At 54.1% G+C, this 57671-nt stretch carries 55 protein-coding genes, 1 tRNA gene and 1 pseudogene (2 of these 57 only partly in view); 41 read left to right on the forward strand and 16 right to left on the reverse strand.

Features of this window, described 5'->3' with window-relative positions; genetic code table 11:
* A protein-coding gene (locus PUR_RS07070; RefSeq protein WP_179034626.1) for a GNAT family N-acetyltransferase crosses the window boundary here: on the reverse strand, nucleotides 1–393 show its 5' portion. 66 nt of this gene lie to the left of the window's left edge; 393 of the gene's 459 nt are visible here — the first part of the coding sequence; its start codon is at nucleotides 391–393; its stop codon lies off the left edge, out of view.
* Nucleotides 394–980: 587 nt separating this feature from the next.
* Between PUR_RS07070 and ilvB the strand changes: the two genes are divergently transcribed.
* The 5 genes from ilvB to PUR_RS07095 all read left to right on the forward strand — a co-directional run bounded on the left by ilvB (nucleotide 981) and on the right by PUR_RS07095 (nucleotide 6406).
* Nucleotides 981–2723: a biosynthetic-type acetolactate synthase large subunit gene (gene ilvB, locus PUR_RS07075; RefSeq protein ID WP_179034627.1), complete on the forward strand. Its 1743-nt coding sequence runs from the start codon at nucleotides 981–983 to the stop codon at nucleotides 2721–2723.
* Between the two features lie 2 nt (nucleotides 2724–2725).
* Nucleotides 2726–3211 carry an acetolactate synthase small subunit gene (gene ilvN / locus PUR_RS07080; protein ID WP_232101748.1) on the forward strand — a complete coding sequence of 162 codons (486 nt, stop codon included), beginning with the start codon at nucleotides 2726–2728 and terminating at the stop codon, nucleotides 3209–3211.
* Nucleotides 3212–3380: 169 nt separating this feature from the next.
* Nucleotides 3381–4373, forward strand: a complete 993-nt coding sequence (ilvC, locus tag PUR_RS07085) for a ketol-acid reductoisomerase (protein ID WP_179034628.1) — start codon at nucleotides 3381–3383, stop codon at nucleotides 4371–4373.
* A gap of 139 nt (nucleotides 4374–4512) precedes the next feature.
* Entirely contained in the window at nucleotides 4513–6054 is a 1542-nt protein-coding gene (locus PUR_RS07090) for a 2-isopropylmalate synthase (protein WP_179034629.1), read from the forward strand.
* Between the two features lie 181 nt (nucleotides 6055–6235).
* Entirely contained in the window at nucleotides 6236–6406 is a 171-nt protein-coding gene (locus PUR_RS07095) for a hypothetical protein (protein ID WP_179034630.1), read from the forward strand.
* Between the two features lie 65 nt (nucleotides 6407–6471).
* Here the strand turns inward: PUR_RS07095 and PUR_RS07100 are convergent.
* Nucleotides 6472–7346, reverse strand: a pseudogene (locus tag PUR_RS07100) (DMT family transporter).
* 382 nt (nucleotides 7347–7728) lie between these two features.
* Here PUR_RS07100 and PUR_RS07105 point away from each other — a divergent pair.
* From PUR_RS07105 to PUR_RS07120, 4 genes are all read left to right on the forward strand, one after another.
* A complete protein-coding gene (locus tag PUR_RS07105; RefSeq protein WP_269474722.1) occupies nucleotides 7729–8253 on the forward strand; it encodes an RNA polymerase sigma factor in 525 nt (174 codons plus the stop codon).
* On the forward strand, nucleotides 8250–8702 hold the full coding sequence (locus PUR_RS07110) for a zf-HC2 domain-containing protein (RefSeq protein WP_179034631.1): 453 nt from the start codon (nucleotides 8250–8252) through the stop codon (nucleotides 8700–8702). The genes PUR_RS07105 and PUR_RS07110 overlap by 4 nt, the downstream gene beginning before the upstream one ends.
* Before the next feature lie 71 nt (nucleotides 8703–8773).
* Nucleotides 8774–9274, forward strand: coding sequence for a hypothetical protein (locus PUR_RS07115; RefSeq protein WP_179034632.1), 501 nt, complete (start codon nucleotides 8774–8776; stop codon nucleotides 9272–9274).
* An 18-nt stretch (nucleotides 9275–9292) separates the two neighbouring features.
* Nucleotides 9293–10384, forward strand: coding sequence for a DUF4097 family beta strand repeat-containing protein (locus PUR_RS07120; protein WP_179034633.1), 1092 nt, complete (start codon nucleotides 9293–9295; stop codon nucleotides 10382–10384).
* A gap of 68 nt (nucleotides 10385–10452) precedes the next feature.
* On the opposite strand, the gene PUR_RS07125 is transcribed toward PUR_RS07120, so the two are convergent.
* The 3 genes from PUR_RS07125 to PUR_RS07135 all read right to left on the reverse strand — a co-directional run bounded on the left by PUR_RS07125 (nucleotide 10453) and on the right by PUR_RS07135 (nucleotide 12810).
* Nucleotides 10453–11433, reverse strand: coding sequence for an aldo/keto reductase (locus PUR_RS07125; protein WP_179034634.1), 981 nt, complete (start codon nucleotides 11431–11433; stop codon nucleotides 10453–10455).
* Between the two features lie 115 nt (nucleotides 11434–11548).
* Nucleotides 11549–12382, reverse strand: a complete 834-nt coding sequence (locus PUR_RS07130) for an SDR family oxidoreductase (protein WP_179034635.1) — start codon at nucleotides 12380–12382, stop codon at nucleotides 11549–11551.
* Nucleotides 12379–12810, reverse strand: coding sequence for a MarR family winged helix-turn-helix transcriptional regulator (locus PUR_RS07135; protein WP_179034636.1), 432 nt, complete (start codon nucleotides 12808–12810; stop codon nucleotides 12379–12381). The genes PUR_RS07130 and PUR_RS07135 overlap by 4 nt, the downstream gene beginning before the upstream one ends.
* A gap of 353 nt (nucleotides 12811–13163) precedes the next feature.
* Here PUR_RS07135 and leuB point away from each other — a divergent pair, with 353 nt between their 5' ends.
* From leuB to PUR_RS07160, 5 genes are all read left to right on the forward strand, one after another.
* Entirely contained in the window at nucleotides 13164–14243 is a 1080-nt protein-coding gene (leuB, locus tag PUR_RS07140) for a 3-isopropylmalate dehydrogenase (RefSeq protein ID WP_179034637.1), read from the forward strand.
* Nucleotides 14244–14454: 211 nt separating this feature from the next.
* Entirely contained in the window at nucleotides 14455–14994 is a 540-nt protein-coding gene (locus PUR_RS07145; protein WP_179034638.1) for a peroxiredoxin, read from the forward strand.
* A 229-nt stretch (nucleotides 14995–15223) separates the two neighbouring features.
* Entirely contained in the window at nucleotides 15224–15631 is a 408-nt protein-coding gene (locus tag PUR_RS07150) for a hypothetical protein (protein WP_179034639.1), read from the forward strand.
* A 194-nt stretch (nucleotides 15632–15825) separates the two neighbouring features.
* A complete protein-coding gene (tnpA, locus tag PUR_RS07155; protein ID WP_179034640.1) occupies nucleotides 15826–16314 on the forward strand; it encodes an IS200/IS605 family transposase in 489 nt (162 codons plus the stop codon).
* A gap of 411 nt (nucleotides 16315–16725) precedes the next feature.
* Entirely contained in the window at nucleotides 16726–17841 is a 1116-nt protein-coding gene (locus tag PUR_RS07160; protein ID WP_179034641.1) for an ATP-binding protein, read from the forward strand.
* Nucleotides 17842–18025: 184 nt separating this feature from the next.
* Here PUR_RS07160 and PUR_RS07165 read toward each other — a convergent pair whose 3' ends face one another.
* From PUR_RS07165 to PUR_RS07180, 4 genes are all read right to left on the reverse strand, one after another.
* Nucleotides 18026–18175, reverse strand: a complete 150-nt coding sequence (locus tag PUR_RS07165; RefSeq protein WP_179034642.1) for a hypothetical protein — start codon at nucleotides 18173–18175, stop codon at nucleotides 18026–18028.
* A 76-nt stretch (nucleotides 18176–18251) separates the two neighbouring features.
* A complete protein-coding gene (locus PUR_RS07170; RefSeq protein ID WP_232101750.1) occupies nucleotides 18252–18479 on the reverse strand; it encodes a FeoB-associated Cys-rich membrane protein in 228 nt (75 codons plus the stop codon).
* Nucleotides 18480–18523: 44 nt separating this feature from the next.
* A complete protein-coding gene (gene feoB / locus PUR_RS07175; RefSeq protein WP_179034643.1) occupies nucleotides 18524–20536 on the reverse strand; it encodes a ferrous iron transport protein B in 2013 nt (670 codons plus the stop codon).
* Complete coding sequence (locus PUR_RS07180; RefSeq protein ID WP_179034644.1) at nucleotides 20533–20778, reverse strand: FeoA family protein; 246 nt, start codon at nucleotides 20776–20778, stop codon at nucleotides 20533–20535. Before PUR_RS07180 ends, feoB begins: the two co-directional genes overlap by 4 nt.
* 367 nt (nucleotides 20779–21145) lie before the next feature.
* Here PUR_RS07180 and PUR_RS07185 point away from each other — a divergent pair, with 367 nt between their 5' ends.
* Together PUR_RS07185 and PUR_RS07190 are read left to right on the forward strand one after the other, a co-directional pair.
* Complete coding sequence (locus tag PUR_RS07185; RefSeq protein WP_179034645.1) at nucleotides 21146–23272, forward strand: putative bifunctional diguanylate cyclase/phosphodiesterase; 2127 nt, start codon at nucleotides 21146–21148, stop codon at nucleotides 23270–23272.
* A gap of 56 nt (nucleotides 23273–23328) precedes the next feature.
* A tRNA-Gly gene (locus tag PUR_RS07190) sits at nucleotides 23329–23402 on the forward strand.
* 111 nt (nucleotides 23403–23513) lie between these two features.
* Here PUR_RS07190 and PUR_RS07195 read toward each other — a convergent pair.
* The gene (locus PUR_RS07195) at nucleotides 23514–24893 is read right to left on the reverse strand and encodes a dipeptidase (RefSeq protein WP_179034646.1); all 1380 of its coding nucleotides are present in this window, start codon (nucleotides 24891–24893) and stop codon (nucleotides 23514–23516) included.
* A gap of 248 nt (nucleotides 24894–25141) precedes the next feature.
* On the opposite strand from PUR_RS07195, the gene PUR_RS07200 reads away from it, so the two are divergent.
* Together PUR_RS07200 and PUR_RS07205 are read left to right on the forward strand one after the other, a co-directional pair.
* Nucleotides 25142–25759, forward strand: coding sequence for an NUDIX hydrolase (locus tag PUR_RS07200; protein WP_179034647.1), 618 nt, complete (start codon nucleotides 25142–25144; stop codon nucleotides 25757–25759).
* Between the two features lie 216 nt (nucleotides 25760–25975).
* The gene (locus PUR_RS07205; protein WP_179034648.1) at nucleotides 25976–26131 is read left to right on the forward strand and encodes a hypothetical protein; all 156 of its coding nucleotides are present in this window, start codon (nucleotides 25976–25978) and stop codon (nucleotides 26129–26131) included.
* 101 nt (nucleotides 26132–26232) lie between these two features.
* Here the strand turns inward: PUR_RS07205 and abc-f are convergent, their stop codons facing one another.
* Complete coding sequence (gene abc-f, locus PUR_RS07210) at nucleotides 26233–28188, reverse strand: ribosomal protection-like ABC-F family protein (RefSeq protein WP_179034649.1); 1956 nt, start codon at nucleotides 28186–28188, stop codon at nucleotides 26233–26235.
* Between the two features lie 147 nt (nucleotides 28189–28335).
* A complete protein-coding gene (locus PUR_RS07215; protein WP_179033486.1) occupies nucleotides 28336–28500 on the reverse strand; it encodes a hypothetical protein in 165 nt (54 codons plus the stop codon).
* Between the two features lie 192 nt (nucleotides 28501–28692).
* Between PUR_RS07215 and PUR_RS07220 the strand changes: the two genes are divergently transcribed.
* A complete protein-coding gene (locus PUR_RS07220; RefSeq protein ID WP_179034650.1) occupies nucleotides 28693–29073 on the forward strand; it encodes a PH domain-containing protein in 381 nt (126 codons plus the stop codon).
* A gap of 91 nt (nucleotides 29074–29164) precedes the next feature.
* On the opposite strand, the gene PUR_RS07225 is transcribed toward PUR_RS07220, so the two are convergent.
* Nucleotides 29165–29704: a chromate efflux transporter ChrA gene (locus PUR_RS07225; protein WP_179034651.1), complete on the reverse strand. Its 540-nt coding sequence runs from the start codon at nucleotides 29702–29704 to the stop codon at nucleotides 29165–29167.
* Nucleotides 29705–30298 carry a chromate efflux transporter ChrB gene (locus PUR_RS07230; RefSeq protein WP_269474708.1) on the reverse strand — a complete coding sequence of 198 codons (594 nt, stop codon included), beginning with the start codon at nucleotides 30296–30298 and terminating at the stop codon, nucleotides 29705–29707.
* Between the two features lie 199 nt (nucleotides 30299–30497).
* Here PUR_RS07230 and ggt point away from each other — a divergent pair, with 199 nt between their 5' ends.
* On the forward strand, nucleotides 30498–32075 hold the full coding sequence (gene ggt / locus PUR_RS07235) for a gamma-glutamyltransferase (RefSeq protein ID WP_179034652.1): 1578 nt from the start codon (nucleotides 30498–30500) through the stop codon (nucleotides 32073–32075).
* Nucleotides 32076–32247: 172 nt separating this feature from the next.
* On the opposite strand, the gene PUR_RS07240 is transcribed toward ggt, so the two are convergent.
* The gene (locus PUR_RS07240) at nucleotides 32248–32451 is read right to left on the reverse strand and encodes a hypothetical protein (RefSeq protein ID WP_179034653.1); all 204 of its coding nucleotides are present in this window, start codon (nucleotides 32449–32451) and stop codon (nucleotides 32248–32250) included.
* 124 nt (nucleotides 32452–32575) lie between these two features.
* On the opposite strand from PUR_RS07240, the gene PUR_RS07245 reads away from it, so the two are divergent.
* The 19 genes from PUR_RS07245 (at nucleotide 32576) to PUR_RS07340 (ending at nucleotide 54605) form a co-directional block, all read left to right on the forward strand.
* The gene (locus tag PUR_RS07245) at nucleotides 32576–33826 is read left to right on the forward strand and encodes an amidase (RefSeq protein ID WP_179034654.1); all 1251 of its coding nucleotides are present in this window, start codon (nucleotides 32576–32578) and stop codon (nucleotides 33824–33826) included.
* Between the two features lie 277 nt (nucleotides 33827–34103).
* Nucleotides 34104–35678: a PucR family transcriptional regulator gene (locus PUR_RS07250; RefSeq protein ID WP_179034655.1), complete on the forward strand. Its 1575-nt coding sequence runs from the start codon at nucleotides 34104–34106 to the stop codon at nucleotides 35676–35678.
* Between the two features lie 58 nt (nucleotides 35679–35736).
* Entirely contained in the window at nucleotides 35737–36804 is a 1068-nt protein-coding gene (locus PUR_RS07255) for an XdhC family protein (protein ID WP_179034656.1), read from the forward strand.
* The gene (locus PUR_RS07260; protein ID WP_179034657.1) at nucleotides 36737–37336 is read left to right on the forward strand and encodes an NTP transferase domain-containing protein; all 600 of its coding nucleotides are present in this window, start codon (nucleotides 36737–36739) and stop codon (nucleotides 37334–37336) included. The genes PUR_RS07255 and PUR_RS07260 overlap by 68 nt, the downstream gene beginning before the upstream one ends.
* 254 nt (nucleotides 37337–37590) lie before the next feature.
* Entirely contained in the window at nucleotides 37591–38751 is a 1161-nt protein-coding gene (locus PUR_RS07265; protein WP_179034658.1) for a BMP family ABC transporter substrate-binding protein, read from the forward strand.
* 139 nt (nucleotides 38752–38890) lie between these two features.
* A complete protein-coding gene (locus tag PUR_RS07270; protein WP_179034659.1) occupies nucleotides 38891–40423 on the forward strand; it encodes an ABC transporter ATP-binding protein in 1533 nt (510 codons plus the stop codon).
* Nucleotides 40420–41535 carry an ABC transporter permease gene (locus PUR_RS07275; RefSeq protein ID WP_179034660.1) on the forward strand — a complete coding sequence of 372 codons (1116 nt, stop codon included), beginning with the start codon at nucleotides 40420–40422 and terminating at the stop codon, nucleotides 41533–41535. The genes PUR_RS07270 and PUR_RS07275 overlap by 4 nt, the downstream gene beginning before the upstream one ends.
* A 22-nt stretch (nucleotides 41536–41557) precedes the next feature.
* Nucleotides 41558–42487, forward strand: a complete 930-nt coding sequence (locus tag PUR_RS07280) for an ABC transporter permease (RefSeq protein WP_179034661.1) — start codon at nucleotides 41558–41560, stop codon at nucleotides 42485–42487.
* A gap of 54 nt (nucleotides 42488–42541) precedes the next feature.
* Nucleotides 42542–43444 carry an FAD binding domain-containing protein gene (locus tag PUR_RS07285; protein WP_179034662.1) on the forward strand — a complete coding sequence of 301 codons (903 nt, stop codon included), beginning with the start codon at nucleotides 42542–42544 and terminating at the stop codon, nucleotides 43442–43444.
* Between the two features lie 69 nt (nucleotides 43445–43513).
* Nucleotides 43514–45790, forward strand: a complete 2277-nt coding sequence (gene pucD, locus PUR_RS07290) for a xanthine dehydrogenase subunit D (protein WP_179034663.1) — start codon at nucleotides 43514–43516, stop codon at nucleotides 45788–45790.
* Between the two features lie 160 nt (nucleotides 45791–45950).
* Nucleotides 45951–46412: a (2Fe-2S)-binding protein gene (locus PUR_RS07295; RefSeq protein WP_232101857.1), complete on the forward strand. Its 462-nt coding sequence runs from the start codon at nucleotides 45951–45953 to the stop codon at nucleotides 46410–46412.
* Between the two features lie 3 nt (nucleotides 46413–46415).
* Nucleotides 46416–46931, forward strand: coding sequence for a 2-oxo-4-hydroxy-4-carboxy-5-ureidoimidazoline decarboxylase (uraD, locus tag PUR_RS07300; protein WP_179034665.1), 516 nt, complete (start codon nucleotides 46416–46418; stop codon nucleotides 46929–46931).
* Nucleotides 46932–46976: 45 nt separating this feature from the next.
* Nucleotides 46977–47282, forward strand: a complete 306-nt coding sequence (locus PUR_RS07305) for a hypothetical protein (protein WP_179034666.1) — start codon at nucleotides 46977–46979, stop codon at nucleotides 47280–47282.
* Nucleotides 47279–47662: a hydroxyisourate hydrolase gene (uraH, locus tag PUR_RS07310; RefSeq protein ID WP_179034667.1), complete on the forward strand. Its 384-nt coding sequence runs from the start codon at nucleotides 47279–47281 to the stop codon at nucleotides 47660–47662. Before PUR_RS07305 ends, uraH begins: the two co-directional genes overlap by 4 nt.
* A 58-nt stretch (nucleotides 47663–47720) precedes the next feature.
* Entirely contained in the window at nucleotides 47721–49115 is a 1395-nt protein-coding gene (locus PUR_RS07315; RefSeq protein ID WP_179034668.1) for an allantoinase, read from the forward strand.
* The gene (locus PUR_RS07320; RefSeq protein ID WP_179034669.1) at nucleotides 49112–50398 is read left to right on the forward strand and encodes a M20 family metallo-hydrolase; all 1287 of its coding nucleotides are present in this window, start codon (nucleotides 49112–49114) and stop codon (nucleotides 50396–50398) included. The genes PUR_RS07315 and PUR_RS07320 overlap by 4 nt, the downstream gene beginning before the upstream one ends.
* Nucleotides 50395–51615, forward strand: a complete 1221-nt coding sequence (locus tag PUR_RS07325) for a pyridoxal-phosphate-dependent aminotransferase family protein (RefSeq protein WP_179034670.1) — start codon at nucleotides 50395–50397, stop codon at nucleotides 51613–51615. Before PUR_RS07320 ends, PUR_RS07325 begins: the two co-directional genes overlap by 4 nt.
* 154 nt (nucleotides 51616–51769) lie before the next feature.
* On the forward strand, nucleotides 51770–53599 hold the full coding sequence (locus tag PUR_RS07330) for an adenine deaminase (RefSeq protein ID WP_179034671.1): 1830 nt from the start codon (nucleotides 51770–51772) through the stop codon (nucleotides 53597–53599).
* Between the two features lie 553 nt (nucleotides 53600–54152).
* Nucleotides 54153–54605: an IDEAL domain-containing protein gene (locus tag PUR_RS07340; RefSeq protein WP_179034673.1), complete on the forward strand. Its 453-nt coding sequence runs from the start codon at nucleotides 54153–54155 to the stop codon at nucleotides 54603–54605.
* A gap of 276 nt (nucleotides 54606–54881) precedes the next feature.
* On the opposite strand, the gene PUR_RS25975 is transcribed toward PUR_RS07340, so the two are convergent.
* Nucleotides 54882–55481 carry a hypothetical protein gene (locus tag PUR_RS25975; RefSeq protein WP_232101751.1) on the reverse strand — a complete coding sequence of 200 codons (600 nt, stop codon included), beginning with the start codon at nucleotides 55479–55481 and terminating at the stop codon, nucleotides 54882–54884.
* Between the two features lie 40 nt (nucleotides 55482–55521).
* Here PUR_RS25975 and PUR_RS07345 point away from each other — a divergent pair, with 40 nt between their 5' ends.
* Both PUR_RS07345 and PUR_RS07350 read left to right on the forward strand, forming a co-directional pair.
* Complete coding sequence (locus tag PUR_RS07345) at nucleotides 55522–57396, forward strand: FMN-binding protein (RefSeq protein ID WP_232101752.1); 1875 nt, start codon at nucleotides 55522–55524, stop codon at nucleotides 57394–57396.
* Between the two features lie 165 nt (nucleotides 57397–57561).
* On the forward strand, nucleotides 57562–57671 hold the start of the coding sequence (locus PUR_RS07350) for a 3'-5' exoribonuclease YhaM family protein (protein WP_179034675.1). The gene runs 847 nt beyond the window's last position; 110 of the gene's 957 nt are visible here — the first part of the coding sequence; it begins with the start codon at nucleotides 57562–57564; its stop codon lies beyond the right edge, outside the window.

The following is a 57671-nucleotide window of genomic DNA, read 5'->3' on the forward strand; positions in this document are numbered from 1 at the left end:
TACGGAGTAGCCCAGCTTTTCATAAAAAGCGAGCCCGCCGGCATTCCCGATGTCTACAGCCACTTTGGATCGCCGGCATCCGCGTGATAATGCAAACCGCTCCGCCCGGTCCATGAGCAAATTTCCCCAGCGTTTCCTCTTCGCAGACGAGTGGACGGCAAGCATATCGATATACAGCAGATCTCCGTGCAGCATAAAATGGACAAAACCCAGCGGGTCGCTGTCGTAATCGCGGCTCGCCACAAGCGTCACTCCCCGTCCGAGCCGGCCAGGGAGTTCTTTTTTGACCTGGTTCAGCACTTTTGCGGGCAGATGGGACAATGGCACAAGCTCGGTCTCGATCAACCGGTGAATAATCTCATCGTCCTGTTTGGGTCTGCGGTATCGGATCACGGCGCTTCCCCCTTCCACATATTGTCGTACATCATATGATTGGCGGGGGGCTGCGGGTTCCGCCCAGGACCAAAGAGGGACAAAGCGGGGAGATCAAAATAAGGGATTGACTAACCGTGTAAGGAATCATATAATGTGTCTAAACATTTTATTGACTATATTCAACGGCAATGAAGAGGACGAAGTTTTAAGGGCTCTTTTGACCAGAGAGCGGGTGGAACTGCTGAAACCACCGCCAAAACCCCTTATATACGAGCTCACCTCGGAGCTGTTTTCCTGAAAGGTCCGCTTTTGGATTAGGCGGAATTATTAGGGAAAATCGTGTGGTCCGCGTTACGGACTTCAGGTTGCAAAGATCGGCTTTTGCCTACATCGATGGGTTTTTGCAATCCTGCCAAGGCATTGCATCGCGAGATGCATTGCAAATATGGGTGGTACCACGGAAGAACAGCCTTTCGTCCCTCACGCGCTTATGCGGCACGTGGGAGATGAAAGGCTTTTTTGATTGTATGAAGCCGGCTGGTTGAATGATAAGGGCGATCGTCGTTTGTATAGGAAGTTTGACATTTTGTAAGGAGGATGACTGAATGATGACGCAAATACCGGAAGCGCGGTCAACAGAAGAATTACGTGAGAAATGGATGAAGCCGGAAGTGATCAGCGGATCGGAGATTTTGCTCCGCAGCCTGGTGCTTGAGGGCGTGGATACCGTGTTCGGATACCCCGGCGGAGCCGTTCTGTATATTTATGACGCGCTGTATGGCTTCAGTGATTTCAACCATGTGCTGACCCGCCATGAACAAGGGGCGATTCACGCGGCTGACGGATATGCAAGAGCAAGCGGCAAGACGGGCGTATGTATCGCGACTTCCGGACCCGGGGCGACCAATCTGGTCACCGGCATTGCCACGGCGTATATGGACTCCGTTCCGCTGGTGGTGATCACGGGCAACGTTTTCTCCAGCCTGATCGGTACGGACGCTTTTCAGGAAGCGGACATTACCGGCATCACGATGCCGATCACTAAACACAGCTATCTGGTGCGCAATGTGGAGGATTTGCCAAGAATCATTCACGAAGCTTTCCATATTGCATCGACGGGCCGCAAAGGGCCGGTGCTTATCGATATTCCAAAGGACGTATCCGCGGCGAAGACGCTGTTCACTCCCGTGACGAGCGTAAATCTTCGGGGATACAATCCGCGCACGGTTCCGAACAAGCTGCAGCTCGACAAGCTGGTGCGCGCGATTTCGGAAGCCGAGCGGCCGATCATCATCGCGGGCGGCGGCGTTATTTATTCCGGGGCGCATGAGGCGATGTACGAATTCGTCAAGCGTACGGAAATCCCGATCACGACAACGCTGCTTGGACTGGGCGCTTTCCCGAGCGCCGACGAGCTGTGGATGGGCATGCCGGGGATGCACGGCACATATACGGCGAACAACGCCATCCAGCAGTGCGACCTGCTGATCAATATAGGCGCCCGGTTCGACGACCGCGTAACGGGCAAGCTTGACGGCTTTGCGCCAAACGCCAAGATTGTGCATATCGACATCGATCCTGCGGAAATCGGCAAGATTGTATCGCCTGACATTCCGATCGTAGGCGACGTCAAGACGGTGCTGGAGCAGCTTATTCCCGAAGTCGGACGGGCTGCGAACGCGGACGCCTGGAGAACGCAGATCGCCCAGTGGAAGCTGGATAAGCCGCTTCGTTACAACGATGACGGAAAAGTGCTGAAACCGCAGTGGGTCATCGAGATGATCAATGACACCACGAAGGGCGAAGCGATTGTAACGACGGACGTCGGCCAGCATCAAATGTGGGCGGCGCAGTATTACAAATTCAATCATCCGCGTTCCTGGGTGACTTCCGGCGGCCTCGGAACGATGGGCTTCGGCTTCCCTTCGGCAATTGGCGCGCAAATGGCCAATCCGGAACGGCTTGTGGTGTCGATCAACGGTGACGGCGGCATGCAGATGTGTTCCCAGGAGCTCGCCATCTGCGCCATCCACAACATTCCGATCAAGATCGTCGTTATCAATAACGAGGTGCTCGGCATGGTTCGCCAGTGGCAGAACCTCATTTATGGGAAGCGTTACAGCTATACGGATCTGGCCGGAAGCCCGGACTTCGTGAAGCTGGCTGAAGCTTACGGGGTTAAGGGGCTTCGGGCGACCACGAAGGAAGAAGCAAGGTCGGCATGGCTGGAAGCTCTGGAAACGCCGGGACCGGTATTGGTGGAATTCCTCGTATCGAAGGACGAGAATGTCTATCCGATGGTAACCCAGGGCTCGACCATCGATCAAATGCTGATGGGGGATGAATAACTGTGGCAAGAAATACAATTTCCGTGCTCGTTAACGACCAGCCCGGGGTGCTCCAGCGGGTATCGGGGCTGTTCGGACGGCGAGGCTTTAATATCGAGAGCATTACCGTCGGTCAATCGGAGGAAACCGGACTGTCCCGGATGGTCATTGTGACCTTGGGAGACGAGGAGCAGCTGGAGCAGATTGAGAAGCAGCTCTACAAGCTGATCGACGTCATCAAAGTGGTGGATCTAAGCTCCAAGCCGATGGTCGCCCGCGAGCTGGCGCTGATCAAAGTCAAAGCCGATCCTTCGGAGCGGCCGGAGATCATGGGCGTAGTCGAAACGTTCCGCGCTTCCGTCGTCGATATCGGCAGCACGAGCATGCTCGTACAGGTGGTCGGGGATACTCAGAAGATCGACGCTATGATCGAGCTGCTGAAGCCTTACGGCATCCGGGAACTGTCGCGGACGGGCGTTACCGCAATGATCCGGGGAAATGTGCAGTAGGTCTATTTTACAACTTTAACGAATTGCTGCTTTTTTGCGGTACAATATAATTTATGAACGGCATGCCCGCTAAAGAGCGGGAGCTTGAGGGGAAGGCGAACGATGTATGCCGCTTCTCTTGAAGCACCCGCTCTTTAGATGGGTTCCAAATTAAAGGAGGATTTTGACAATGGCAGTAACAACGTACTATGAGCAGGATGGGGATCTGAGCGTATTAAAAGGTAAAACAATCGCGGTTATCGGTTACGGCAGCCAGGGGCATGCCCAGGCGCAGAACCTGCGTGACAGCGGACTTCAAGTAATTATCGGCCTGCGCGAAGGCAAATCGTTCCAAACCGCAAAGAATGACGGTTTTGAAGTGCTGCCGGTTTCCGAAGCGGTATCCCGCGCGGATGTGGTGCAAATTCTGATGCCTGACGAAACCCAGGCGTCCGTATACAAGAATGAAATCGAACCGAACCTGAAACAAGGCGCGGCGCTCATGTTCTCCCACGGCTTCAACGTGCATTTTGGCCAAATCATTGCTCCGAAGGATTCGGACGTACTGCTGGTTGCTCCTAAGTCTCCTGGACACATGGTTCGCCGCACTTATGAAGAAGGCTTCGGCGTTCCCGGCCTGATCGCCATCGAGCAGGACGCTACAGGCAACGCGAAAGCGATCGGCCTCGCTTATGCCAAAGGCATCGGCTGTACCCGCGCAGGGGTAATCGAGACCTCCTTCCGCGAAGAAACCGAAACCGACCTGTTCGGCGAACAAGCCGTACTGTGCGGCGGTGTAACGGCTCTGATCAAAGCGGGCTTCGAAACGCTGGTTGAAGCCGGCTATGCTCCGGAAATGGCTTACTTCGAGTGCCTGCATGAGATGAAGCTGATCGTTGACCTGATCTATGAAGGAGGCATGGCTACGATGCGCGATTCCATCAGCAACACGGCGGAATACGGCGATTATGTAACCGGCCCCCGCGTCGTAACCGACGAAACGAAGAAAGCGATGAAGGCGGTACTGAGCGACATTCAGCAGGGCAAATTCGCCCGCGACTTCATTCTGGAGAACCAATCCGGCCGTGCATTCCTGACGGCTACGCGCCGCAACGAAGCTGCTCATCCGATCGAGGTTGTCGGCGGACAACTGCGCGAAATGATGGCTTGGATCAAGAAATAAGATTGGCATAACCAGTACCCGGATTCACATATACGGCATTTTGCAAAAATGCTCATAAACGCAAGTCTTTAGGTGCGGCTCCGCTTCATGCGGGCCGCATTTGGAGCGTTTGACGATTACTTTTAAGGAGGTGCCCGGCATGCGAAAAATTTATATTTTCGATACGACGCTGCGTGACGGAGAGCAGTCCCCCGGCGTGAATCTGAATACTCGCGAGAAGCTGGAAATCGCCTACCAGCTGGAGAAGTTGGGTATTGACCGGATGGAGGCGGGATTTCCCGCGGCATCGCCGGGAGATTTGGCCGCGGTCAATGCCGTCGCCCGGGCGGTTAAGAATGTAACGGTCATCGGCCTTTCCAGATCACGGGAAGCGGATATCGATGCCGTCAAGGAGGCGCTTCAGGGCGCGCAGGACCCCTGCATTCACCTGTTCCTCGCGACTTCCCCAATTCACCGGCAGCATAAGCTGCGGATGGATAAGGGGCAGGTGCTGGAGACGGCGCAGGCGGCCATCCGCTATGCGAAGAAGTATTTTTCCAAACTTGAGTTCTCGCTTGAGGATGCGGGGCGGACCGAGCTTGATTTTATGGCCGAGGTGGTCGGCATGGCTGTTCGCGAAGGCGCGAACGTCATCAACATTCCCGATACGGTCGGATATCTGAATCCTTCGGAGTATGGGGCAATCTTCAAGTACTTAAAAGAAAATGTTCCAGATATTGACCGTGTTCAGCTCAGCGCGCACTGTCATAACGATCTGGGAATGGCGACGGCGAACACGCTGGCGGCCATCCAGAACGGGGCGGATCAAATCGAAGGCACGATCAACGGCATCGGCGAACGCGCGGGCAATACGGCGATTGAAGAGGTAGCGATGGCGCTGGAGACGCGAAGCGAGTATTTCGGCGCCAAGACGTCGCTTGTGCTGTCCGAAATTTCCCGTACGAGCCGCCTGGTCAGCAAACTGACCGGTATGGTGGTGCCGGGAAACAAGGCGATTGTCGGCGCAAACGCATTTGCGCATGAGTCTGGTATCCATCAGGACGGCATGCTGAAGGAAAAGACGACGTACGAGATCATGACGCCGGAAACGATCGGTTTGAAGGAGAGCAAGCTGGTGCTGGGCAAGCATTCAGGCCGCCACGCCTTCCGCGACAAACTGAGCGATCTCGGCTACGATCTGCCGGAAGACGAGCTGAATGCGGCGTTCTCCAGATTCAAGGATCTGGCGGACAAGAAAAAAGAAGTATCCGACGAGGATATTCTGGCGCTGCTTGAGGCAAGACTGGTCGATACACCGGAAATCTACAGCCTGCGCACCCTGTATGTCACTTACGGCAATGAAGCAACGCCTACCGCGAAGCTGATTCTGAATGGCCCGTCGGCGGAACCGGTCGTGGCTGTGGCCGAAGGCAACGGCTCGGTTGATGCGATTTATAACGCTATCGATCAAGCAACGGGTGAGGAAGTCAAGCTCGACGACTATTCCATCAAATCCGTCAGCCAAGGCAAGGACGCTCAGGGCGAGGTGCATGTCATTCTGTCGCAGGGCATTGTGGCTGCGGCGGGGAGAGGTCTCAGCACCGATATTCTGGAAGCCAGCGCTCGGGCTTATCTCGATGCGCTGAACAAGCTGATTGAGAAGCGCAAGACGTATACGGAGCGTGAAGACGCCCATTTATAGCAATTGGAGCTGCCGTTTCCAAATTTGGACAGAGACGGCGGAACGCGAAGGACTGTCTCCAGACGCGGATTGATCCGCTGCCGGAGCAGTCCTTTTTTTCAAATATAACTCCTGGGATGGCAGATGGGATAAAATGCAAACCGCCTTCTCATACTAATGTGAGAAGATGGAGGTGAATGTCATGCCCAAAAATAGCGCCGATCCCAAAAAGGACCGAGCGGATAATCGCGCAGATAAGAAAGACAATCAACAGAATAAAGCCCATTTCACCGAAGAACCTCAAATGCTGACGAACAATAAAGCTGCCGATTATGTCCCAAGCTTAAATGGCATTACCAAAAATGAAACTTAAGTAGCAGAAAGGCTGCTCTCCCGTCGCTATGTGACAGGAGAGCAGCCTTTTTATGATTTATAATTCTATTTTTTCTCGTAGATCACGAATACAACACCACTTAGAATCAGGATGGAGCCGATCCAAAACGTTATACCGATGTTCTCGCCCAGAATAAGCCATCCGAGCAATGTCCCGACTACGGGTTGAAAGAAGAAAAATATCCCCCCGCTTGAAGCGTTAAGCATTTGCAATCCGCGATTCCAAAGCAGAAATCCGCCTGCCGTTGAGACAATGCCCAAATACAAGACTCCTCCCCAGATCGCGGGATGTCCCAGTTGAGAGACTGGAATGGCGGATAATCGCCCCAAAACAAAAGGGGTCAAAACAATTAGGGCCACCAGGATGGAATAGGTCGTCACCACAATTTGCGAATATTCGCTCGGCACACGCTTAACAAGAACAGACATGAGTGCCCATGTTAATGCGGCAACAAGCAGTGAAATACCGCCAAGCTTACCGGACATATTCACATGATCGACGCCAACGATGAGAAAAACTCCAGTGGTCGCTAGACAAACGGAGAGTCCCTTTTTACAGTCAACCGTTCTTTAAGCAGCAGACGGGCAAAAATCACCATAAATGCCGGTGTTGAAGAAGTGATAATGGCTCCCATTTGTGCTGAGGACAGCATTGTGCCCGTTTCCTGGGTAACGATCGAAACAGCGTTGCCAATGATTCCAATGGCTATGATAATTAGGAAATCACGTTTATGGATTCGCCATTTTTGCCGAGTGATCAAGCCGACCGCGAGAAGTGCGACAATAGCCACTAAATAACGCATCCACACAAGCTCCAATGGCGGTATAACCGATACTACAATTTTAACGACAACGTACATACCGCCCCAAATACTTGCGGCTAAAGCTAAATAGATAGAACCTAGCCAATTGTTTTTCATTTAGTTTGTACCCTCCGTTTATTGATTTAGGCTGGTAATGCCCTTAACGGAGAGATGCAGTCACATTCACTCCACTAAGGGCGGGAGAGTGCTGCAGGTACATCATTTTCAAATAATGGGGCCAAATACATCTTCGTTCACCTCAAGTCTCATCTGAAATTACGGATATACATGTTATACATTTTTTCATAGTAGCAGACGGGCCTGTTTTTGAACAGACAACTACGTTTATTAGCTCCTAGTTATTGGAATGCAAACCCAGCTGAACGTATACCCAAAATCAGGTTATGATTAAATCAATAATTTTTGCAGGGGAAAGAAAGAGTCGGACGTCAAATGTAGTATAGAGGGGGAGGGGAGACAACTGGAAGAGGCAGAATGGATATCGGCCGTACTGAACGGCGAGCGTCAAGCTTTTGCGCATCTGGTGACGCGCTATCAGGGCTTGGTATACCGGGTGTGCGTAAAAATAACGGGAGAACCCGAGTCGGCCAAAGATATGGCCCAGGAGGTATTCATCAAAGCCTACAAGGCGCTTCCCTCCTTCCGGGGCCAATCCTCATTCTCTACATGGTTGTACCGGATCGCCTACCGCACCTGTCTGGACTTCAAAAGAGCCAACGACAGAGAGTGGAAGCACCGCAGCACGGTGGATTACACGGAGAATGACTATGTGACTCTCCAAACGCCGGAGCATGCCGCGCTTCGCAAGGAGACCTCCGAAGAGCTTGGAGAAAGTGTGAACAGTCTGGCGGAACCGTACCGGTCGGTTGTGCAGCTGTACTACTTTAACAGGCAAAGCTATCAGGAAATTGCGGAAGTGAAGGGCGTATCGGTAAAAACGGTCGAATCCCAGCTGTACCGCGCCAGACAGATCATGCGAAGAAAAGGGGAGAGATGGGAATGAAATGCTCAACAGTGATGGAATGGATTCCCCATTATATCGAAGGTCTTCTGTCTCCCGAAGCGGAGCGGGAAATGACGCGTCATATCGGAGTTTGTCCAGGCTGTGCGCGTTGGCTGGAGGAAGCAAGGGCGATGGAGGAAATGTGGAAAGAACTGGATGGAGATGTTGATCTGGGGCTGTCTTCCGGGATACCCGATCTTGTCCCTCCGGTGATGGCTGAAATCGAACGGCTGGAGGCTGCGCGGCAAAAGAATGACGCCGGACCCGTTACTTCCAGAAGACGGTTTGCGCTTCGGGCCTCATGGATTCACTACGGCCTTGCCGCCTGTCTAACCTTTGTGCTGCTGGAGTTCGGCGTATTTGAACAGCTGGGCTACGGGCTAACGGAAATCAACGGCCATATGTCGAGCTCGGTCACCGAACTGTTCGGCGCCCAAAGAACGCGCTAAGCGGATAGAAAGATAGATCCATATTTTGCAAGCGGAATGTCGGCAAAAACACATAATCAGGAGGACATCACATGATAAAAAAGAAACGCTGGCTCACCTTTATGCTGGCCATGGTTCCGGGTCTCGGACATTTGTATCTGGGCTTCAAAAAACAGGGAATGCAGTTTATGATCGGCGCGTTTGCCTGCATCATTTGCATCCCTTCCATCCCGCAGGTATTCCCGTTCGCGCTGGCCGCTCTGTGGTTCTATCAGCTGTTCGACGCGCTTCAAAAAGCGACATGGAATAAGCTTGCGGCTGCGGAACACGAGCGGCTGATGTATGAGCCGGAAGGCTTCGGCGCGCCCTGGCCGCCCCTTTCCATGCCTCCGATGCCCGATTATCCGAAGGATGACGTGAATCCGGTGCTGCTGGGAGGGTCCTGCATCGCAGCGGGGGTTATTCTGCTGATCATCACGATGTTCCCGGACTTGTGGCTGCTGCTCTCAGAATTAAATGTCGGCACTGTTTTGGTGTCGCTGGGCCTGATCGGTTACGGGCTGCATATGCTAAAAAAGAATACTAAAGCATAGAAACGGAGAATTAGGGTCATGGGAAGATGGAAGATCGGAAGTTTGACGGCGGCGCTCGGCTGTATCGCGCTCGGCGTCATCATTGCGCTGATTCAATACGGTAAGCTTACTTACGAGGCCATCGGGTATTTATGGCCGGCGCTGCTCATCCTGCTGGGGCTGGAAATGCTGATGCGTCTTCTGCATAGATCGGAGACCAAGACCCGGACCAGCGGTGGGGCAATCGTTCTGATTGTGCTGCTGGGCCTCGTGAGCGCGGGACAATCCGTGCTTCCGGGAGGCTCGCTGGACAGCTTGCTGGGTAAAGCGCATCTAAGCACCGTTAACGGAACGGTGCAAACCGGCACGAATATTAAGAAGGTCATTATTTCAATTCCAAACGGCAGGGTTAAGTTGAACGGTATTGAAGGAAGCGCTCTGACTTACGAAGGCAAATTGCTGTCCCCGGGCAGCAGTCAGAGCGAAAGTGAACAGGCAATGAAAAACAATTGGAAGGTAAGGACGGATGGCGACACGGTAGTGCTTGAAATGACTGCGGAAAAGAGCTTGTTTTCGGGTATTTACTTCGGTTTTTCCGGCAACAGTCCCTATCTCAATGTGAGTCTTCCTGCGGCGCTCGCAGTCAAGATCGACACAAGCGACGGTTCGCTGGACGTTTCGGACCTGGAAGGCGGAATCGAGGCCGACACCTCCAATGGCAGAATCGAAATGAGAGGCATTAAAGGAGGAGTCAAGGCCAGCACTAGTAACGGCTCGCTCAACCTGCAGAGCGTGGAAGGAGGAGCCCATATCACCAGCTCCAACGGATCCATTACGCTTGAGAATATTGCCGGCCAAGTGTATGCCAAGAGCAGCAACGGCAAAATCGTCATTAAATCCCCCATCACGGGGAATTGGGATTGCGCTTCAAGCAACGGCAGCATCTCGCTGACACTGCCTCAGGCGACGGATGCGACGATTGCAGCCGATACGAGCAACGGTTCGATGAAAGGAAGCGTGAACTGGCAGGAAAAAAACGGCGGCCACGGATCGGCGGTGCTTGGAGGCGGGAATCATACTGTAAAGCTGTCCACGACCAATGGCAGCGTGACCGCGGATATCGCGGAATAGCCTGAGACAAGAAGAAGCCGCAAGCCGCCGGAGGAATCCGGCAGCTTGCGGCTATTGCTGTTCTTTGCTTACCAGGCGTATGCCTTGGGCGCGGCCCCTCCGGGGCCGGGGAAGATCTCGTCCAGCTGGGCCATAACGGAATCGTCCAGTGCGACTTCCAGGGAGCGCAGGGAACTCTCGATCTGCTCCAGGGAGCGGGGGCCGATGATGGGGGCGGCAACAGCGGGATTGGCCAGCAGCCAGGCCAAGGCGACATTGTCCTGCGGTTCGCCAAGTTCCAGACATAGCTTGGAGAACTGTTCCAGCTGATCCTGGTGCCGTTCGACGCGTTCTGCATTGCCGCCGCTGCGGCTGCCTGCGATTTTTTTGAGCGCGTTGCGGCTGAGCAGACCGCCGTCCAGCGGGCTCCAGGGAATAACGCCAAGCCCCAGGCTCTGCGACGCCGGCAGTACCTCCAGTTCCGGAAGCCGGCAGGTTAGGCTGTACTTGTGCTGCTCCGATACGAGGCCAAGAAAGCCGCGGCCCTTGGCTTCAGATTGAGCGACCGCAATATCCCACCCTGCAAAGTTGCTGGAGCCGACGTAGCCGACCTTGCCTTGGCTTACTGCGAGCTCAAAGGCTCCCCACAGCTCGTCCCAGGAGACGCTGCGATCCACATGATGCATCTGATACAGCTCAATGTGGTCGGTCTGCAGCCGCCGCAAAGAGCCTTCCAGATGCCTGCGGATTTTGTAAGCGGACAGTGCGCGCTCGTCATTCGGGCCATCCAGCCGATCGTTCATGGCGCCGTACACTTTGGTGGCGAGCACGACCTTTTCCCGCCGTCCGCCGCCCTGCTTGAACCAGCGGCCGATAATGCTTTCGGTCAATCCTGAGTTTTCCCTGCCTCCATACACATTCGCTGTGTCAAAAAAATTGATCCCGGCATCGAGCGCGGTGTCCATAATGGGAAAAGCTTCTTTCTCGTCCGTCCGTTCACCAAAGTTCATCGTTCCCAAGCAGAGCCGGCTGACCTTCATGCCGGATTTGCCAAGTTTCGTGTATTGCACCTCGCGATCACTCCCCGGAATAATTTAAGAAACGAAGTAATAGAAAGCGTTTGCTTACTTATTGTAAACAACTTCGAGGGCAGGAGCAATGCGGCAGCCGGACACTTCGTGAAGGTCAGCGGGTTGAATGAAAATTCGGACGGCCGGTTTTGGCAATATACTGGGGAAAAGTACCCGGCTTACGTCCCAGCAGACATTCCAAATCGGGGGATACTCTTTTGGCCATACCGAGCTTTGCCGTCATGTAAATGCCGATCATAACGATTAAGAAATCGCGTTTTACCCCTTTGCGGGACATTTTTTTCCAAAAGGCTGGAACACTGGGGTTCGCGTATTTGATTGTTTCATTCCACTCCGCGGAGAGCAGTTCGGCGACCTCGTAATAGTTCAGCGCCTCGCTGCCGGTTAAATCATAAGCCTTATTTTCATGACCGGCCTCTGTCAGAACCTTAGCGGCAGCCGCGCCGATATCGGCAACATTCACAAAGCTTGTCTTTCCTTTTCCGGCGGGGACGAAGATCGTCCGCTCATTGATCAATTCTTCGCCGTGCTGGTTCAACAGATTTTGCATAAAAAAGCCCGGGCGCAAAAAAGTGTAAGGGATTCCGGACTTCTGAATCAGCGCTTCGATTTTGGCATGTGGCACAAGCTGGTTCTTGTCCGCGCCCATTACAGATAAAAAGACGATTTGTTTGACGCCCATCCGAACGGCAGCGTCCATTACGGGCCCGAAGTATCTTTTGGCATCGGCCAGATGGGGAGGGCGCAGCAGGAACAGGCGGGTGACGCCGCTCAGAGCGGGCTCGATGGATGCGGGATCTTCAAAGTTCATATAGATGCCATCCGTGTTTTTTCGGCTGCTGGCGATGCGATAATCGGCATTTCGCAGTTTCAGTTCCCGTACTAACTCCTGTCCGACATTTCCTCCCGCTCCCGTTACCAGTATCATTCGAGCTCTTCCTTGCCCAAGTTGTCCATCATTTGCCGCAAAACGCCGATCGTCGTCCGGATCTCGCTGTCCGGCACTCCGCGCAGCGCTTCTTTCATCACCTTGTTGCTGACATCCTCCAGCTTGGCGATGAGCTCCATGGATTGATCGGTCAGCAGAATAAACTGAGAGCGTCTGTCTTTCGGATTATCCCGGGTGTAAACGAAGCCTTTATCCGCCAGACGATTGAGGATGCCTGTAATAGTCGGCCGGTCGGCATGAAGCCGCTTCGCAATCATTGCGGGGGTGGCACCAGCACCGGTCGCCGAAATATCTTTGATAACGGACCATTGCTGAGCGGTCAGACCGTAAGCTTTGAGCCGTTGGGTCAGTCTGGATTTGGACATAACGCTTACCTTGTGTATAAGATAGCCAAGATTGCCGTTCATTACATCACCTCCGTGGTTAGTGTGCTAACTACATGATTAGCATACTAACTATAAAGGCGGTTGGCAACTATCCCCGACAATTGCATCCCTCATTAATGAACAGGTCATAATAAAAAAGCAAAGACGATGCAAGGAAGCCGCCCTCGCTGCAATTATTATGGGCACCCGGCCATGTATTCTGGCGCTGAACCTGCCGAAGTATTGAGTTTCCGTCTGACTCCATTGCGGCTTATAGGCGGTGCCTATTAATTGATAGATTCCATATCTTTGTCCTTTTGACCTCGTTATGTTACAACAATATACAGAAGAACTATGTCCGCGTGGGCGCGGATCAACTTGAGGAGTGACGAAGAATGAGCGAAGTTAAAAAAATCGCCGTAATCGCAGGGGACGGTATCGGGCCCGAAGTTGTGGCGGAAGCAGAAAAAGTATTAAAAGTAACCGAGGAGGTATTCGGCTACAAATTCGAGACCGAGCATGCGCTGTTCGGCGGCATCGCGATCGACGAGAAGGGTACTCCGCTGCCTGCGGAAACGCTTGACATCTGCAAGAGCGCGGATGCTGTGCTGCTGGGAGCCGTGGGCGGCCCCAAATGGGACACCAACCCGAAAGAACTCCGTCCGGAAACCGGGCTTCTGGGCATCCGCAAAGCGCTGGGCCTGTTCTCGAATCTGCGTCCCGCGGTCGTATTCGACTGTCTGAAGGACGCCTCCACGCTGAAGCCGGAAGTGCTTGAAGGAACAGACCTGATCGTCGTACGTGAGCTGACCGGCGGTATTTACTTCGGTGAGAAGTTCCGCCGTCAAAGTGAGCAGGGGGAAGAAGCGGTTGACACCTGCGCATACAATGTAACTGAAGTGGAGCGCATCGCCCGCCAGGCGTTCGAAATTGCCGGGAAGCGCCGGGGCAAGCTGGCTTCCGTCGACAAAGCAAACGTACTGGAAACGTCGCGCCTGTGGCGTGAAGTAGTTATCCGCGTTGCGGCAGACTATCCGAACGTGGAACTGGAGCATGTGCTGGTTGACAACTGCGCCATGCAGCTGCTGCGCCGCCCTTCGAGCTTCGACGTCATCGTCACCGAGAACATGTTCGGCGATATTTTGAGCGACGAAGCCGCAATGCTCACTGGTTCCATCGGTATGTTGGCCTCCGCTTCGCTGGGCGAAGGAAGCTACGGCCTCTATGAGCCGGTTCACGGCTCTGCTCCGGACATCGCAGGACAAGGGCTGGCCAATCCGATTGCTACGATTCTCTCGCTGGCCCTGATGTTCCGCATGACCTTCGGCTACGAAGACGCGGCAGCCGCAATCGAAGCCGCTGTGGCGCAGGTGCTTGATGCCGGGCACCGTACCAGCGATATCGCCGTGGACAAGAGCAAGGCGATCAGCACGAGCGAAATGGGCGACCTGATCGTTGCAGCTATTCGGAAATAAGAAAACGTCACACAATTTTGCTTATTTATAATAATTATAAAAAAATAATCACTGTAATCTTGACTTTGATTTTGTGCGGTGATACCATTTGGTTTGTAGCAGCAAAAACGTAACCAAATCCAATCATAACCAAGAAAGACACTGCCTCTTCACCTGATTTCAGAGGGATGGCCGCTTGTTTTTCTTACATAATCAAAGGAGGATTTTCGCAATGGCAGAACGTTTGGTAGGTAAACCGGCTCCGGATTTCACAATGGAAACCGTATCGGGGGATGGCAAAGAATTCGGCAAAGTCAGCTTGTCCGACTATCGCGGCAAATGGCTGGTATTTTTCTTCTATCCTCTGGATTTCACTTTCGTGTGCCCGACTGAAATTACGGCGCTCAGCGATGCGGCCGATCAATTCACGGCGCTTGATACCGAAATTCTTGGCGTGAGCATCGATTCCGTGCACAGCCATAAAGCTTGGATCAACGCTTCCAAAGACGCTAACGGTCTTGGTCAGCTGAAGTTCCCGCTTGCTTCCGACATTACGAAGAAGGTTGCCAGCGATTACGGCGTGTTGATCGAAGAAGAAGGCATCGCGCTTCGCGGTCTTTTCATCATCGATCCGGAAGGCGAACTGAAATACCAAGTCGTCAACCACAATGATGTAGGCCGCAGCGTGGAAGAAACCTTGCGCGTGCTGCAGGCGCTGCAATCGGGCGGATTGTGCCCTATGAACTGGAAACCGGGCGATAAGAACCTGTAAGCTGTAAGGCTTCCACTTTTTGTCCTTTGAAATGCTGATTAAAGCCTCCTTCCGGATGTTTATCCGGTCAAGGGGGCTTTTTGCAACAAAACGCCTGTCTTTTTGCCTCAATATGATTGAAAATGGGCGTAAAGGTTAATATAAACCTTAAATCAGCAGGAATCGCCGGCAAGCGTGTATAATACAATAATACGAAACCATTGAAATGACCTGAGGAGGGTGAACAATCATGAGTTTTTGCTGTGGAGCGAGTATGGTAGGTACCAAGGGGACACTGAAGCATTATCGCACGCAAGTCCATAATGTTCCCCTGCTCTTTTGCCCGGTATGCCATCGGGTTGAAGTTCATTACAAGGTCGAGAACGAGTATGAAATCTTGGCGGAATATGCGCACGGCGACGGCGTTACCGACGTGGATTTCCAGGATTATGTGATGGAAGACGAAGAGTCCATTTTTGAAAATGTCGTCAATATGGAAAGTGAAGACACTTTGGCCATTATTCGCAACCAGATCGATATGGCGCTTGATTTGCTGGCCGTAGCCAAGCAGATTGAAGACGTCAAGTGGGAGAGGGAGCTAAAGAAGAGGCTCGCCGTTATGAGCCAGCGACGTCACCGTCTTCAACAAAAAGCATAGAGGTATGCAGCATATGATTACTTTACTAGAAAGACCTCTGCGATTGCAGGGGTTTTTTTGGTTGGCAAAAGAAAACCATACGCTATGCGTATGGTTCGGGAGAGCTTCCAGCGATGTATCAAAAAAAATTCCTCCTAATGTTACAATAAATTTGGTTCGCCAACCGAATTTATCGCACAATAGGAGGAATACAGATGTCATCTGATGTGAACAGTTTAGCACATACAAAATGGAATTGTAAGTACCATATCGTGTTCGCCCCAAAGTATAGACGCCAAGTAATCTATGGGAAATTGAAACAAGATATTGGGAAAATACTGAGACAACTATGTGAAAGAAAGAATGTAGAAATTATCGAAGCAGAAGCGTGTAAAGATCATATTCATATGCTGGTGAGTATTCCACCAAAGCTCAGTGTATCGGCGTTTATAGGATATTTAAAAGGAAAGAGCAGCTTGATGATCTTTGACCGACATGCCAACCTAAAGTATCGGTATGGAAATCGGAAATTTTGGTGTAAAGGGTTTTACGTGGATACCGTCGGAAGGAACAAGAAAGTGATACAAGAATATATCCAAAATCAACTGCAGGAGGATATCGTCGCGGAACAAATAACAATCATGGAATACATTGATCCATTTACAGGAGAAGAGATCAAAGATAATCGAAAGAAGAAGAAATAGAAAACCCCTTTAGGGGTAGCAGTAAAAGTAGTGCGGTTGGCGAACCATTCAGTGCCCTTTAGGGCTGGCCAGTAATAAAGGCTTTCAGCCGCAGAACAAACCACCCGTTATACGGGTGGTTTTGATTATAAGTAAAGCATGTTTCCTTTGGCCTGTTCAAGAGCGGCACTAAAGTATCATTTTATGTTTTTTTTGCCATTCGACAGTATCTCCGGTTGCTTTGGCTACTCTTCTTGGATATGATTGGAGTATAGTTAAACGCTTGGATAACTTAATAATATAGCGATTGCCGAATGTTCTTGCGGCTTCATTGCATATACTGAAATGACAGCGTAATTTGATGTCGCAGAACTGCCCGTTTATTTTGTATTCCTGCTTCGTCAATTTCAGTTGAAGGGGGAACTTCACATCGTGTTACACGAAATTCAGGAAAGCCGGCTTCTGCCGGAGCGGCCTTTCCAAGCCGGGCTTCTGGACAGTACATATGAGAATGTTCTGGAGCATATGGACAGTGGCGTCATGCTGTTTGATGAAGAGGGTTTCCTTACCTTCCTTAATGCAAGGGCATACGGGATGCTTGAACTCCAGCGCTATGAACTATCAGGATGCACAATCGTCGATTTATTGACGCATCTTTCTTTGGCCCGCACCAAAAAGAGACAACTGCTGAAAGTCTATCGGGAGACGGTATACAAAGGAAAATCGATGTGTGAATTAATGGATGAATACGGCCGGTATTGGGAAGTAAACGCATCTTACGGAGCGGATATGAACGGCAGTTACCTATTTACTATCAAGGAAGTTTCCGATTATAAAAGAATAGAACAGACCGCTTACCAAAATGACAATCTGGCCATGCTTGGCAAATTATCAGCCTCAATCGCCCATGAAATCCGCAATCCGTTGACCGCCATCCGCGGATTTATCCAACTGCTTCGCCCGCATCTGCAGGGGCTGGGGAAAGAGGAATACGCCAAAATTATATTAGCCGAGATTGACCGGGCAAATGATATTATTCATGAATTTCTGTCCTCATCCAAGCCTTCCTCTCCGCAAACCAGAATCGCTTCCATTTCCGCCTTGTTGAAGGAAGTTATACTGCTGACAGAAAGTGAAGTCTTGATGAAGGGCTGCCAGATTGATCTTCAATCCTTGGCCAGTGACTTGTATGTTTCCGTCGATGTGAAGCAGATGAAACAGGTCCTGATCAATATGATACGAAACGCCCTTGAGGCTGTATCCGACCGTTTAGACGATTCCACAGGGAGAATTGAGTTGGGCGCGCGCAAAGAGGGCAGTGAGGTAAGGATATTAATCTCCGACAACGGCAAGGGTATGGATGCATGCACCATGAACCGCTTGTTTAGCCAGTTCTTCACCACCAAGGAGAACGGAACGGGGCTGGGGCTTTCGGTAAGCGACCGGATCGTCAAGAACCACGGGGGACGGATTTCTGTCACAAGCCGGGTTAATGAAGGGACCAGCTTTGTGATATCGCTTCCACTAATCACAGGTTTTACCGCATAGCAGGAAAGAGCGCCACTCCTTCAGGCCCCTAATTTGTAGGCGGGGGCCTTGCAAGCGAGTGATTGCGGCTATTTGAAATGGGGATTCAGAGGACACCAGCATAAACAGACCGGCCAAGAGGATAGCCTTGGCCGGTCTGTTTATGTTTAAGTATGAATAATTAGCGGGATGAACGTCCGATTGGTTACAGTGGGCTGCCGGTGGATCTTTTAGCTTTGACTTGATTGCTGAAAGATTGGAAGCCGCTCATGAGCTTGTCGCGCGCGTCCTTGTTCTTGAGCAGATAAGCTGCGCCTAACGCCAATGTGGTAAACAATGTCTTCTTCGTATTCATTAGGATTACCTCCCCGGAATAGTCTGGATGCGGTTGCTTATAACAAACATACCCGCCCATCCGGGAATTCAAACACTTACATTCCGGCTTGGCTGCTGTGCCGAATTGCTGAAGGCGGAACACTGTTATCCCCAGTGCCGGAGCAGGAGAGAGGAGAGTTCAGGGAAGCGGCCGAGCAGTTCTTGCTTTTGTCGCACCCGGCACAAGCTCCCTTTTTCCCTTTTTGCACATGGCGGTAAAGAATCCATCCGGAATATCCGAAGATAGCGGCAGCGATCAAGATGTTAATCAATAGGCTAATCATGAGAGTTTCCTCGCTTTCCTCTATTTAGGGCTTTACGCTTCGGATTAGGCCCATCCAAGGAGCCGTCCGCCTTGATAGATAACAAGACTCACAACGTAGGCAAGAGCAACGGCATAGCCGATGGAGAAGAGAGTCCACTTCCAAGAAGCCGTTTCTTTCTTGATTACGCCCACCGTAGCCAGACAAGGTGTATACAGCAGGATAAAGGCCATAAAGCTAACCGAGCTGAGCGGTGTGAACGTTTGGGCAATCTGCGCTTGCAGTCCGGCAGTTTCCGGAGCGTGGTAAATAATGTTCATGGTCGAAACGACAACCTCTTTGGCCAGAAAGCCCGGAACGAGCGTCGAACCCGCCTGCCAGTTGCCGAAACCGAGCGGCTGAAGCAGAGGAGCCACAAGACCGCCGAATTTGGCGAGAAAGCTGTTATCCATGTCCACGTTGAATCCGGCAGGTCCGGCATAAGACATAACCCAGATAATCACAGAGCCGGCGAGGATGATCGAACCCGCTTTGCGCAGGAAGCCTTTGCCCTTCTCCCATGTACTGCGGGACAGCGATTTAAGCTGCGGCATCCGGTACGGTGGAAGCTCAATGACGAATACCGAGGACTCGTTCTTGAACAAATATTTCGAGAAAATCTTGCACAGCAGCAGCGCGAACACAATGCCCATAGCATACATCGTCATGATGACGGCTGCCTGGTTTTGCGGGAAGAAGACGGCGGCGAACAACAGGTATACCGGCAGTCTCGCCGAGCAGGACATAAGCGGAAGCAGCAGGGTGGTCAGCATCCGGTCCTTGGGCTGTTCGATGCTTCGCGCGGCCATAATGGCAGGCACGTTGCAGCCGAAGCCGATGATGAACGGAATAAAAGCTTTACCGTTCAGTCCCATCCGTTCCATAATGCTGTCCATAACCAGGCTGACACGAGCCATGTACCCGGAATCCTCGACGAAGGAAATAATAAGGAACAGAATGAATATTTGCGGGACAAAGACGATAACTCCGCCAACGCCGCCGATAATGCCGTCAACGATTAACGCGTGAATGAACTCGGAAGCCCCGACGGTATCCAGGAAAGATGTTGCGCCGCTGCTGATCGGGCCGGAAATCAGACCATCCAGCAAGTCCGAAAGCGGAGCGCCAACCCATTCAAAAGTCGTTTTGAACAACACATACATGAACGCAAGGAATATGGGCAGCCCGAGAAAGCGGTTCGTAAGTATGGAGTCAAGCCGTTCCGTCAAGTTATGGGGTTTAATGCCCGATGTGTCCAGAGCGTCTTTGCAAATCGAGCGGATGTAGTCGGTTCGGATAGAGCGGATCCATTGCGGAAGGGTAAGTGCCAATTTTTTGTTCTGAAGCTCGTTTTGACAATTTTCACGGATAGCCAGCAATTGATTTATATCGGTTCGATCCTTGAGGAATTGCATAATAACCGGATTTTGCTCTAAAAATTGCAGGGCGACCCAGCGATGATCGGGAAGATCGGAAATGTGCCTAAGTTCCTGTTCAATGGAAGAAACAGCTTGTTCGACAATAATTCCATAATCAAGCTTGAAGTTTACAGCCGGGATATTTGCGGAGTTCTCCAGCATGCTCAGTACCTGGGAGGTGCCTTTGCCTGTTCTTGCGACCAGCGGCAGCACGTTAGTACCAAGCCTGGTTTGCAAAACATCCGAATGAACCTTAATGCCTCTTGCTTTAGCGACGTCGATCATGTTCAAACCGATGACGATCGGCCTGCCGTATTCCAGCAGTTGGACGGTCAGCAGAAGATTCCGTTCAAGCTGAGAAGCGTCTACGATGTTGACTAGGGCTTCCGGAGATTCTTCAAGCAGGTATTGGGTGGCTACGCCTTCGTCGCGTGAAAGCGGGTGAAGGGAGTAAATGCCGGGAAGGTCGATCAGTGTGCCTGCGCCGTTTTTCAGGTCGCCGACTTTTTTCTCAACCGTGACGCCTGCCCAGTTCCCTACATACTCATAAGAAGAAGTCAGTGTATTAAAAAGGGACGTCTTTCCGGTGTTGGGGTTTCCAAGAAGCGCGATCGAACTCATGACACGTTCACCACGATTTTCGAAGCCTCTTTCCGGCGGATGGCCAGCAATTGCCCATTACATTCCAACATGACAGGCCCAAGGAAAGGTCCTTTTCCTTTAAGACAGACGGTGCAACCTTCCGAAACTCCCAAATCGGCCAAGCGGCGGCGCAGGATAGGGTTCATTCCTTGAATCTCTTGAATGGCGCCGGCGGAACCCGGTTGCAGTTGCAGTAAGTGACAACAAGCTGATGCAATCATTTTAATCCCTCCGGTGGAGACTGATAATCAATCTCATTTGTTTTTAGTAATTTAGCATTTTTTTCACCGCTTTTCAATGATTAAAATCACAAGTATAAGATGGGTAGACGATCCGGAAACAAGAACATCCATAACGGAAGTTCTTTTTGTGCATATATTAATATAGATATTTGAAGAAAATGGACATATTCTCCTCCGCATTGTTCGTGAATACGCACTGTTTTGCTGCTTTTTTGGGGATTGTAATGTATTTTCCTTAAATAATGTCGATTAAACGCTGTAACTTTACAGCCTTATCCAGCCGATAGTTATAAGGAGGATATAAAGTTTTATAGACTTAAAGAGAATAATTAGACGCGAGGGACCTATGAATAGAGAAGAGAAAAAAACGGTACTTGCAGCAGTCTGCGGCGCAGCGCTTTTTCTGCTGGTCCAAAGCTTGCACATCACGCTGGCAGGCACTTTTGAGCGAAATACGCTTTCTGCACTGTATCTCATTGCCAATTGGTGCACCAGTGCCTTTGGATTTTCCATTTTCGCCCAAGGTTGGCTTCTTTTCTCTAATCAGTTATCCAGAGGGAGGCTCTACTCGTCCGCGCTTTTTCTTGGAGTTTGCGTATTTGACCTTTTGCATACGTTCGGTTTTGTCGGAGTTCCGTTTATCAAGAGCGTTATAAGCGAGGACAGATCGCTTTGGCTACTGTCTTTCTCGCGGCTGGCGAGCAGTATTGGCATTCTTCTGATCTTTGGGAAGGAAGACGCTCCGATGCTCGTCTCGGGCAAAAACAGCGTCCTGCGGAAATCCATCCTTTTGGTTGCGCTGTCACTGGTTATATTCTCAGTCGGTTGCTATTTCCTTCCAGAGGTGGTTAGTCCCATAAAGGCGGATTCCGCCAGGAAACTGCTGAATTTCCTTGTGCTGCTCATTTATCTGCTAGCCATCGCCGTCATCGTGTATCCGAAACGTGCGGAGAAATCGTCCTCGCTGCTGATTATTATCAGGTCGCTCGTATTTTTGGCTCTGGGTCAAGCGTTCTATATGAACGTGGGCTACGACAGGAATATCGATTTGCTGTTCGGTGCGGTGAGCAGCGGAGTCGCCTATTATTTGCTGCTTACCGGCGTGTACAGACTGACGATTGAGGAGCCGTTTTATGAGAAGCAGGAGATTGAAGCGCAGATCAATTATTTGGCTTATCATGACGAATTGACGGGGCTGCAGAACAGACGCCGGCTTCTGCTGAATGTCGAAGAAGTGATCGAGTCCCACAGAACCTCTGCCATTCGCGGTTTTTCAGCGCTTGCCGTCCTCAATATCAATCATTTCAAGAATATAAACGATTCGCTCGGCCATTGTGCCGGAGACCATCTGCTGCAGCTGGTGGCTCAGCGGATTAAAGAAGCAGGCCGGCACGGCGAGGAATTGTTCAGTATGGGAGGAGACGAGTTCGCTTTTCTGATGACGGACAGAGTCGATCTGGAAAGCTGCCTTCTCCGTTCAAGAGAGCTGCTCCAACTGTTCGAGAAGCCGATCGATCTGGATTCGGGCGAGTACCATATTTCACTTAGCCTCGGCATCTGCGTGTACCCCGGTGACGGAGAGACGGCGGAGCAGATCATTCAGAACGCGGACGCCGCCGTTCATAATGCCAAGGAACATGGAGTGGACATCCGCCGTTACGTGCCACTGATGCAGATGAAGGCAAAAGAAAGGCTAAAGCTGGAGAACGATCTTCGGAGAGCGCTGGAGCGGGACGAATTCTTCCTTGTATACCAGCCGCAGGTTCAACTGTCCTCGAAGGAGCTGGTTGGCATGGAGGCGCTGCTGCGCTGGGAGCATCCGAAACGCGGACTCGTGTCTCCGGCCGAATTCATTCCCATAGCCGAGGAGAGCGGGCTGATTGTTCCGATCGGGGAGTGGGTACTCACAACCGCATGCCGTCAGAACAAGGAATGGCAGGTCGCGGGATACCGTCCGATCTGCGTTTCGGTCAATTTGTCCATGCGGCAGTTTCTCCAGCCGAACCTGGCAGGCAAGATCGGAGAATTTTTAAAGCGGATTGGTCTCGATCCATGTTATGTGGACCTTGAAATTACGGAAAGCATGACGCTTGACAAAGAAAAAGCCTTCGAACAGCTAAAGCGGCTTAAAGAGCTGGGCGTATACATTAGCATCGATGATTTCGGAACAGGTTACAGCTCGCTGCATTATTTGAAGAATATGCCGATCGACCGGCTAAAAATCGACCGTTCCTTCGTCGCGGAGGTAATGGAGGACAGCAACAATGCCGCCATCGTCTCCACAATCACTTCTATGGCGCATCATTTGAAGCTGAAGGTGACAGCCGAGGGAGTGGAGAACGAAGATCAGCTGCAATTCTTGAGCCAGCAGCGCTGTCATGAGGCACAGGGTTACTTCTTCAGCAAACCAATCAAGGCGCAGGAGTTTGAAAATATTTTCCTCAAACCTACCATTTTTGGATTGCCCTCCTGATTAAGAATTGCCTTATTGGAGCAGGAGTGTTAAAATGTTATATGTTCATGAAAAACGCGGGTGTAGTTCAATGGTAGAACTTCAGCCTTCCAAGCTGATAGCGTGGGTTCGATTCCCATCACCCGCTCCAATATTGAAATGTTCAAACCCTTGCAGAGCAAGGGTTTTTTAGTTTGTTTTCGGGTTGAAAAAAGGCTCTTCGCTGTCTTCAGCGAAGAGCCTTTTGCCATATCGTCCTGATTCAATTAGCAGCCAATCCAACCGTTCCGGCTGATTTCAAAAATTCCACGATCGTCAGCAGGCCCTTGTCGAAGTTCTCCAGATTGAAGTGCTCGTCGGGCGCGTGCAGATTCTCGTCGTCCAGTCCGAAGCCCATCAGAACGACCGGCGACTTCAGGATGCGGGAGAAGCTTTCCATGATCGGGATGGAGCCGCCGTCCTTGGTGAACAGGGCACGTGTGCCGTAGACTTTGCCGTAAGCGTCCGCCGCCAGTTGAAGGTAGGCGTTCGACGGATCGATGTTGAAGGCGAACGCCTTCTCAATCTGCCGCACATGGAGCTTCGCCCCCGGCTGAATATGCGATTTCAAATGGGCTTCAATCGCGTCGAGAATATGTTGGGGATTCTGGTCGCCGACCAGACGGCAGGTGATTTTGGCATGGGCCTCTTTCGGGATAACCGTCTTGGTGCCTTCGCCCTGGAAGCCGCCGTAAACGCCGTTAAGCTCCAGCGTTGGCCGGGCTCCGACGCGTTCGACAAATGTATAGCCTTCTTCGCCGTAGAGTGCGGACAGTCCGAGTCCCTCCCGAATCTTCTCTTCGTCGAGGCCTTGCTTGGCGAATTCTTCGCGTATCAGCGGAGACAGGTCGGGAACGCCTTCATAGAAGCCGTCCACGGCGACGCGGCCTTTATCGTCATGCAGCGACGCCAGCAGGGAGACGAGAGCGTGCAGCGCATTTGGAACGGCGCCGCCATATGAGCCCGAGTGCAAATCCGTGGCAGCGGTCGTAACGCCGACTTCCATCGAGCAGAGGCCCCGGAGTCCGGTGCAAATAGCCGGTCTTCCGCGTTCCAGAAGCGAGGTGTCGGAGACAAGCACAGCGTCCGCTGCCAGCATGTCTTTATGAGCTTCCAGGAAAGAAGTAAGATGAACGCTGCCGATTTCCTCCTCGCCTTCAATGCACAGCTTAATGTTAACCGGCAGAGTGCCTTCCTGCTTCAATACCGCTTCCAGCGCCTTAATATGCATGAAGACCTGGCCTTTATCGTCGGTTGCTCCGCGGGCGTACAGCTTGCCGTCTCTGATATTCGGCTCGAACGGCGGAGTCGTCCAAAGATTCAGCGGATCAACCGGCTGGACGTCATAGTGTCCGTAGACAAGCAGAGTCGGCTTGCCTGGTGCATGCAGATAGTCCGCGTAGACAACGGGATGACCGTCGGTCGGGTGAATTTCGATATGTTCGAGTCCCGCTTTCTTCAGTGTATCCGCGAGCCACTGAGCCGCTGCCAATACATCCTTCTTATGCTCTGACAATGCAGAAATGCTGGGGATCTTAAGCCATTCGTTCAGCTCGTTCAAGTGTTCGTCCCGGCGGGATTCAAAATAGGCTGCGTAAGTCATGATTATGTACCTCCTGGATTTACGGGGTCGCAAGCCTGCGGCTTGTGACGGATGCGTCGAAATGGATTCGCCGCTCCATAGACATTATTATACTGGAATAAACCCCGCACAATCAAAATCTGGAATATTGCCTCAAAATCACACACGAAGCCGCCAAGTTGTTTCGCGCGCCGCAGCCATGATAGACTAGGTAAAACTGTAAAGTTCAGGAACGGATTAGACGGAGACCGGAGAGGAGCAGGGATAGTATGGAGGAAAAATGGTTGACTTGGGCCAAGGAGATTCAAGCGATCGCCCAGACGGGGCTGGAGTATGCGAAGGATGTATACGACATCGAGCGGTATGAGATGCTTCGGGAGCTGAGCGTGGATATTATGGCCAACTACACTTTCGAGAGCAGGGAGACAATCAGAATGTCCTTCGCAGGCGACAAAGGCTACAGTACGCCGAAGGTCGATATTCGGGGCGTCGTATTCCGGGAAGACCGGATTCTGATGGTCCGCGAAAAAATAGACGGTAAATGGTCACTGCCCGGAGGGTGGGCCGACATCGGTTATTCGCCGAGCGAAGTTGCCGTCAAGGAGATCCGCGAAGAATCGGGGTTCACGGCAAGAGCGGTGCGCTTGCTCGGCGTGCTGGACAAGAAATTCCACGGTCATCCGCCGGACCCTTATCATATCTACAAGCTGTTTATTTTGTGCGAGATTGTCGGCGGAGAGGCGGCAGGGGGTCTCGAGACGAGCGATGTCGGTTTTTTCAAGGAAGAAGAACTTCCGGACCTGTCGGTGGGGCGGAACACGGAGAAACAGATTCGTACGATGTTTGAATTTTTGCGGCACCCGGATAAGGCGGTTATCTTGGATTAGGATCGTTTACAAAAAATACATAATTGAAAATGAATTTTTTTGTTTAAAAAAATGCCAAAATCGTTTAAAATATGTTTATGAAAGTGCTTACATTAAAAGTATACCCGCTGAGTCTTTTTGGCTATAATGAATTTACCCGAGACAAAAAAATTTTAGGTCCGGCGGTCTAAATTTTTTCCTCTTTTGTGACGATAAGATTAGGTAGGAGGGGATCGCATGGAAAAACATGAGAATTTGAGATTGCCGCTGAAGCAGGAAAGTGTCAAAGTTCACACCGAAGGCCACTTCTCGGCAGGACTTTTGTGGGGGATTCTGATCAGCATCCCGTTATGGATTTCGTTAATCGGCTGGTTTATGACCTTTTCTAGATAATTCAGGGACCGCTTATATATAGATCATAGGACAAAAGAATGAAATAAGGCCGCCTCTTCGCCAAGAAGAAGCGGCTTTTCTGCATCTCGCCCGATTATCAGTTATTGATGGGAACTTCCAAGCCATTCCTCATACATAGCGTCAAGTCCATGCTGCACCGTTTCCCTTTCGGCGTGGAGGACGGACAGCCGGGCGGCGTCGCTTGCAAGCTGCGGGTCAAGCATCGCCGCGTCGATCTCCCGAAGCCGCTTCTCGGCTTCCGCAATTTCCTTCTCCCAATAAGCGGCGCTGCGGATTTCCCTTGATTGTGCGGAACGCGAACGTTCCGGAGATTTTACGTCTCCCAGGGGCGCGGGGAAAGAGGCTTTCCCCGGCGCGGCTTGCGATTCCTGTCCGCCGGCTTCGGAAGAACGGGTAATCCATGTTTCCTTCTCCGCCCGCTTTTCCTTGAAATACTCATAGCTGCCTGAAAATACGGAGAACTTTCCATCTTCAATCGTCCATAATTTGCCGAAGCAGCGGTTGATGAAATAACGGTCATGGGAAACCGCAAGGACCGTTCCCGGGAATTCCTCTAGCGCTTCTTCCAGCGCTTCTCTAGAGTCGATGTCCAGGTGATTGGTCGGCTCGTCGAGAATGAGCAGATTGGGCCGGCGGTGCATGATGACGGCGAAGCGCAGCCGCGTCCATTCTCCTCCGGACAGCCCTCCGACGATCTTAAACACATCGCTCCCATAGAACAGGAACTTTGCAAGCTGCCCTCGGGCTTCGCCCTCCTCCATTCCTGCCTCCTCGCGGAAATATTTCAGGACCGACAGCCCGGCGTCTTCCGGGACGGCTTCCTGCGCCAGATAGCCGACGGATGCCCGAGCGCCGAGCGTGCAGCTTCCGGCGTCGGGCTGCTCCAGGCCCAGTATGATGCGCAGCAGCGTACTTTTGCCCGCACCGTTGCCGCCGATCATCGCGGCGGCCTCGCCGTAGCGAAGAACGTCCTCGGCTCCCGTAAACAGGACGCGATTCCCGTAGGATTTGCTAACGCCGTCAAGGATCAGCGCCCGGCTGCCCGAACGGTCCTGCTGCTCGAGCTGCAAATCCATGCTTTTGCGCTCCAGCACGGGGCGCTTGATCTTGACCATCCGGTCCATCGCTTTCTGCATCGAAGCCGCGCGGCGGTGAAAGGAAGGGTTGGGCGGATTGGAGTTGTTGCCCCATTCGATCAGCCGTTTGATGCTTTCCTGCATTTTTTTGATTTTTTTCTGCTGCTCCTGGTAATCGGCGAACTGCTGGAGCAGCCGGGCTTCCTTCTCTTTCTGGAAGCCGGTGTAATTCGTATGATAGGTGATGGCCTCGCCGTCCTCGATCTCGATCACCTTCGTGATAACCGCATCGAGAAAATAGCGGTCATGGGAGATGACGACCACGGTTCCGGCGTAGTCCCGCAGGAACTGCTCAAGCCACTCGATGGCGGCCATATCTAGATGGTTGGTCGGCTCATCGAGCAGCAGCACGTCCGGACGCCGCAGCAGCAGCGCGGCCAGGCCCACTTTGGTCTTCTCACCACCGGAGAGGGAGGCGAAAGGCCGCCCGAATTGCTCGCTTCCGATGCCAAGTCCGGATGCGACGCGATGGATTTCGGCCTCGATTTCATAGCCTCCGGCAGCTTCGAATTTCTCCTGGAGCGAGCCGTATTCGCGCAGCAGCCCGTTCCAGCGCTCCTCGCCGCCTGCGTTCAAGCCGGCCATTTCCTGCTCAAGCTCCCGCAGTCGCCGCTGCCACGCCAGCTGTTCGGCGAAGCTGCGTTGGAGGACGGCGTACACCGTATCTCCGCCGCCCTCCTGGATTTGGGCCAGCAGCCCGACGGTGCTGCCTCTGCGGATGGCAATTTGTCCCCTGTCGGGCGCTTCTTCGCCGCTCAGGAGGCGGAACAGGGTCGTTTTGCCGCAGCCGTTGCGGCCGATAAGGCCAACCTTTTCGCCTTGGCGGACGGCCAGCGTGATATCGCTCAGCACTTCTTGAGCACCGTGATATTTTTGCACATTTTGACATTGTATGATCATGGGGATTCTCCTTTAGGCTTCGGCGGACCCTATGGGCCACCGAGCGGGTAATCATCCGGAAAACGCCCCCTGCCGTCTTTCGTGCAAGGACAATACAAAAAGACCGCAGGGAAACGTTCCCCGCGGCCTTGTCCGTGTAAGCCCTAGTTAAGCTGTACGGTCGGAAGGCAGGAAAGACATTTCTGGGTGGTCAGGCGTTATGATTTTGGCAAAAAAGGACAGACTTCTCCCGTTGACGCCAAAAGCATGAACGATGCCCGCCGTCGCTATAGGCAAGCGGCTGACCATGTTACCCAGATCCTCATAATTCATCTTTCCTCACCTCCCTCATTAACAAAGTTACAATAATTTTAAAAGAATAGGTTGCCAATAGCAAGAAATTTTTCCTCCGCGTCCTTTAGCATGTCAAAGCGGTAAAACCGGAATACCCGCCTGTTTTTTCAATATGTATGGTGATAGGGCGGCATGCCGTCATAACAGGATGATCAGGAGGAGGGAGCGAAGGTGGCATTTTTTGACGGCCTGCTCGGCAATGCATCCCAGGTGGATCTCAATACGGCCCGCAAGGAGTACGGACAAATTCTGGCCCCCGGGGAGCAGATCGAGCGAGCCTACAAGCTGATTCGCGACATGTTTATTTTTACGGACAAAAGGCTGATTCTGGTCGACAAGCAGGGTGTAACCGGCAAAAAGACGGCGTATCACTCCATTCCCTACAAAAGCATCACGCATTATTCCGTAGAGACGGCGGGGCACTTCGATCTTGACGCGGAGCTGTGCCTTTTTGTATCCGGCAGTTCGCTCCCGCTGAAGAAGACCTTCAACAAGAGCGTGAATATTTACGAGGTGCAGGCCGTGCTGTCCCAGTACATTTTGAAATCGTAAAAAAGAAACGGCTCCGATCCCCGAACAGGGCGGCAGCCGTTTCTCAATTTTTTTGAAAATATGATTGCCCCGCAGACGTCCGGCCCGGCCGCTACATGCTGTACCTGAGCACAAGTCCGCCATAGACAAATGCGGCGAGAATGACGAGAGCGGGATGGATTTTGCGGCGTTCCATTGCCCAGAACGCGATGGCCGCAATGATCAGGGTCTGCCAAATTCCAATGGAAGCGGCGGGCCCTTTTCCCATCTGCCAGGTCAATACGGCCATCATGATGGCGATAACAGGCTGGACGAGCAGCGTCATCCCTTTGACAACCTTGGACTGGCGGTATTTTTGCAGCACCCGCAGCAGAACGATCAGGGCGGCGGCCGACGGCAGGACCGTGGCCAGCAGCGCCGCAAGCACTCCCGCCCAGCCGTAAATCTGGAAGCCGACGTAAGCCGCCACCTTGGTGGCGATCGGTCCGGGCAGCGCGTTGCCCAGCGCCAGCATGTTGGAGAATTCCCCGTCTGTCAGCCAGTGGTAATGTGGGACGATTTCTTCATACATGAGCGGAATGGAGGAAGGTCCGCCGCCGTAGCCGAGCAGATTGGCGATAAAGAATCCGATAATCAGTTTAATCCATTCCATTTATGGCGTTCCCTCCTTCTTTCCTTGACTGCCGCGGCGGCCGGCCACAGCCCGGTAATGCACGGCGCCGTAAGCGAGAAACAGCACGATGACGATAGCCGGATGGACATGCAGCACCTCAAGCAGGAGCAGGGCGAGCAGCATGAAGGCCGCTCCGGCTGCGATGCCGAGGCCCTTGACGGCCTTTTTCGCAAATTCGTACGCCATGACGCCGAGCATGACGGCGATGACGGGCGATACGGCGGCGATCATTCCCTTGACGACCTTCGAGCCGGCCAGGTAGTTAACGGCGGACAACAGCAGAATCATGGCAAGAACGCTGGGCAAAATATGCGCAATTACGGCGAGGAACGCTCCCCATGCCCCTTTGCGCTTGTATCCTAAATAAGCGGCCATTTTGGTCGCAATCGGTCCCGGCAGCGCGTTGGCCAGCGCCAGCGTTTCTCCAAACTCCTCGTCGCTGAGCCACTTATACCGGATGACGGCGTCATGGCGGATCAGCGGAATTACCGAAGGGCCGCCGCCGTAGCCGATAATTCCTGTTCTGCACATCGAAACGACAAGCTCTATATAATCTTTTTGAGTCGGTCTCAAACCCTTTCCCCCTTTGGAGCCCATTCTATACAATCCGTATGAATGCATTCTCATTATATTTCTTTTCGAAGCCCTCCGGCGGGAACTTTGTGCACCGTACACAAATCGCGGGTGCGCCGTCTTTGGAATGCGCGCTTCCGGTTGACTTTGGCCGGTTGTGTAATGTTAAATGACATTAATTCACGGGAGGGAAAAGCTTATGACAAAGCGACCGGTAATCGGTACAAAAACGATGGTAGTCAGCCCGCATTACCTGGCGTCCGCCGCAGGTGCGCGGATTTTGCAAAAGGGCGGGAACGCCTTCGACGCGGCGGTGGCCGTCAGCGCGGCGTTGGCGGTCGTCTACCCGCATATGACGGGCCTTGGCGGCGATGCCTTCTGGCTGACTTACAGCGCTGATGAAGGCCGTGTCCAGGCCTATAACGGCAGCGGCCGCTCCGGTTACGGGGTGCACCGCGGCCGGTTCGTCGGTGAAGCCGCGATTCCGCGGCGGGGCGCCCGCAGCGCGGTTACCGTGCCCGGCATGGCCGACAGCTGGGACGCAGTGCTGAGCCGGTACGGTCGTCTGTCGCTGGCGGAGGTACTGGAGGCCGCGATCGATTACGCGTCTACAGGCTTTCCGCTGTCGCCGGATCAGCATGCCAATACCGTGCTTGCCGGCGCTTCGCTGTCGCCTGAGGCGGCAGCCATCTATATGCCGGGCGGACGGATTCCGAAGGCCGGAGAGAAGTTCGTGCAGAAGGACCTGGCCCGGTCGCTTTCCATTCTGGCTTCCGGGGGCCGCGACGCCTTTTATAAAGGAGAAATCGCCGGGGCGATTTGCGACGGGCTGGCAGAGGCCGGCGGTTACTTGCTCCGCGAGGACTTTGCCGACCACCGGGGTAACTGGTGCGAGCCGATCCGGACGGATTATCACGGCTATACCGTCCATCAGGCTCCGCCCAATTCACAAGGATTCGCCGCGCTGATGGCGCTGAATATATTGGAAAAGTTTGACTTCAGCGGCATTCAGCATGGTTCGTATGAATATTATCATCTTCTCGTAGAAGCGATCAAGGCCAGCTTCCGCGACCGCGACTCGGTGCTTACCGATCCCGAATTCAGTGAGATTCCGCTGAACCGGCTGCTGGATAAGACTTACGCGGCACAGCTTGCGGCATTGATTTCGCCCCGCAGCGCAGCCGCGTTGTCCAGCGAGCCTACCGGCCGGGATACGGCCTATGCGGCGGTTGTGGATGCGGAAGGCAATGCGGTTTCCTTCATCCAGAGCCTGTACTTCGAATTCGGGTCGGGAGCCGCCCCGGGCGGCACCGGCATTCTGCTGCAGAACCGGGGCTCCTTCTTCTCGCTGGACCCGGCCGCGGTCAACACGCTGGAGCCGCATAAGCGGACTTTCCATACGCTGATGCCAGCGATGGCCTGCCGGGACGGCAAGCCCGCTATCCTTTACGGTACCCAGGGCGGCGAAGGCCAGCCGCAGACCCAGACGCTGCTGCTGACCCGGATGCTGCATTACGGGATGAATCCCCAGCAGGCGGTCGACGAGCCGCGGTTTGTCTGGGGCAGAACGTGGGGCGAACCGACCCAGGAGCTGACCGTGGAGAGCAGAGTTGGGGACGCTGTGCTGGAAGAACTGGCAGCAGCCGGCCACAAGGTGCGGAAGGCGGCGGACTATGATGGACTTGCCGGCCATGCCCATGTAATCAGCATTGATGACAACGGCTACCGCAGCGGCGGGACCGATCCGCGCTGTGACGGAGCCGCCATCGGCTGGTAGCGTTGAGCCTCGGAAAAGGAGGCGAATGTAAGGTTAGATACGCAGGGAGATAACCCAATAGCATCCTGTCAGAGGTTAAAGGAGGATTGGGCTTGCGCTTGCTCTCATGCATGTACTTGCAAAAACGAATAAATGGGAAAACATCCCTTTAAATTTTCGGAAAAACGATATTTTAGACAACGAGCGGGAAAACCTCCCGCTTGTTGCCCGCTTTTTCTTTATTTTTGGCTGAAATGCCGGATTTAGCTGGAGATTTTCCAGCTTGGGCCTGGCAAGAAGCCTCTTTGTTAAAAAGTAGGCGGAGAAATTCCGCTTCGCCTGTCACGCTGCTTGGTATTTGACAGCAGTTAAGCTGCATGTGTTCGAACATCGTCATGCGGCGCCACACCGTGCGGCGAGAGCTGCGCGCGGTGCGAAAAGGGCGATTGCGAATACAAATCCTTTACTACTTATTCAGATGATGTTCTAGGGGAAGAGAAAGCGGAAGGAGGAAAGAGCGGATGAGCTTGGACAACCGGTATGGAGCGTTTATCGATCCCGGACTTGAGGTCCAACCGCTTGCGCGCGGCTCTCTGGACGGAGTGACGTTTGCGGTTAAAGATGTATTTGCAATCAAGGGGCATGCCTCGTCGGCCGGTAATCCGGACTGGCTGCTCAGCCATTCGGCGGCGGCGGAGCATGCCGAAGCGGTTCGCCGTCTGCTGATGGCGGGGGCTGCTCTCAGGGGAGCTGCCCATACGGATGAACTGATGTACAGCCTCGGCGGGGAGAATGTTCATTACGGAACGCCGGTGAACCCGCGCGGGAAGGGAAGAATTCCCGGCGGATCATCCAGCGGCTCGGCGGTCGCTGTCGCCGCGGGAAGCGTCGACTGCGCGCTCGGAACGGATACGGGAGGCTCGATCCGCGTACCGTCCGCGTACTGCGGTATCTATGGTTTCCGGCCGAGTCACGGAGCGGTCGAAATGAGCGGCGTAATTCCGCTTGCTCCGCAGTTCGATACCGTCGGCTGGATGGCGGGGAGCCCTGAACTGCTCCTACGGGTCGGCAAAGTGCTGCTCGAAGGCATGCATAGAGGAGAGAATACGGCGGAGACAGCAGCTGGCCCGGACGCAGCGGCAGGCGGCGAGGCTGTTCTTGGTATGAAGAACATGAGCACACTGTTTGTCGCCAGGGATGCCTGGAGTCTGGCGGAACCGGAAAGCGCCGGAGTATTGTCCGGCGCATTGAAGCTTTTGCAGGCCGGCGCCGGGCGGAGTATGGACACCGAAGTTGCTCCAGAAGGGCTTAAGGCATGGATGGATGTCTTCCGGGAGCTTCAGGGCAGTGAAATATGGGAGACGCACGGAAGCTGGGTCCGGAAGCAGCGTCCGACGTTCGGGCCGGATATCGCCGCCCGCTTTGCCTTGGCGGAAGAACTGTACGGACAGAATCATGACGCTGCCGAGTCGTTCCGGAAGGAAGTCGCTGTCCGTCTCGGCAATATGCTTGGCGAGGACGGGGCGCTGGTCATTCCGACGGTGCCCGGAGCGGCGCCACTGTCCGGAGGAGATGCGGCTCAGCTGGAGTTTAACCGCAGCGGAGCCATGTCGCTCTGCTGCATCGCTGGCCTGGCCGGCCTTCCGCAAATTACACTCCCGGTCAATGGTCCCGGCGGTCTTCCGCTCGGACTGTCCATAATCGGAGGCTTCGGCCAGGATCTGCGCCTGCTGGCATGGGCGAACCAAATCTGGAAGCCGGCGCTGGTTTGATCCGTCCTTTAAAGGATTTGCGGCCGTTCCTTCTTTGATTCAATAATAAATACAGGGCTGTCCCGCGGAAAATTCCACGACGGGCAGCTCTTTCTTTTTATCCGGTGACAACATCGAAGAAATTCAACAAGAAATATATGTGAAGTTACATAACATAAAGCGGAGTTTCTAAACTTTAATCTTTTCAAAGGGGGGCATATTCTTTATAATGTTACATAAAGTAACACAAAAAAACATAAAAGTTTTGATTTTATAAATATAACGGAGGAGGGGCGGCATGCACCTTACGGTCGAAGAGGCTTTATCGATATATCCTTTGTCGGAAGCAAAGCTGATTGCCGGTTCCAAAGGAACTCGCAGAATCGTTAAGTCGATCAATGTGATGGATGCCCCGGATATTTCAGACTGGATCAAGGAAGGCGAAATGCTTCTAACGACCGCCTACCTCATCAAAGATAATCCTGAGCAGGCGTCGGCACTGCTTCATAAGCTCAACCGGAGGGGCTCGTCGGGACTCGGGATCAAGCTGGGGCGTTTCTGGGAAACGGTCCCTGAAGCTTTGATTGCCGAAGCGGAAGAGCTGAACTTCCCGCTTATCGAGCTGCCGTTCCAGTTTACGTTCTCGGACCAGATGAACGGCCTGTTCCGTGCGGAGCTCGCCCGCAGCACAGGCGCGCTGCAATCCGTCCTTGAGAAGCAGCGGAAGCTGATGCGTTTTGCTCTGCGCCCCGTGCGCAGCCGTTCGCTGCTGGAGTCCGTCTCCGAGTGTATCGGCCATCCATTGGCCGTTATCGGCAGCCGCGGGGAACTGCTCTTCAACAACTCCCCCCACAGCGAAAGGGAACTGCTGGGCGGATGGCCGTGGGGGAATAAGAACCGCAAGGTGCGCATCGGAGAGGAGGCGGGTTACCGCCTTCCTCTCCTTCAGGGGGAAGAGTGCGCGGGCTATCTCGTCTTTTGTTCCATCGACCCCTTGCTGCTATCCATGGAAGAGAGCCTGTTCGTTCAGGGAGCCGAACTTATCGCGTATCACATCCGGTCAGGCGCCCAGGATTATTTCGAGCAGGATCTGCACAGAGAATTCGGCAGGCAGCTTCGCCGCTGTCTTAAAGGTGATCTGTCGTGTATCGAGCTGGCAAAAGCGGCTGACGCCATGGACCCCGGATTGCTGCAAGGGGCGTTTCAGTTTGTTCTTAGCGATGTGACCGAAGCGGGAGAACTGAGGCAGCACGAGTTGACCCGCCTGAAAGAAGAGTATGTGCAGCATCCGGAGCTTGGAAAGATGCAGGCTTTTCACCTAATAGTAGATGAAGGGCTGCTGTCAATTTACTCGGGGGAACGGCTGGCCCCGGAGCTCTTTAGCGGCATGATCGAGGCTTGCTTCGACAAGCTGGAGATCAGTGAAGGCTGCTACCCCCGGGCGGCGGTCAGCTGCCGGAAGAGCAAGCCGGAGGAGATCCGGGAAGCTTTTGCCGAAGTGAAGGAAGCCATGCGCTTGACGGCCCACTGGAATGCCGGACAGCAGGTTGCGCATTACCGCCAGCTTGAGCTGGCCATGGTGCTGCAGCAGGTTCCCGCCGAAATGATGCAAAAATACTGCAGCCGCACCCTGGCCGGATTGCTTGGCCGCGAACCTGAGTACGTAAGGGAAATGCTGCATACATTGGAAGCTTTTCTGGAAAATGACGGCCATATCAACGAAACGGCCAAGAAGCTGTTCATTCATCGCAATACAGCCACTTACCGGATGGAGAAGCTGAGCGAGCTGCTGGACGTCGATTTCAAGAAGACCGACGATTTGCTGCGGCTGCAGCTGGCGTTTTTGTTCCGTAAAATGCTGGAGCGCGGCTGAATACGATCAAGGGAGGCGGCTAAAGGCTGACTGCAGGAGACTGTATGGAGGGAGTTTCATGAGCGCTTATGATATTGCGGCCCACATTAAGAGAAACGACCTTCCAGCTGTGTTGGCCACGCTGATTTCTGTGGAAGGACATTCATACCGAAAGGCCGGATCGGCAATGCTATATCATGATGGAGGAACGATAGGAAGCCTTAGTCCCGGATGTCTCGAAAGCGATTTGCAGCTCCGGACCGGGGAAGTGTGGGATTCGGGGATGCCGGAAACCGTAGAATATGATATGCTGTCTCCTGGTGATTTTTCCTGGGGAGAAGCGGTGGGCTGCGGCGGCAAGATTAAAGTCGTGCTGGAGCCTGTAAAAGACGACCTTAGAAAGTTGCTGGTTGAAGCCCATGACCGGATGGCCTCCGGTCAAAGCGTGATTCTGCGGCGCAGCCGGGCAGGCGGCAGCTATGCCTATTCGCTGGAACTGGCTGCCGGAGCGCAGGAGACACAGTCGGCGGGCGGCTGGAGCGAAGCCTCCTTCATAACGCTGCTTGTTCCCAAACCGCGTCTGATTTTGTTCGGTCCCGGACATGACAGCCGTCCCATCGCTGATTTAGCGTTCAGAACCGGATTTCGGATAGCGGTGGCGGACTGGCGTGAAGCCAGCGTGAAGAATGAACTCCCGGCAGAGGAAAGAGTATTTTGTTCTCCGCAAGAGGCCGCTGAGCGGCTTCGGATCGGCAGAAACGATTATGTCCTGATCTGCAGCCATCAGTTTCAGCGGGACCGAATGTTCCTAGAAAGCGTGCTTGAGCATGAGCCGCATTATATCGGGATTATTGGCTCCACCGCAAGAATAGGCTTGCTGATGGAGGGGCTAAATGCGCCGGAGACGCTGCACGCGCCCGTCGGACTGCCGATTCGCGGAGAAGGGCCGGAAGAGATAGCCGTCAGTATCGTTGCAGAGATGATTCAGGTGAGAAGAGCGGGTTCGCGCAAACAGCCGAAAGGAGCGGATAACGTTGAAAGTAGCCGGAATTTACCTGGCGGCGGGGAAGAGCAGCAGGATGGGCACCCCCAAGGTTTCTCTGAGGCTGACGCAGGGCGTCGCGCTTGGGAGCGTCGCGCTCAGTGAATTGGAACGCTGCGGCCTTGAGCCGCTGGCCGTGGTTGTAAGGGCCGATGACAAGCTGGAGTGGTTGCCGCCCGAGAGCGGAGTTCGGGGATCAAGACGGACGGAAACTTGCTTGACTGCCCATTTGGGGCTGTCCTTCTCCCTCCGCTGCGGCCTCAATGCGGTGTTGCCGACCGAACCGGATGCGGTGGTAGTGGCTCTTGCCGACCAGCCGTTCATAACGGCGGGGCTGGTCGGACGCTTGATCGATACCTTTCGGCGTTCACCGGATCTGGATTATGTGGCCAGCCGAGGCGATGGGACGATCATGCCGCCGGCCCTGTTCTCCAAATCACTGTTTCCGGCTCTTCAGCAGCTCGACGGTGACCGCGGCGCGGCAAGCATCCTTCATTCTCCTGCCTATAAAGGTGCGGTGATTGAAGGTGATTCTCCATTATTCTCCATGGACGCCGATACCGAAGGGGATTTCATGAAGGTCCGACGCCAGTGGTTGCTTAGAAACGACCGGAATCGGGACTCTGCCGACATGTGAAACGCGCCTATGTTATAATTTCTAACAATTTTAAATATATTAAGGCTTGGGTTAGTGCGATTTGCACAAAATAATCCCTCCTTTTTATCATTATGCACAAACGTATGTTATATAAATTTACGCACGGCTCCGGCCTCATTATAGTTAGAGGTATAAATTAACCGGAGCCCAAAATGAAGGAGCTTAGGCCGGAAACGGCCAGTTCATATTGTGTAAGCTTCTATGCTACACGACATTTTAGGAGGAGGAAAACAATGAAACAGAGGGGTCGGGCATTTAGTTTGAGCTTCATGCTGCTGTTTGTGCTTGCGATTGTACTTGCAGGCTGCGGCGGCAACAATACGGGAGGGAACGCAGGAGCGTCTTCGGAGCCGGCAGCAACGGCGACGGCAGGAGCCGGTGCGTCAGCACAGCCGTCCGGAGAGAAACCGAAGGTGGCGTTCGTATACATCGGGCCTCCCGGCGACGGCGGTTATACTTACCAGCACGATCAAGGCCGCAAAGCCATGGAGGAAGAACTCGGAATTAAAGCCGATACCGTTGAAAATGTCCCTGAAGGGGCCGACGCCGAGCGCATTATTACCGAGCTGGCTCAAAGTCACGACATTGTCTTTACAACAAGCTTCGGATACATGGACTACACACTGAATGTGGCGAATAAATTTCCGAACGTCAAGTTTGACCATGCTTCCGGCTTCAAGACCGCGGGCAACATGGGGACTTACTTCGGCAAGAACTATCAAGCGAGCTATCTGACGGGTATTGCCGCAGGCAAAATGACCAAGAGCAACCATCTCGGTTATGTTGGCGCTTTTCCGATCAGCGAGGTTATCTACAACCTCAATGCGTTTACGCTTGGGGCGCAAAGTGTAAATCCGGATGTCAAGGTCGACGTCGTATGGACAAACACATGGTATGATCCGACAACGGAACGCCAGGCCGCGATCAGCTTGCTGGATAAAGGCGCCGATGTGCTGCTTGCGTACCAGGATTCCCCGGCTACGCTGCAGGCTGCTGCGGAACGCGGAGCATTTGCGGGCGGCAACGACTCGGATATGAAGAAATACGCGGCAGACAACTATTTGACGAACCCTGTTTGGAACTGGGGACCGTACTACACGAAGACTGTAAAATCCGTGATGGACGGAACCTGGACAAATGAACAGTATTCCGGCGACATGGCTGACGGCATGGTGGATTTGGCTCCGTTCGGCAACAAGGTGCCTGAGGATGTTCAGAAGCTTGTGACGGATGCCAAGGCGAAGATCATCAGCGGTGAGTTGGATGTCTTCACGGGCCCGATCAGCGACAACCAGGGCAATGAGAAAGTTCCGGCAGGAAAGAGTCTTACGCTTGAAGAAGTGCTGGGCATGAACTGGCTGGCCAAAGGCGTAGTCGGAACACTTCCTAAATAAGTCATGTTTTGACCTGTTTTAAGCTGTAAGATCCGTTTAATGTCCATTTATAAGAGGAAGACCATATGGGTGGGGCGGGCTCTTTGAATAAAGAACCTTCCCCACCCGTACTACAACTATGAGGAAGGAGGCGTTCCAAATGCAGGAATATTCGGTGGAAATGCGCGGAATTGTAAAACGTTTCGGTTCGGTAACCGCGAGCGACCAAGTCGATTTTTCGGCAAACGCGGGCGAGATACACGCGCTGCTTGGCGAGAACGGAGCGGGAAAAAGCACGGTCATGAGCATGCTGTCGGGCGTGTATAGAGCGGATGAAGGAGAGATTCTGATTCACGGCAAACCAGCCAAGATTCGTTCTCCGAAAGACGCGGCTATGCTCGGTGTAGGCATGGTGTTTCAGAACTTCAGACTGGTGCAGACCTTGACGGCGGCGGAAAATATCGTGCTTGGCGAAAAATCGTCTTTCTGGCGCGGGAGAAACTGGATTAAAAACAAACATAATGAAATTGAGGAATTGGCGGAACGCTTCGGGCTGAAATTTCCGGTGGACCGACCCATATGGCAGCTTTCTGTCGGGGAACAGCAGCGGGTGGAGATCGTCAAGACACTTTATCGCGGCGCCGACATTATCATTCTGGATGAGCCGACCTCGGTGCTTACGCCGGGCGAGGTAGAGGGGTTGTTCAGCACGCTGCGCCGGATGAAGCAGGAAGGAAAGACGGTTATCATGACCACGCATAAAATGAAGGAGGTCATGGCGTCTTCGGACCGAATTTCGGTCATGCGCAAAGGTAAAATGATCGCCACACTCGTAACCAAAGAGACCGATGAACGCGAGGTTGCCCGCCTGATGGTCGGCAGAGAGGTAGTTATTGAGCGTCAGGAACGCGAAGCTACGGAGGGCGAAGAACTGCTTAATGTAAAAAACTTGAGCGTTTACGCCGATCACGGCCGCAAGGCGCTTGACGGTCTGTCCCTGTCCGTGCGAAAGGGCGAAATCGTCGGTGTAGCCGGAGTGGCGGGGAACGGCCAGAAGGAATTGGCAGAAGTGCTAACCGGTCTTCGGACTTGGCGGGAAGGCGAAATTATTTTTGACGGAAGTCCCGTCAAGACGGCTTCGGTTCGCGGAGCGATTGATTCCGGCATTTCCCATGTGCCCGAAAACCGTATGAAGAGCGGATTGGCTGGACGTCTGGGCTCAGTCGACAACCTGCTGTTCAAGTCATACCGTACCGAAGAACATTCGACCTTCGGCTTCCTTAAGGCGGCCAAGAACCGCATATGGTCCGAAGAGCTCGTGCGCAAATTCGATGTGAAGACGCCGGAGCTGGATACGCCTGTCCAGCAGCTGTCCGGAGGAAACCAGCAGAAGCTGTTGTTCGCACGGGAGGTTACCCACCAGCCGAAGCTGATGGTTGCCGTCCATCCGACGCAGGGCCTTGATGTCGGTGCGACAGCGGGAGTACATGAGCTGCTTATGGAGCTCCGCGCTTCCGGGAGCGGCGTGCTGCTTATCTCGGAGGATCTGGATGAGCTGCTGCAGCTGTCGGACCGGTTATTGGTCATTTATAACGGAGCAATTATTGGCGAGGAGACCCATGAGACGGCGGACAGAGAAAGAATCGGCCTGATGATGGCGGGCATCCGCAGCAGAGAGGAGAGCATGGTATGAGCCAGGAAAAGGCAAGCGGAGGGGCGCTTCCGGGACCTGTGAAACAGACTTCCGGAGGTCGGCTGCCCTGGCGGCTGGAATATGATTCATCCCGCATCCGCACACCGTGGTGGACGCCGATTCTATCGGTGGCGCTGGCGCTCTTGCTGTGCGCGATTTTTATCTATGCCAACGGCATGAGTCCGGTAACAGTCTACTTGAAAATGTTTAAAGGGGCCTTTGGAACCTCTTACGGCATCACCGAAACGCTCGTCAAGGCCATTCCCCTGCTGCTGTGCGGCCTCGGGATCGCCGTAGCCTACCGGATTTCGGTCTGGAATATCGGAGCAGAGGGCCAATTGACGGTCGGCGCGATGGCTGCGACCGCGGTTACAGTGTATTTTCCGAATCTGCCCGGCCTTTGGTCGATTGTACTTATGCTGATCTTCGGCGTTGCCGCTGGCGCATTCTGGGGGCTGCTCACAGCCATTCCGAAAACGCATTTCGGGGTGAACGAGCTGATCACGTCGCTTATGCTCAACTATGTGGCGCTGCTGGCCCTTGATTATGTCGTATTCGGACCGTGGAAAGATCCTAAAGGCTTCAATATGCCGGGCTCGCCGGTGTTCACCGACGCGCAATCGCTGCCTGTACTCGGAGCAACCCGGCTGCATATCGGCTTGATCTTTGCGCTGGTCGCGGTTGTCATTTATTATCTGATGGTCCGTTTTACCCGCTGGGGCTACGAGCTGCGTCTGATCGGAGCGAATCCGACCGCTGCCCGCTACGCCGGCATTCACATCAAACGCCATATTATTATAGTCATGCTGATTAGCGGAGGACTTGCCGGTCTTGCGGGTATGGCCGAAGTATCGGGAGTAAGCCATAAGCTGATGCAGGGCATTTCGCCGGGCTACGGGTATACCGCCATTATTGTAGCCTGGCTCGCCAAGCTGAATCCGCTCGGGCTTGTTGTCACTTCGGTGCTGTTCGGCGGATTGATCGTTGGCGGCTTCAGCGTACAGACCATCGGTCTGCCGTCGTCCATTTCGGAAATGCTACAGGGCGCGATCCTGTTTTTCCTGATTGCCGGCGATATGGTCACCCGCTTCCGCATTCGCCGGGGAGCGTAGCCCAAAGGAGGAGTCGAAAGAAATGGATTTTGTCACACAGTTATTAATCGCCGCCATTTCCGCGGGCACGCCGCTGCTCTTGGCGACGCTTGGAGGCATATTGAACGAACGCGCCGGTATTATTCAGCTTGGAGCCGAAGGCTTAATGCTGATGGGGGCGGTCACAACTTGCATTGTCTTTATTCGTACCGAAAATCTTGGAGTGGCGCTGCTTGCATCCGTAGGAGTAACGGCGCTGCTCGGCATGATTCACGCCTTCCTGTGCATCACGCTTCGCGCTAACCAGACAATGTCGGGTCTTGCGATGACGCTGTTCGGCAGCGGCTTTAGCGCCTATCTCGGCAAGTCGATCAGCGGCAACCCGCTGCCCGGAATTTTGCCGAGACTGCATCTCGACTTTTTGAAGCCAGTCCCGGTGATCGGCGATATTTTTGGAAATCTGGATGTTTTGACCTGGTTAAGCTTTGTGCTTGTCATTGTGCTGCATTTGCTCATTCACCGCACCTCATGGGGGCTGCACCTGCGGGCGGTGGGCGACAGCCCGGCCACCGCAGATGTTATGGGCGTTCACGTCCGGCTAATCCGATATGGTTATGTTACCATCGGCGCCATGCTGATCGGACTTGCGGGAGCGGATATGGTTCTGACCGTCGCTCCGACTTGGAACGAAGGGCTGACGGCGGGCAGAGGCTGGATCGCGGTTGGTCTCGTTATTTTTGCCAGATGGAATCCGGTAAGGGCGCTGCTGTGCGCCTACTTCTTCGGAGCGCTGGATTCGCTGGGTTTCCGGATGCAGCTGCTCGGCAGCGCCATTCCGCCGTATTTCCTGAAGATGATTCCTTACGTTGTAACCATCCTTGTTCTGATGTATTTGGGGTACCGCAACCGCAACAAGCCTTCCGGCACGCCGGAATCGCTGGGTGTTCCGTACGTTCGGGAGCAGCGGTTCTAGGTCGGTAAGACGGGTTCGAAATTGCTGGACAACTGTAAAAAAGGAGGGGAGCAAATGGAAGCTTTGCGTGACGAGCCGCTGTGGACGCCTGCTGTTCAACGGCCCCGAAGCCTGCATGAGGCCTGGGAGCTGAAACGGACGCTTGGCGAAGATGGGATTTATGTCGCCGGCAGCACTTTGCTGCGGACGCAGTGGGAAGCCGGGACGGTTTCCATGCCGAAATCACTGATTGATTTGCGGGGGATTGAAGACCTTGCAGACATTGACGAAGATGGCGGCGGGCTCTCCATCGGCGCCCTTGCCGACTTGTCCCAGTGCCGGCGAAGCGCCGCGCTGGGACAAACGGCGCCCGCCGTTCAGGAGGCGGTCCGCTGCATCGCCGCTCCGGCGGTCCGTAATCTGGCGACGATCGGCGGCAATATCGCCGCGGGCTACGGCGATTGTCTTCCCGCGCTGCTCGTCTGCGATGCGGAGCTGGCCGTCTTTGACGGCAAGTTCCTTAACCGCCGGCGGGTGGAAGAGTGGCTGGCCGACCGGTGGAGCGGAGCGCTTCCGCCTGAGGAAATCCTGACGGGGCTATGGCTTGCGCCCCCGGCAGGTCCTTCGGGTAGCCGGCGGATTGAGATCTTCCGCAAAGTCGGCCGCAGGGAAGCGTTCACGCCCTCGCTGGTCACGGTAGCGATTGGATGCTTTATCGACAGCAAAGGCCGTCTGAGCGGCGTTAAGATTGCCGCCGGAGGAGGAAGCGGCCGCCCGCAGCGGTTGGATATTGCCGAAGCGGTTCTGGAAGGCGCACATATCGGTCCCGAGCTGCTGGCTTCGGTGTACGAGGCGGTTATCTCGCAGTTTGAGACTTATGGAGATCCTTTTGCAACAGTGGAATACAAAAAGAAGACCGCAGGCAATCTTATTGTTGCCGAACTATGGAAGGCTTTGGAAGGAAACGCTGGAAAATAAAAGGCGGTTATTCATGTAACACAGGAAGAGGGCGAAGATAACCGGAGCTATCGAAAGGGGAGAGGGGAAATGCTGCTGAGCAGAGAATCCAGCGGAGGGCGCTGGAGAACACGGCCCGACGGGATGGAAAAAGTCACCGGGACATTGCAGTATTTAACCGATATGAGCGCGGAAGGCATGCTGATTGGCCGGGTTCTTCGCAGCCATCAGGCTCATGCCCGGATTCTGGCCCTGCGCACGGTGAAGGCGGCAGCCGTTCCGGGCGTGCATGCCGTAATCACCCATGAGGATGTTCCTGGCTTGAATGGCTTCGGCATCGCCCTTCCGCATCAGCCGGTATTTTGTGAAGACCGTGTGCGGTATACCGGAGACGCGATCGCCGCGGTAGCCGCCGACAGCGACGAAATTGCGGAATATGCGCTGTCTCTGATCGAGGTCGATTACGAGCTGCTGCCGGTATTAACGGACCCCGAGGAAGCCATGAAGGAGGATGCTGTTCTTCTTCATCCCGAAGGCAATGTACTGCATCATACCGAATACCGCAAAGGCAATCCGGCGGACGCTTTTGCTGAATGCGCCTATGTGGCGGAGGAGACGTATTTTACGCCCCGGCAAATGCATACGTATATGGAAACCGAAGGCGGACTCTTTATTCCTGAAGACAATGGCCGGCTGACCGTTTATTCGGCCACTCAGCACGGACTGATGGACCGCAAGCAGTTATCCCGCATTATCGCGATGCCGGAGGAGAGCATTCGCGTGGTATCAAGTCCAATCGGCGGATCGTTCGGCGGCAAAGACGAACTGAACGTTCAGCCTTACGGCGCTCTCCTGGCTCTTCGGACAGGTAAGCCGGTGCGGCTGCATAATTCCCGCGCCGAATCCGTCCGGGCAGGACTTAAGCGCCATCCTATGAAGATCGCAATGAAGACCGGCTGCGACAAGGAAGGCCGGCTGATGGCCCATCAGGTAAGGATCGTCTCCGACACCGGGGCGTATGCCACACTCGGCACCGAGGTGCTGAACTTCGCCACGGAGCATGTCATGGGTCCATACATGATTGAGCATATGGAGATCGAGGGCTTCTGTATCTATACGAACAACGGCGTTTCCGGCGAATTCCGCGGATTTGGCGGAAATCAGGCCATCTTCGCCATAGAAGGACAGATCGACCGGCTGGCTGAAGCAGCGGGCATTGATCCGTGGGAAATGCGTCTCCGGAATTTGCGGAAATACGGCGATCCCGGCCCGCTGGGCCAGCCGATTGTCCAGACGCATGGAGCCATGCAGGTATGGGAGGCGCTGGCCGCTATTCCGCTGATGGCAGAGAGAAAGAACGGCCCGGGCAGGGACGCCAGGGACCCTTGGACGGTAACCGGCGTCGGTGCGGCCATCGCCATGCACGGAGCCGGGCTTGGTAAGGGGATTCCCGATCCGGCTGGGGGCAGGCTCTGCCTGGCGCTTGACGGCAAAATCGAGGCCGTATTCGGGTACGAGGAATTCGGCCAGGGTCTGATCGCTACGATGGAGCAGATGCTGATCGAGCAGTACGGATTTGGTGCCGATGATCTGCGGATCATTATCGGCGATACGGATGTCGTGCCGGACAGCGGTTCGAGCACAGCGTCCAGAGCGACAAGCATGATGTGGATGGCGCTGCGCAGGCTGCATCCCGATTTTACCGCTCGGCTGGCCGAAGCGGCGGAATCCGCTTCCAGCGGTGTTAGCGGCTTGACTCCGGGACCGGGTGGAATGTGGAAAGAAGGGAAGCTGATCCTTTCTTACGCCGATCTTGCCCGTACCCTTAATGAACCTATTGTGTGCGAAACGGTATTCCATTATCCCACAACGCCTCATGAACGGGTCGGCGCCCACTTTCTCTATACGTACTCGTCCATAGCCGTAAAGATTGAGGTCAATCTGTTGACCGGCCGTGTGCGAATCGTTGACCAGTATCATGCGGTAGCCGCCGGTCCGGTTGCCAATCCGCAGGGTTATCTGGGGCAAATCGAGGGCGGCAGCGGCATGGCGGTCGGCTTCACGCTGACGGAGGACGCGCTGATGAACGCAGGCTCCTATGTTACGAAGAATCTGGATACTTACATTATTCCGACCATTGCCGATATGAGCGGCATTCAGGTAGAGGCGATCGAGGATTTGCCGGAGCATGACACTTACGGCCCCCGCGGGGTAGGTGAAATCGGCTCGGTGAATCTGGCTCCTGCCGTGGCTTCCGCCATTTTTCAGGCGGTAGGCAAGCGGGTCACCCGGCTGCCGATTGAGCCCGAATTTCTGCAGGAAACTCCGTTTATACCACAGAAGGCGGTGAATGCGAATGTTGGATAAATGCGCAGCCAATCAGGGAGACCGGGATAATCTGCCAGAATCTGCCCGGGATGCCGAAAAGGACCGCTGCGCGCTGGGCGGCGCGAAGGCCGTGCAAGGTATCCAGAACAACCCGGAGTGCGCCGACGCAAGCCTTTCGGCGGAAGCCGGGGAGACGCTCATCACGCTTAGCTGCCGCATTAACGGACAGCCGGTGACTGCCGAAGTCCCGCCTTCGCGCCGTCTTCTGACGGTGTTGCGCGAAGAGCTTGGGCTTACCGGTACGAAGCGTTCCTGCGAGCTTGGCCGCTGCGGTGCCTGCATGGTGCTGATTGACGGCCGTCCGGTCAATTCCTGTCTGACGATGGCCTACCAATGCGAGGGAGCCGAGATCACGACTATTGAAGGATTGAGCGGCGGCGGACTGCATCCGGTGCAGCAGGCCTTTTTGGAGGAAGGCGGTTTTCAATGCGGATATTGTACGCCTGGTATGGTTATTTCAGTCGTTGCCTTGCTTTCGGAAAATCCGAAGCCGGCTCCGGAAGAGGTAGAAGAGGCGCTGTCCGGCAATTTGTGCCGGTGCACAGGGTATGGCGGCATTATGCGCGCCGTGAACAAAGCAATTGAAAAAGGAGTGGGTTAAACGATGGGAATTCCCGCTTCACCTCTTACGCTTTCAGAGATCAACGGAATGAGCAGGGAAGAGTTTGTGGAGACGCTTGGCGGCATTTTTGAGCATTCGCCGTGGGTTGCCGAATCGGCTTACACTTCCCGTCCCTTCGGATCGGTTGGCGCACTGCACGAAGCTATGGCGGAAGCCGCCCGAAGCGCTGGCCGGGAGAAGACTTTGTCGCTGCTGCGGGCCCATCCCGATCTGGCGACTAGGCTACAGGTAACACCGCTGTCGGCAGCCGAGCAAAAGGGCGCAGGGCTTGACCAGCTGAACCCGGAAGAATTCGAATTGCTAAATGATTTGAACAAGAAATATACGGAGAAGTTTCAGTTTCCGTTCATATTGGCTGTCCGTGGCAAAAATAAAGACGATATCATACAATCCGTCAGTGAGCGTGTTAATCTTTCGCCTGAGGAAGAATGGAACCGGGCGTTATTTGAAATCGGCAAAATTACGAAGTTCCGCCTGGAGGATCTGCTGACGGAATAAGCTGACTGAAAAAAATCATTCGATTATCAAACGGGGGTGTCATCTATGTCATTACCAATGAACGGACGAACAATTTCCGACTGCAGCATCACCTTGACCGCAACCGGAGAGGCGTTCCAGGCAGCATTCCCGGGAGACGGTATTATCATGGCGGCTTCGGGAAACTCAATAAGAAGGTTCACGGATAAACACGACTATTCATCTGCTAATTCGGCATTCTTAGACCGTCTGCCGTTTCGGGGTAAGAATACCCCCAGCTTATTTATGCATATTTTCCACAATAATTTGAGCACACGCAATGATATATCGCACTATTCGGAGCGCGATGAGTTCAAGGAGGTAGCGGTATGAGCGGGCGCTTGACCACCCATGTGCTTGATATGGTGCGGGGGATTCCCGCTTCCGGAGTCTTTTTGCAGCTGAGGCGGCTGGATAACGGAGAGGGTAATTTGCTCCGCGAAGCGGCTACGAATGCCGATGGTAGGCTGGACTCCCCCTTGCTGGAGGATGCGGAGATGAAGCCCGGCGAATATGAGCTGCTGTTCCACGCGGGAGATTATTTTCGGAAAATGGACGCGGCAGTCTCGGACACCTCTTCAACCGGGGGCCAAAGCTCTACCCTTTTTCTCGATCTGATCCCGATCCGTTTCCATATCGGCAGCGAAGGCGGCCACTATCATGTTCCGCTTCTGCTCGCTCCCGGAGGATACAGCACCTATCGCGGAAGCTGAAGGCCGGAATTTTTTGAAGAGAATTTAAATAACTGACGACGAAGGGAGGGAACCGCGCGTGAGCGATTCTTATGAACTGATAATTAAAAATGGTCTGGTGGTCCTCCCCGGAGAGGTCGTGAATCTCGATATCGGCATTGCCGGTGGCAAAATCGCCGCGCTGGAGGCGGGTATCGATGCCGGTCCGGATACAACCGTCCTCGATGCAGAAGGGCAATATGTGCTGCCTGGCATGATCGACATGCATGTCCATTTTAACGAGCCGTCGTACGGCCACTGGGAAGGATTCCGAACCGGATCGGCGTCGCTGGCGGCGGGAGGCTGCACCACTTATGCCGATATGCCGCTGAACGGCAACCCGCCGACGGTGAATTTATCCGCTCTTAGCTTGAAAGCCGAAATGGCCGCCGGTCATTCCGCTGTCGATTATGTGCTGTGGGGCGGCCTTGTTCCGGGCAATCTGGAACATCTGGAGGAGCTGTGGTCGGCGGGCGTCACCGGATTCAAGGCCTTTATTTCGAACCCGGGCGGCGAAGGCGAAGGACGCTTTCGCGAGGTTGACGACGAGACCCTGTATCAGGGGATGAAAAAGATCGCCTCGCTCGGCGGCATTCTGGCGCTGCATGCGGAGAGCGACGAGATGACTGCGGTCCTCTCGGCGGAAGCCGTTCGCGAAGGACGGATGGAAGCACGCGATTTTGCGGCTTCCCGGCCGCCGCAGGCGGAGCTGGAGGCTGTTGCCCGGGCGCTGCTGTACGGGAAACGGACGGGATGCCGGCTGCATTTTGTCCATATCAGCACGGCCGCTGCCATCGAGATGATTCAGGAAGCCAAATTGCGGGGTCAGGATGTCTCGGCGGAAACCTGCCCCCATTATTTGATATTGACGGAAGATGACATGGAGAGCATGGGACCGGTCGCCAAGTGCGCGCCTCCGCTACGGAGCGCCGAAGAGCGGGAGAAGCTGTGGAAGGCGCTGGCCGAAGGAAAGATCGACCTTATCGCTTCCGACCATTCGCCTTGTCCTCCCGAGCTGAAGCTTGCCGCCGGGCTGTCATTTTTTGAAGCCTGGGGCGGGATTTCCGGCGCTCAGAGCAGTATGGAACTGATGTTCCACGAAGGGGTGAACAAGCGCAAACTTCCGGTTACGCTGATTTCACGCCTGCTGTCAGGGCTTCCTGCGGAGCGATTCGGATTGTCCGGCCGCAAAGGTTCAATTGCTCTCGGCATGGACGCCGATCTGGCGGTGCTGAATCCGGATATGCCCTATACCCTTGCCGCTTCGGATTTGCTGTACCGTCACAAGCACAGCCCGTATGCCGGCATGAACCTGTCCTGCAGGGTGACTTCCACCATCTGCCGGGGCGAGATCGTCTACACCCGCGAACAAGGCGTGATTTCCCCGGACGGCGGAGAGTGGATCAAAATCGGTGAAGGGCAGCCGGCCTTATGAGCGCCTTCATTCAATCTCCCGCTGCCGAAATGATGGAGCTGCTCGATGAACTGTCCGCGTTCAGCGCGCCGGGAGACGGAGTCACCCGGCTGCTGTATACGCCTGAATGGAAGCAGGCGCAGCAGTTTCTGCTGAACCGGGCTGCGGAAAGCGGCCTGACGGCCTATTCCGACAGTGTTGGCAACGTCTACGGCAGACTTGCCGGCACGGGCCCTGACGACAAAGTCGTACTGACCGGATCGCATATCGACACCGTCGTAAGGGGAGGAAAGTACGACGGGGCTTACGGGGTAGCGGCAGCTTTTACAGCGCTGCGCTACCTGAGCAGTGTGTACGGCCCGCCGCTGCGGACACTGGAAGCCGTCTCCTTCGCAGAAGAGGAAGGCAGCCGATTTCCGCTGACCTTCTGGGGATCGGGCAGCGTGACCGGACTGTACGACGGCAGCGAAGCGGAGAACTGCAGGGATGCCGAAGGCGTGACGCTGCAGGAAGCGATGGAAAGCTGCCGCTTGAGCGGTGACAAGGCGGCTGCGCCCAGAGATGATATCTCCGCGTATGTGGAGCTTCATATCGAGCAGGGGATAGTTCTTGAGCGGACGGGGACGCAGATCGGCGTCGTGTCGGCGATTGCCGGACAGCGGCGGTTCGCCGTGTCGGTCAAGGGGACGGCCAATCATGCCGGAACTACGCCGATGGGGCTTCGCCGGGACGCCCTTGCCGCAGCAGCCGAGATGGTGCTGCAGTTGGAGCGCTCCGCCGCCGCGGCGGGAGATCCCCTGGTAGCCACCACGGGCAGGCTGGAGGCTTTCCCCAATACGCCGAATGTCATTCCTGGCGAAGTGGTGTTTACGCTGGACATCCGCAACAGCAAGGAGGATGAACTGGAGGCGTTCTGCGCCGCGGCTGCGTCCGCGTTTGAAGAAATCGCAAAGCGGAGAGATGTCACCGTTGACATAACTGCCCGGCTTAGCGCTTCTCCCGCGCCGATGGACAGGGGGCTCAGCTCGGAGCTTGAGGCCATATGCACCCGGCAGGGTAGGACGTTCCGGACGATGGTAAGCGGAGCGGGACATGATGCCCAGCTCTTTGCGCCCCGCACAAGAACGGCCATGATTTTTGTGCCGAGCCGCGCCGGCATCAGCCATTCCCCCGAGGAATATACTCCGCCGGAAGAGCTGGCAGCCGGACTGGATGTGCTGATCGCGCTATTATATAAGCTAGGATACGAGGAAATGAACGATAACGGTTTTGCGCCGCATAACACGAAGGAGAGATGGACATGAAACGGTTCGAGGACCTGTCGCCGTCGCTGCGATGTATCATGACTCCGGGACCGGTAGAAGTTGACCCGCGCGTTCTGCGCGCTATGTCTTTTCCGGTGCTCGGCCAGTTTGATCCCGAGTTTACAAATATTATGAATGAGACGATGGGTATGCTGCGGGAGCTGTTCGCTACAAGCAACCAATGGGCCTATCCGGTAGATGGAACCTCTCGTTCGGGAATCGAGGCGGCGATGGTCAGTCTGATTGCTCCGGGAGACCGTGTGCTGATCCCGATTTACGGGCGATTCGGGCATCTGCTGCATGAAATCGCCGAACGCTGCGGCGCGGAGGTGCATACAATTGAGACAACGTGGGGAACTGTATTCGATAACGAAGAGATCATTGCCGAGATGCGCAGGGTAAAACCCGATGTGGTGGCGATGGTCCACGGCGAGACGTCGACCGGACGCCTGCAGCCCCTTGAGGGAATCGGGCAGGCCTGCCGCGAAATGGACGCTCTGCTGATTGTCGATGCGGTAGCGACCATAGGCGGTGTGCCTGTCGAGACGGACGCCTGGCAGCTGGACGCCGTTATTGGCGGAACGCAGAAATGCTTGTCCGTTCCATCGGGAATGGCTCCGATTACGTACAACAAGCGCGCCGAAGAGAAGCTGCTGTCGCGCAAGCGCGTGGAGCGGGGACTGCGAACCGGCGACGACGGCGCAGACGATATTTCGGTAGTAAGAAGCAATTATTTCGATCTTGGAATGCTTCAGGACTACTGGAGTCCTTTGCGGCTTAATCATCATACGGAAATGACCTCCATGCTGTACGCCCTGCGTGAAGGGCTGCGGCTTGTATTGGAAGAGGGGCTGGAGGCGCGATTTGCCAGACACCGTCTGCATGAACGGGCGCTTGTTGCTGGACTTGAGGCGATGGGCCTTGCGCTGTACGGCGATCCCGGCTGCAAAATGCCGATGGTAACCTGCGTGGCAATTCCCGACGGAGTCGACGGAGAATCTGTACGGACCATGCTGCTGGACAGTTTCGGAATCGAAATCGCCAGCTCCTTCGGACCGCTTAAAGGTAAAATCTGGCGTATAGGAACGATGGGCTTCAGCTGCCGCGGGAACAATGTGCTGAGAGTGCTGGGAGCTCTGGAGGCGGCGCTGCTCCGCCACGGCTACCGGCTGCCGGCCGGACTTGGCGTTCAGGCGGCGCTTGACGTTTACGAGTAGGCATAGGATAATCGTGAGAAATGTTGGATGTAAGGCATTCGGAGGGTTTACCAGCCGGATGGACTAGGAAAACGGCTACCGGCCCCTTGGAGAGGGCAGAGCCGTTTTTTCTTAAAATGAATGAATGGATTTTTTATGAAGGGAGCGTTAATATATGGTCTTTGCAAGAAAACCTCTTGCCGACTGCGTTCCGGCGCTTGTAGCCACGGCGCGCGGCGATATGCCGGCAACATTGGTCATCACCGGGGGGAAGCTGGTCAACGTATGTTCCGGCGAAATTTTGGAAGGCATGTCCGTCGGCATTCAGGAAGGGCGCATTGCCTATGTAGGCAAGGACGTCTCTCATATGATCGGGGAGAACACCAAGATCATTGATGCGGCGGGAAAATATATCGCTCCCGGTCTGCTCGACGGTCATTGCCACATTGAGAGCACACAGCTGACCGTTACCGAATTTGCGCGCGCGGTTCTTCCGCTCGGAACGACCGGAGGCTTCTTCGACGCCCATGAAATCGCGAATGTATTCGGTCTTAAGGGCATCAAGCTGATGCTGGACGAAATGCGGACGACGCCGCTTGCCGCGTATATGCAGGTTGCTTCCTGCGTTCCGTCGGCGGGTCCCGAATTTGAAACGACCGGGGCGGCGATCGGACCGAAGGAAGTGGCGGAGGCGTTCACCTGGGGAGACGATGTCATTGCGCTCGGCGAAGTGATGAACTTTCCCGGCGTCGTCTATGGAGACGATAAAATGCTCGGGGAAATTCAGGCGACCCTGCGGGCCGGAAGGTATGTCGACGGACATTTCACATGGCCCGCGAGCGATCGGCGGCTGCCCGTATACGCGGCGGCCGGCGTAACCGGCGATCATGAGTGCGTGACCGCCGAGGACGTAATCGAGCGCGTTCGGCTGGGCATGTACGCAAAGATGCGCCGAGGCTCCGCCTGGCATGATGTCGCCAAGACGATAACGGCGCATACCGAGCATGGTCTCGACCCGCGGCGGATGATGCTCGTCACGGACGACCGCAGCTCGGAATCGCTGCGCGACGAAGGGCATATGGACTTCGTGGTACGGCATGCCATTGCTCAGGGGGTGAAGCCGGTGACCGCCTTCCAGATGGCGACGATCAACACAGCTGAACGTTTCGGCGTTGCCCGCGATATCGGCTCCATAACGCCCGGCTCGATCGCCGACATCATTCTGCTGGACGGCAATCTAGCCGACGTCAACGTCGTGATGACGATCGCTGCCGGGACCGTAGTCGCGGAGAACGGAGCTATGACGGTTTCCCTGCCTCCCTTTGCCTATCCTCAGGAGGTACTGGCTTCCGTCCATCTGCCGAAGCGTCCGTCAGCCGGAGATTTCGTCATTAAAGCGCCGGTGGAGTCCGGCACTGTCGCCACCCGGGTTATCAAGGTGCTGGAAAATCACGTGGAGACGATGGAACGCATTCAAACCTTGCCCGTATCGGAAGGGGAGCTTCAAGTAGGGGGCGGCTTGTGCAAAATTGCCGTTCTGGAGCGCCATAAAGGGACGGGAAATATGGCGGTCGGCGTGGTGGAAGGAGTCGGCTTCCACGAGCCAGCGGCCATTGCAATGACCGTGGCTCATGACAGCCATAATGTGCTTGTAATCGGCAGCGACGACGAGCTCATGGCCAAGGCGGTAAATACCGTTGCCGACGTGCAGGGCGGGGTTGCGGTTATTACTGGGTCCGGCACGACCCTGTTCCCGCTCGCCATCGCCGGCCTGATGTCCGCCGAGCCGTTTGAAGTCGCCGCCGCCCAATCGGCAGCGATCAGCAAGGCGCTGTACGATGCGGGCTGCACCCTCAACTACGCCTTTATGACGCTGTCGCTGCTCGCGCTTGCGGTTATTCCGACTCTGCGCCTATCCGATAAAGGCCTGGTGCGGATTACGCCGGAGGACGGCATTCAGCTTGTTCCGCTGTTCTGCGGCGAGGGCGTTAACGCCCCGGTATAAAACCCCGAATCCGGCTGATTGGATCGACGTTTGCCATGCATCAGCCAGACCGGCAGCGGTTTCGCATATTAACGCCTCGGGTTTTACGGACCGGTCACAGTCTGCGCAGCTGCGGTCCGGAAGCGCGGGAACCGGCGTATCTTCTGGACCCGTCTCCGCCGTCCGTCTTCAACAACAAAACTCCGCTGTCCCATTACGGGCAGCGGAGTTTTGTTGTTTGGCTTGCCGATGACCAGCCAAAGAAACACCTTGCTCTTGCTAAATCTCTAAATCTTTGAGCAGAATGTAGTTTCTGAATGTTGAAATGGATTAAATTTACATAAAATTTCTGAAAGTTTGAATTTTAAATGAATTTTATGCGTTTAGGCGACAAATTCATTAACCAAAATGAATAGTTTTGAAACATTTTTTCCGAAAAGATGCTAATATAATATTAATTTAAGGCATCCCGAAGACGATATAACTAAAAATGAATAATAATAGATTTGGTTGATCTAATATTCAAAGCTTAGCGCAATGCCTAAACAAAATTATGCGGATGGGGGAACACGAGATGATCAGATTGGAAACGAAGGATATCGTGAGTATCGCCAAGAAGCAAATAGCCAATATTTTTAAGATGGAGCCGCTTGAGCTGAGATTTGTCAACGATTTTCAAGGCGAGAAGAATCTCTTGAATGATGACAAGCTTCAACTGACCAACCGCCATTATTGGGCTAAGGTAATGGATTGCGTCTTTGAAAATCAGGTTAGGCCGGTTCTGATGTGTGAAGTGCTGTATTTTCTCCGCAACGAATTTTTGGAAAGTGAAATCGACTTGAAGTTTTCGTTCGATTTCTCTCAAGGGTCCGACGTCGAAGCCGCTGCCGTGGCGGAGGTTAGCTTTAACGACAAGCCGGAGCTTGGGAAGAACGAAATCGCTGAGCTGATCGATTTTGCGCTGGCGTTGCAGGACAGACAGTGGTTTGAGGAGCTTTCCCAGAAATATAAAGAACTGAGCGCTTAAGCGCCATGCACCGTATAGACATTTTCCGGATATTACCGGCTGAAACGGGCCGCCTCTTTCGACAATGATTTGATTGTTGAGATGAAGGCGGCCTATTTGTGTATACGCTAAAAAACCATCACTTAATAGAAGGATTTAAGATATAATTCCAGAAAAAAGGAAATCGTGATTTTTATTATAGGGGGTGTGATTTTACATCCAGATTACGTTTTCAACGGTCTGCTATGATCAAGCCAGTAACGCTGGGAAAAGTTACATCTGGTTTTGTGAAAATATTCACCCTTTTACGTGAATTTTTTCACCCCTTTTCCCGGACTTTAACAAATGGCCAATCATAAAGGGAAGGTTCAGGCCGAGCGGGAAGGGAGGAAAGGCCATTCTTATGAAAGTTCCTACAGCTTCCATAAGAAAGACAACGGTTCCAGCATTAGATTTACAAAGAGCTGTATAATACTGGGGATTTGGTAAAGGAGAATCGGGATTGAAAAAACTTATTTCTTTAACTGTAAGCGCTGTGATGCTGTTATCGCCTTTCGCCTTCGCAATTGATGCGCCGGCATTAAATTTAAAGGTCGACGCCGTTTCGGCCGCTTCTGAAGAACAGCCGGCAGCACCGGCGGCGACACCGAAACCGGCCGCAACGCCTAAAGCTACCGCTAAACCAAAAGCGACAGCCAAACCAAAAGCGACAGCCAAACCGAAAGCGACCGCTAAACCGAAAGCAACGCCTAAAGCGACGGCCAAACCGAAAGCGACGCCAAAGCCGACTGCTAAACCGAAGGCAACCGTCAAGCCGAGCGCGAAAGCAACCGCAAAGCCTGCCGCAACTGCCAAACCGGCTGCAACGCCTAAGGCTACACCAAAAGCTACTGCCAAACCGAAAGCAACCGCCAAACCGGTCACTGTCAGTGCGAACGTGTATCTGGACGGGGTATACGTCGCGTATGGAAACGCTAATACCAAAGGCACCGAAGGCGCCAAGGTTACGATCAAGAATGGCAAGGTTGCCGATATCGAGCTGCTCAGAACGAGCGCAAAGATTATCGACAGAGACGCCCGCAACAATTACAGCGGCGTGTGGGTTGCTTATGGGCTGATGAAGGATAGATTGCTGGGCAAGACGAGAGCAGGCGCGGCCAATGTTGATGCGGTTTCCGGCGCCACGCGTACGAGCAACGGTTGGAAGCTGTCCGTGGACAGAGCGTTTGTAAGAGCACTTAATGTGAAGCCGAAGGCTACCGTTTACTTTGCCGGCGAGCACATGGGTGTCGATCCGGAAGGCAAATACGCCGTATTCTCCACTTATGATGCCACTAAGCTGACGGGCGTCAAAGTATACCCGCTGAGCAGCACAGGCGACATTATTGAAGAAAAAGCGTTCACGCCGGCACAGGCGGCCGCTGTTGCCGCGATTACGCCAGCTCTTCTGGCTAAGGGAACGGCTGCACAGCCTACCGCCGGTCTAGAGGCGGACTTCAAGGCAGCGGTAAATGCTTTCTGGGACGCCGAGCAGAACGCACTCATCAATAATACAAGCAAGTATATTGATGGTTTCTATTCCTCTTACGGCACAGCAAGAAGCGTAGGCGTGGAAAGAGCCGACATTATCATCCGCAACGGCAAACTGGTTGATGTGAAGCTGTACCGTTTGGGAAGCAACCTGCTGGACAGAGGAACGACGGCTTATGCCAAAGTCGTTGAAGCAAATGCTCCGATGACCGCAAAGCTGCTGGCTAACGGTTCGTATATCGCGAACTACGATGAGAAGGTTGACGGCATTTCCGGCGCAACCGAAAGCAGCCACGGCTGGAACCAGTCTGTGGAAAGAGCATTCGAGAAGGCGCTGAAAGTTCCAACGAAAGGCCAATATTTTGACGGCAAATTCGCCGGAGTCGACAATCAGTCGAAGCTGTTGCTGCTGGTTGATATCGCTTCGGATAAGGTTACGGGGATCACCGTGAGCCTGTTCGGCGCCGACAAGAAGCTGATCGCCGCCGACAAACTGACTGCCGAGCAGCAAGCCTTGGTAGCGCAGCTGACAAGCGGCCTGCTGGACAAAGGCGTACAATTGGCCGATATTGCTGGCCAGGAAGACCTTTCCGCCGCGGCGAGAGCGGCTTTGGCCGACGCCTTGACGAACGCGTCCAAGGTGCAAGGAGCCTATAAAGACGGCACCTATACCGCTTACGGCGACGCATACGACAAAGGAACTAACCAGGCCAAAGTAACGCTGCGCAACGGCAAAATCGTTGACTTGGCTCTGTACCGCCTGGGCATGAACATGGTTGACCGCGGCGAAGCCGCTTATAAGGAAGTAGTTAAGGCCATTCCACAGCTTACCTCCAAATTTTTGGCGGCAGGCACGAGAGAAGGCGTTCAACAGGTCGATGCCGTCTCCGGCGCGACAAGCAGCAGCAATGAGCTGAAGGCCGCCGTTGAGCGGGCATACGGCAAAGCTGAAGTTACGGAAGCCTACAAAGCGGCCTATTTCAACGGCACCTACATCGGGGTGAGCGCTGATAAATCCGTCAATGTAATGGTAACCGTCAAGTACAATGTTCCAGTGAAAATGCTTGTTTACTATCTGGACGAAAAAGGCAGTGTGAGAGCGTACGATAAGCTCTCGAATGACGAGAAGGCCGTGAAGAGCGAAATCGAAACGCCTTCGTATGACAGCCTGCACAAGTACGGATACAGACCTGCGGCATTCGGCGCGAACGATGCCCAGAAGGCTATATCCGCCAAAGCGGTGGAAGCAATTAAAGCCGCTTTGGAGAGCGCAGGCAAATAACGGGCGCAAGCCTCGTTTCGAAGGAGCTGTTCCTGGGACCATTCATATGGACCGGGAACGGCTCTTTTTGTCTTTATTCCCGCCATTTGAAGGGATTGAAGCAGCCGATGTCAAAGTTAGTGTGGGTAGAATAGAAGAAGGTTTAACCTATGTAGGAGGCTCACCATGAAACAAATTAACCAACTTGCGCCACAGGACGAATTCATCGGCTTTTATCTGCTGCGGGAATTGACCGTCAAACAAACGAACGGCAATCCTCCCAAGGATTATTTCGA

Source organism: Paenibacillus sp. URB8-2 (assembly GCF_013393385.1).
GTDB lineage: Bacteria > Bacillota > Bacilli > Paenibacillales > Paenibacillaceae > Paenibacillus_AQ.

What these genes read in the sequence shown, in the direction of transcription:
- ilvB (WP_179034627.1), top strand. Translation starts at nt 981, where the DNA reads ATGATGACGCAAATACCGGAAGCGCGGTCAACAGAAGAATTACGTGAG.
- ilvC (WP_179034628.1), top strand. Translation starts at nt 3,381, where the DNA reads ATGGCAGTAACAACGTACTATGAGCAGGATGGGGATCTGAGCGTATTA.
- PUR_RS07090 (WP_179034629.1), top strand. Translation starts at nt 4,513, where the DNA reads ATGCGAAAAATTTATATTTTCGATACGACGCTGCGTGACGGAGAGCAG.
- PUR_RS07095 (WP_179034630.1), top strand. Translation starts at nt 6,236, where the DNA reads ATGCCCAAAAATAGCGCCGATCCCAAAAAGGACCGAGCGGATAATCGC.
- PUR_RS07110 (WP_179034631.1), top strand. Translation starts at nt 8,250, where the DNA reads ATGAAATGCTCAACAGTGATGGAATGGATTCCCCATTATATCGAAGGT.
- PUR_RS07115 (WP_179034632.1), top strand. Translation starts at nt 8,774, where the DNA reads ATGATAAAAAAGAAACGCTGGCTCACCTTTATGCTGGCCATGGTTCCG.
- PUR_RS07120 (WP_179034633.1), top strand. Translation starts at nt 9,293, where the DNA reads ATGGGAAGATGGAAGATCGGAAGTTTGACGGCGGCGCTCGGCTGTATC.
- PUR_RS07130 (WP_179034635.1), bottom strand. Translation starts at nt 12,382, where the DNA reads ATGATACTGGTAACGGGAGCGGGAGGAAATGTCGGACAGGAGTTAGTA.
- PUR_RS07135 (WP_179034636.1), bottom strand. Translation starts at nt 12,810, where the DNA reads ATGAACGGCAATCTTGGCTATCTTATACACAAGGTAAGCGTTATGTCC.
- leuB (WP_179034637.1), top strand. Translation starts at nt 13,164, where the DNA reads ATGAGCGAAGTTAAAAAAATCGCCGTAATCGCAGGGGACGGTATCGGG.
- PUR_RS07145 (WP_179034638.1), top strand. Translation starts at nt 14,455, where the DNA reads ATGGCAGAACGTTTGGTAGGTAAACCGGCTCCGGATTTCACAATGGAA.
- PUR_RS07150 (WP_179034639.1), top strand. Translation starts at nt 15,224, where the DNA reads ATGAGTTTTTGCTGTGGAGCGAGTATGGTAGGTACCAAGGGGACACTG.
- tnpA (WP_179034640.1), top strand. Translation starts at nt 15,826, where the DNA reads ATGTCATCTGATGTGAACAGTTTAGCACATACAAAATGGAATTGTAAG.
- PUR_RS07165 (WP_179034642.1), bottom strand. Translation starts at nt 18,175, where the DNA reads ATGAATACGAAGAAGACATTGTTTACCACATTGGCGTTAGGCGCAGCT.
- PUR_RS07170 (WP_232101750.1), bottom strand. Translation starts at nt 18,479, where the DNA reads ATGATTAGCCTATTGATTAACATCTTGATCGCTGCCGCTATCTTCGGA.
- feoB (WP_179034643.1), bottom strand. Translation starts at nt 20,536, where the DNA reads ATGAGTTCGATCGCGCTTCTTGGAAACCCCAACACCGGAAAGACGTCC.
- PUR_RS07180 (WP_179034644.1), bottom strand. Translation starts at nt 20,778, where the DNA reads ATGATTGCATCAGCTTGTTGTCACTTACTGCAACTGCAACCGGGTTCC.
- PUR_RS07185 (WP_179034645.1), top strand. Translation starts at nt 21,146, where the DNA reads ATGAATAGAGAAGAGAAAAAAACGGTACTTGCAGCAGTCTGCGGCGCA.
- PUR_RS07195 (WP_179034646.1), bottom strand. Translation starts at nt 24,893, where the DNA reads ATGACTTACGCAGCCTATTTTGAATCCCGCCGGGACGAACACTTGAAC.
- PUR_RS07200 (WP_179034647.1), top strand. Translation starts at nt 25,142, where the DNA reads ATGGAGGAAAAATGGTTGACTTGGGCCAAGGAGATTCAAGCGATCGCC.
- PUR_RS07205 (WP_179034648.1), top strand. Translation starts at nt 25,976, where the DNA reads ATGGAAAAACATGAGAATTTGAGATTGCCGCTGAAGCAGGAAAGTGTC.
- abc-f (WP_179034649.1), bottom strand. Translation starts at nt 28,188, where the DNA reads ATGATCATACAATGTCAAAATGTGCAAAAATATCACGGTGCTCAAGAA.
- PUR_RS07215 (WP_179033486.1), bottom strand. Translation starts at nt 28,500, where the DNA reads ATGAATTATGAGGATCTGGGTAACATGGTCAGCCGCTTGCCTATAGCG.
- PUR_RS07225 (WP_179034651.1), bottom strand. Translation starts at nt 29,704, where the DNA reads ATGGAATGGATTAAACTGATTATCGGATTCTTTATCGCCAATCTGCTC.
- ggt (WP_179034652.1), top strand. Translation starts at nt 30,498, where the DNA reads ATGACAAAGCGACCGGTAATCGGTACAAAAACGATGGTAGTCAGCCCG.
- PUR_RS07240 (WP_179034653.1), bottom strand. Translation starts at nt 32,451, where the DNA reads ATGACGATGTTCGAACACATGCAGCTTAACTGCTGTCAAATACCAAGC.
- PUR_RS07245 (WP_179034654.1), top strand. Translation starts at nt 32,576, where the DNA reads ATGAGCTTGGACAACCGGTATGGAGCGTTTATCGATCCCGGACTTGAG.
- PUR_RS07250 (WP_179034655.1), top strand. Translation starts at nt 34,104, where the DNA reads ATGCACCTTACGGTCGAAGAGGCTTTATCGATATATCCTTTGTCGGAA.
- PUR_RS07255 (WP_179034656.1), top strand. Translation starts at nt 35,737, where the DNA reads ATGAGCGCTTATGATATTGCGGCCCACATTAAGAGAAACGACCTTCCA.
- PUR_RS07260 (WP_179034657.1), top strand. Translation starts at nt 36,737, where the DNA reads ATGGGCACCCCCAAGGTTTCTCTGAGGCTGACGCAGGGCGTCGCGCTT.
- PUR_RS07265 (WP_179034658.1), top strand. Translation starts at nt 37,591, where the DNA reads ATGAAACAGAGGGGTCGGGCATTTAGTTTGAGCTTCATGCTGCTGTTT.
- PUR_RS07270 (WP_179034659.1), top strand. Translation starts at nt 38,891, where the DNA reads ATGCAGGAATATTCGGTGGAAATGCGCGGAATTGTAAAACGTTTCGGT.
- PUR_RS07275 (WP_179034660.1), top strand. Translation starts at nt 40,420, where the DNA reads ATGAGCCAGGAAAAGGCAAGCGGAGGGGCGCTTCCGGGACCTGTGAAA.
- PUR_RS07280 (WP_179034661.1), top strand. Translation starts at nt 41,558, where the DNA reads ATGGATTTTGTCACACAGTTATTAATCGCCGCCATTTCCGCGGGCACG.
- PUR_RS07285 (WP_179034662.1), top strand. Translation starts at nt 42,542, where the DNA reads ATGGAAGCTTTGCGTGACGAGCCGCTGTGGACGCCTGCTGTTCAACGG.
- pucD (WP_179034663.1), top strand. Translation starts at nt 43,514, where the DNA reads ATGCTGCTGAGCAGAGAATCCAGCGGAGGGCGCTGGAGAACACGGCCC.
- uraD (WP_179034665.1), top strand. Translation starts at nt 46,416, where the DNA reads ATGGGAATTCCCGCTTCACCTCTTACGCTTTCAGAGATCAACGGAATG.
- PUR_RS07305 (WP_179034666.1), top strand. Translation starts at nt 46,977, where the DNA reads ATGTCATTACCAATGAACGGACGAACAATTTCCGACTGCAGCATCACC.
- uraH (WP_179034667.1), top strand. Translation starts at nt 47,279, where the DNA reads ATGAGCGGGCGCTTGACCACCCATGTGCTTGATATGGTGCGGGGGATT.
- PUR_RS07320 (WP_179034669.1), top strand. Translation starts at nt 49,112, where the DNA reads ATGAGCGCCTTCATTCAATCTCCCGCTGCCGAAATGATGGAGCTGCTC.
- PUR_RS07325 (WP_179034670.1), top strand. Translation starts at nt 50,395, where the DNA reads ATGAAACGGTTCGAGGACCTGTCGCCGTCGCTGCGATGTATCATGACT.
- PUR_RS07330 (WP_179034671.1), top strand. Translation starts at nt 51,770, where the DNA reads ATGGTCTTTGCAAGAAAACCTCTTGCCGACTGCGTTCCGGCGCTTGTA.
- PUR_RS07340 (WP_179034673.1), top strand. Translation starts at nt 54,153, where the DNA reads ATGATCAGATTGGAAACGAAGGATATCGTGAGTATCGCCAAGAAGCAA.